The sequence below is a fragment of the Bradyrhizobium oropedii genome, from assembly GCF_020889685.1.
GTDB lineage: Bacteria > Pseudomonadota > Alphaproteobacteria > Rhizobiales > Xanthobacteraceae > Bradyrhizobium > Bradyrhizobium oropedii.
The window spans coordinates 1-44,244 of record NZ_JACMYO010000060.1; the positions used below are offsets into that span (position 1 = coordinate 1).

General features: G+C 64.4%; 41 protein-coding genes. 12 read left to right on the plus strand and 29 right to left on the minus strand.

Annotation, left to right across the window (positions count from 1 at the left end; all coding sequences use genetic code 11):
• On the plus strand, nt 1-2,388 hold a 2,388-nt coding region (locus H8A95_RS18495; RefSeq protein ID WP_229184413.1), incomplete at its 5' end, for a DUF2339 domain-containing protein.
• A 29-nt stretch (nt 2,389-2,417) separates the two neighbouring features.
• Here the strand turns inward: H8A95_RS18495 and H8A95_RS18500 are convergent.
• The 7 genes from H8A95_RS18500 to H8A95_RS18530 form a co-directional block, all read right to left on the minus strand.
• Nucleotides 2,418-2,651 carry a DUF6894 family protein gene (locus H8A95_RS18500; RefSeq protein WP_163161152.1) on the minus strand — a complete coding sequence of 78 codons (234 nt, stop codon included), beginning with the start codon at nt 2,649-2,651 and terminating at the stop codon, nt 2,418-2,420.
• A 238-nt stretch (nt 2,652-2,889) separates the two neighbouring features.
• Nucleotides 2,890-3,468, minus strand: a complete 579-nt coding sequence (locus tag H8A95_RS18505) for a hypothetical protein (RefSeq protein WP_229184414.1) — start codon at nt 3,466-3,468, stop codon at nt 2,890-2,892.
• A 186-nt stretch (nt 3,469-3,654) separates the two neighbouring features.
• On the minus strand, nt 3,655-4,641 hold the full coding sequence (gene acuI / locus H8A95_RS18510; RefSeq protein ID WP_229184415.1) for an acrylyl-CoA reductase (NADPH): 987 nt from the start codon (nt 4,639-4,641) through the stop codon (nt 3,655-3,657).
• A gap of 44 nt (nt 4,642-4,685) precedes the next feature.
• Nucleotides 4,686-5,930 carry an MFS transporter gene (locus H8A95_RS18515; RefSeq protein WP_229184416.1) on the minus strand — a complete coding sequence of 415 codons (1,245 nt, stop codon included), beginning with the start codon at nt 5,928-5,930 and terminating at the stop codon, nt 4,686-4,688.
• A 293-nt stretch (nt 5,931-6,223) separates the two neighbouring features.
• The gene (locus H8A95_RS18520; RefSeq protein WP_229184417.1) at nt 6,224-7,705 is read right to left on the minus strand and encodes a cell wall hydrolase; all 1,482 of its coding nucleotides are present in this window, start codon (nt 7,703-7,705) and stop codon (nt 6,224-6,226) included.
• Nucleotides 7,706-8,145: 440 nt separating this feature from the next.
• Complete coding sequence (gene ppdK, locus H8A95_RS18525) at nt 8,146-11,055, minus strand: pyruvate, phosphate dikinase (protein ID WP_229184418.1); 2,910 nt, start codon at nt 11,053-11,055, stop codon at nt 8,146-8,148.
• A gap of 91 nt (nt 11,056-11,146) precedes the next feature.
• A complete protein-coding gene (locus H8A95_RS18530; RefSeq protein ID WP_021080009.1) occupies nt 11,147-11,302 on the minus strand; it encodes a DUF3096 domain-containing protein in 156 nt (51 codons plus the stop codon).
• Nucleotides 11,303-11,535: 233 nt separating this feature from the next.
• On the opposite strand from H8A95_RS18530, the gene H8A95_RS18535 reads away from it, so the two are divergent.
• Nucleotides 11,536-11,895: a DUF1236 domain-containing protein gene (locus tag H8A95_RS18535; protein WP_212021927.1), complete on the plus strand. Its 360-nt coding sequence runs from the start codon at nt 11,536-11,538 to the stop codon at nt 11,893-11,895.
• Between the two features lie 139 nt (nt 11,896-12,034).
• On the opposite strand, the gene H8A95_RS18540 is transcribed toward H8A95_RS18535, so the two are convergent.
• The 8 genes from H8A95_RS18540 to H8A95_RS18575 form a co-directional block, all read right to left on the minus strand.
• A complete protein-coding gene (locus H8A95_RS18540) occupies nt 12,035-13,135 on the minus strand; it encodes a hypothetical protein (protein WP_229184419.1) in 1,101 nt (366 codons plus the stop codon).
• A 120-nt stretch (nt 13,136-13,255) separates the two neighbouring features.
• A complete protein-coding gene (locus H8A95_RS18545; RefSeq protein ID WP_229184420.1) occupies nt 13,256-13,849 on the minus strand; it encodes a class I SAM-dependent methyltransferase in 594 nt (197 codons plus the stop codon).
• A 3-nt stretch (nt 13,850-13,852) separates the two neighbouring features.
• Nucleotides 13,853-15,991, minus strand: a complete 2,139-nt coding sequence (gene glyS, locus H8A95_RS18550; RefSeq protein WP_229184421.1) for a glycine--tRNA ligase subunit beta — start codon at nt 15,989-15,991, stop codon at nt 13,853-13,855.
• Entirely contained in the window at nt 15,991-16,926 is a 936-nt protein-coding gene (locus H8A95_RS18555) for a glycine--tRNA ligase subunit alpha (protein WP_229184422.1), read from the minus strand. The genes glyS and H8A95_RS18555 overlap by 1 nt, the downstream gene beginning before the upstream one ends.
• A gap of 273 nt (nt 16,927-17,199) precedes the next feature.
• Nucleotides 17,200-17,391 carry a hypothetical protein gene (locus tag H8A95_RS18560; RefSeq protein WP_021080015.1) on the minus strand — a complete coding sequence of 64 codons (192 nt, stop codon included), beginning with the start codon at nt 17,389-17,391 and terminating at the stop codon, nt 17,200-17,202.
• A 116-nt stretch (nt 17,392-17,507) separates the two neighbouring features.
• Complete coding sequence (locus tag H8A95_RS18565; protein ID WP_229184423.1) at nt 17,508-18,431, minus strand: S49 family peptidase; 924 nt, start codon at nt 18,429-18,431, stop codon at nt 17,508-17,510.
• A 245-nt stretch (nt 18,432-18,676) separates the two neighbouring features.
• A complete protein-coding gene (locus H8A95_RS18570) occupies nt 18,677-19,444 on the minus strand; it encodes a tRNA1(Val) (adenine(37)-N6)-methyltransferase (protein WP_229184424.1) in 768 nt (255 codons plus the stop codon).
• Nucleotides 19,437-19,664 (minus strand): putative signal transducing protein, encoded by a 228-nt coding sequence (locus tag H8A95_RS18575; protein WP_095735930.1) that lies wholly within the window; start codon nt 19,662-19,664, stop codon nt 19,437-19,439. Before H8A95_RS18575 ends, H8A95_RS18570 begins: the two co-directional genes overlap by 8 nt.
• A 135-nt stretch (nt 19,665-19,799) precedes the next feature.
• Between H8A95_RS18575 and H8A95_RS18580 the strand changes: the two genes are divergently transcribed.
• Together H8A95_RS18580 and H8A95_RS18585 are read left to right on the plus strand one after the other, a co-directional pair.
• Nucleotides 19,800-20,810 carry a polyprenyl synthetase family protein gene (locus H8A95_RS18580; protein ID WP_163160480.1) on the plus strand — a complete coding sequence of 337 codons (1,011 nt, stop codon included), beginning with the start codon at nt 19,800-19,802 and terminating at the stop codon, nt 20,808-20,810.
• Between the two features lie 418 nt (nt 20,811-21,228).
• Complete coding sequence (locus H8A95_RS18585) at nt 21,229-22,095, plus strand: aldo/keto reductase (RefSeq protein ID WP_229184441.1); 867 nt, start codon at nt 21,229-21,231, stop codon at nt 22,093-22,095.
• A gap of 44 nt (nt 22,096-22,139) precedes the next feature.
• Here the strand turns inward: H8A95_RS18585 and H8A95_RS18590 are convergent, their stop codons facing one another.
• Nucleotides 22,140-22,994, minus strand: a complete 855-nt coding sequence (locus tag H8A95_RS18590) for a transglutaminase-like domain-containing protein (RefSeq protein WP_229184425.1) — start codon at nt 22,992-22,994, stop codon at nt 22,140-22,142.
• A 41-nt stretch (nt 22,995-23,035) separates the two neighbouring features.
• A complete protein-coding gene (locus H8A95_RS18595; protein ID WP_229184426.1) occupies nt 23,036-23,875 on the minus strand; it encodes an AraC family transcriptional regulator in 840 nt (279 codons plus the stop codon).
• A 237-nt stretch (nt 23,876-24,112) separates the two neighbouring features.
• On the opposite strand from H8A95_RS18595, the gene H8A95_RS18600 reads away from it, so the two are divergent.
• The 3 genes from H8A95_RS18600 to H8A95_RS18605 are packed head-to-tail and all read left to right on the plus strand — an operon-like array spanning nt 24,113 to nt 26,746.
• Nucleotides 24,113-25,354, plus strand: coding sequence for an ABC transporter substrate-binding protein (locus H8A95_RS18600; protein ID WP_229184427.1), 1,242 nt, complete (start codon nt 24,113-24,115; stop codon nt 25,352-25,354).
• Nucleotides 25,355-25,377: 23 nt separating this feature from the next.
• Nucleotides 25,378-25,587: a pentapeptide repeat-containing protein gene (locus tag H8A95_RS44460; RefSeq protein ID WP_420839425.1), complete on the plus strand. Its 210-nt coding sequence runs from the start codon at nt 25,378-25,380 to the stop codon at nt 25,585-25,587.
• A gap of 55 nt (nt 25,588-25,642) precedes the next feature.
• On the plus strand, nt 25,643-26,746 hold the full coding sequence (locus H8A95_RS18605; RefSeq protein WP_229184428.1) for a mandelate racemase/muconate lactonizing enzyme family protein: 1,104 nt from the start codon (nt 25,643-25,645) through the stop codon (nt 26,744-26,746).
• Nucleotides 26,747-26,891: 145 nt separating this feature from the next.
• Here the strand turns inward: H8A95_RS18605 and H8A95_RS18610 are convergent, their stop codons facing one another.
• A complete protein-coding gene (locus H8A95_RS18610) occupies nt 26,892-27,263 on the minus strand; it encodes a hypothetical protein (protein ID WP_229184429.1) in 372 nt (123 codons plus the stop codon).
• A 195-nt stretch (nt 27,264-27,458) separates the two neighbouring features.
• On the opposite strand from H8A95_RS18610, the gene H8A95_RS18615 reads away from it, so the two are divergent.
• Nucleotides 27,459-27,683 carry a hypothetical protein gene (locus tag H8A95_RS18615; RefSeq protein ID WP_029079022.1) on the plus strand — a complete coding sequence of 75 codons (225 nt, stop codon included), beginning with the start codon at nt 27,459-27,461 and terminating at the stop codon, nt 27,681-27,683.
• A 90-nt stretch (nt 27,684-27,773) separates the two neighbouring features.
• Here the strand turns inward: H8A95_RS18615 and H8A95_RS18620 are convergent, their stop codons facing one another.
• From H8A95_RS18620 to H8A95_RS18630, 3 genes are all read right to left on the minus strand, one after another.
• Nucleotides 27,774-27,911: a hypothetical protein gene (locus H8A95_RS18620; RefSeq protein ID WP_229184430.1), complete on the minus strand. Its 138-nt coding sequence runs from the start codon at nt 27,909-27,911 to the stop codon at nt 27,774-27,776.
• A 34-nt stretch (nt 27,912-27,945) separates the two neighbouring features.
• Entirely contained in the window at nt 27,946-28,380 is a 435-nt protein-coding gene (locus tag H8A95_RS18625; protein WP_229184431.1) for a cupin domain-containing protein, read from the minus strand.
• A 320-nt stretch (nt 28,381-28,700) separates the two neighbouring features.
• Nucleotides 28,701-29,357 (minus strand): glutathione S-transferase, encoded by a 657-nt coding sequence (locus H8A95_RS18630; RefSeq protein WP_229184432.1) that lies wholly within the window; start codon nt 29,355-29,357, stop codon nt 28,701-28,703.
• Nucleotides 29,358-29,528: 171 nt separating this feature from the next.
• Between H8A95_RS18630 and H8A95_RS18635 the strand changes: the two genes are divergently transcribed.
• Both H8A95_RS18635 and H8A95_RS18640 read left to right on the plus strand, forming a co-directional pair.
• Nucleotides 29,529-30,752, plus strand: a complete 1,224-nt coding sequence (locus H8A95_RS18635; protein ID WP_229184442.1) for a polyhydroxyalkanoate depolymerase — start codon at nt 29,529-29,531, stop codon at nt 30,750-30,752.
• Nucleotides 30,753-30,941: 189 nt separating this feature from the next.
• Complete coding sequence (locus H8A95_RS18640; protein WP_229184433.1) at nt 30,942-31,736, plus strand: substrate-binding domain-containing protein; 795 nt, start codon at nt 30,942-30,944, stop codon at nt 31,734-31,736.
• Nucleotides 31,737-31,922: 186 nt separating this feature from the next.
• Here H8A95_RS18640 and H8A95_RS18645 read toward each other — a convergent pair whose 3' ends face one another.
• The 6 genes from H8A95_RS18645 to H8A95_RS18670 all read right to left on the minus strand — a co-directional run bounded on the left by H8A95_RS18645 (nt 31,923) and on the right by H8A95_RS18670 (nt 39,267).
• Nucleotides 31,923-33,659, minus strand: a complete 1,737-nt coding sequence (locus H8A95_RS18645) for a bifunctional protein-serine/threonine kinase/phosphatase (protein ID WP_229184434.1) — start codon at nt 33,657-33,659, stop codon at nt 31,923-31,925.
• A gap of 60 nt (nt 33,660-33,719) precedes the next feature.
• Entirely contained in the window at nt 33,720-34,538 is an 819-nt protein-coding gene (locus H8A95_RS18650) for a formate/nitrite transporter family protein (RefSeq protein ID WP_212310650.1), read from the minus strand.
• A gap of 431 nt (nt 34,539-34,969) precedes the next feature.
• Nucleotides 34,970-35,716: a transporter substrate-binding domain-containing protein gene (locus H8A95_RS18655; RefSeq protein WP_229184435.1), complete on the minus strand. Its 747-nt coding sequence runs from the start codon at nt 35,714-35,716 to the stop codon at nt 34,970-34,972.
• A gap of 155 nt (nt 35,717-35,871) precedes the next feature.
• Nucleotides 35,872-36,276: a DUF4399 domain-containing protein gene (locus H8A95_RS18660; RefSeq protein WP_420839424.1), complete on the minus strand. Its 405-nt coding sequence runs from the start codon at nt 36,274-36,276 to the stop codon at nt 35,872-35,874.
• Between the two features lie 55 nt (nt 36,277-36,331).
• Entirely contained in the window at nt 36,332-37,879 is a 1,548-nt protein-coding gene (locus H8A95_RS18665) for an SUMF1/EgtB/PvdO family nonheme iron enzyme (protein ID WP_229184436.1), read from the minus strand.
• Between the two features lie 209 nt (nt 37,880-38,088).
• Nucleotides 38,089-39,267, minus strand: a complete 1,179-nt coding sequence (locus H8A95_RS18670; RefSeq protein WP_229184437.1) for an MFS transporter — start codon at nt 39,265-39,267, stop codon at nt 38,089-38,091.
• Between the two features lie 73 nt (nt 39,268-39,340).
• On the opposite strand from H8A95_RS18670, the gene H8A95_RS18675 reads away from it, so the two are divergent.
• Nucleotides 39,341-40,153 carry an AraC family transcriptional regulator gene (locus H8A95_RS18675; RefSeq protein WP_229184438.1) on the plus strand — a complete coding sequence of 271 codons (813 nt, stop codon included), beginning with the start codon at nt 39,341-39,343 and terminating at the stop codon, nt 40,151-40,153.
• A gap of 158 nt (nt 40,154-40,311) precedes the next feature.
• Nucleotides 40,312-41,664 (plus strand): malonyl-CoA decarboxylase, encoded by a 1,353-nt coding sequence (locus tag H8A95_RS18680; protein ID WP_229184439.1) that lies wholly within the window; start codon nt 40,312-40,314, stop codon nt 41,662-41,664.
• A 132-nt stretch (nt 41,665-41,796) separates the two neighbouring features.
• On the opposite strand, the gene H8A95_RS18685 is transcribed toward H8A95_RS18680, so the two are convergent.
• Nucleotides 41,797-42,858, minus strand: a complete 1,062-nt coding sequence (locus H8A95_RS18685) for a hypothetical protein (protein ID WP_229184440.1) — start codon at nt 42,856-42,858, stop codon at nt 41,797-41,799.
• A gap of 175 nt (nt 42,859-43,033) precedes the next feature.
• Complete coding sequence (locus H8A95_RS18690) at nt 43,034-44,203, minus strand: mandelate racemase/muconate lactonizing enzyme family protein (protein WP_229184443.1); 1,170 nt, start codon at nt 44,201-44,203, stop codon at nt 43,034-43,036.
• Nucleotides 44,204-44,244 lie beyond the last annotated feature (41 nt).

Below are 44,244 nucleotides of genomic sequence, written 5' to 3' on the forward strand. Positions count from 1 at the left end.
CCGCCGCAGCCGGCCCCCGGTTTCGAGGAAACGCTCGGCACCCGCTGGGTGGTGTGGATCGGCGGCCTGACGCTCGCGCTCGGCGGCTTCTTCATGGTGCGCTATTCGATCGAGGCCGGCCTGCTCGGTCCCGGCGTGCGCACATTGCTCGGCGGATTGTTCGCGTTGGCGCTGCTCGGCGCCGGTGAATGGACGCGGCGCAAGGAGAGCATCTCCAGCATCGAAGCGCTGCCGATCGCCAACATTCCGGCGATCCTCACCGCGGCCGGCACCGCGGTCGCGTTCGCTACGGTCTATGCCGCCTACGCGCTGTACGACTTCCTCGCGCCGGCTACCGCCTTCATCCTGCTCGGCATGGTCGCGCTCGGCACGCTTGCGGCGGCGCTGCTGCACGGGCCTGCGCTGGCCGGGCTCGGCATCGTCGGCGCCTTCGTCACGCCGATCCTGGTCTCCTCGGACAAGCCCGACTTCTGGTCGCTGTATATCTATCTTGCGATCGTCACGGCGGCATCGTTCGGCCTCGCGCGCATCCGGCTGTGGCGCTGGCTTGCGGTCACGACCATCGCCTTCGCGCTGCTATGGACCTTCCCCTGCCTGCAATGCGGCCCGGAGATAATCGCGCCGCATGTCTTCCACGTCATCGCAGGCTTCGTGCTGGCGGCGCTGCTCGTGGTCTGCGGCTTCATGTTCGGCCCCGACGGTGATGGCGAAGAGATCGAGCCGATCTCCTCCGGCTCTCTCGCGGCCTATCTGTTCGGCGCGATGCTGATCGTGCTCAACAGCGCGCACGCCGACACCGCGATGATCGGCTTTGCGCTGCTGACGGCCGGCAGCCTTGTCGTCGCCTGGCGCGCGCCGGCCGCTGTCGGTGCGATCGGCGCGGCGTCGATCTTCGTCTTCATCGTGTTCGGCGAATGGGCCGTCCGCCGCAACGTCGACATGCTGGTGCTGCCGGGCGGCGCCATCCCGGGCATTGGCCCGTCCGCGACCGATGGCTCGGTCTCGTTGCATCTCGTCACCGCGGCGCTGTTCGCGGCCGCCTTCGGCATCGCCGGTTTCCTCGCACAATTCCGTTTTGCCACGACGAAGATCACGGTGACCTGGGCTGCGGCCGCCGTGTTCACACCGATCGCGCTGCTCGTCGCGCTCTATGCACGCATCGCACATCTCGATCGTTCGATCCCGTTCGCGGTCCTCGCCGTGCTGCTGGCCGCAGCCTACGCCGCCGCGACCGAAGCGCTGACCCGGCGCGGCGAGCGGCCGGAACAGTCGCCCTCGATTGCGCTGTCGGCAACCGGCGCCCTCGCCTCGCTGGCGCTGGCGCTCACCTTCGCGCTCGACAAGGGCTGGCTCACCATCGCGCTGGCGCTGGTGTCGATGGGCACGGCGTGGCTATCGGTACAGCGGCCGATCCCGTTCCTGCGCTGGCTTGCCGCGATCCTCGCCGGCATCGTCGTGCTGCGCATCGGCTATGAGCCGCGGATCGCGGGTGACGCCGTCGGCACCACACCGATCTTCAACTGGCTGCTGTGGGGCTATGGCGTTCCGGCGCTGTCATTCTGGGTGGGAGGGCATTTCCTGCGCCGCAACGGCGACGACGTGCCGCTGCGCATGGTCGAATCCGCCGCGATCCTGTTCACGGTGCTGCTCGCCTTCATGGAGATCCGCCATGCGGTCAACGGCGGCAACGTCTATTCCGATAGTGCAGGATTGACCGAGGTCGCGCTGCAAGTGGGCGTGACGCTCGCGATGGCGATCGGACTGGAGCGGCTGCGGCTGCGCAGCGGCAGCATCGTGCACAATGTCGGCGCGGTCCTGCTGACCGCGTTCGCCGGGCTTGCCAGCCTGTTCGGGCTGCTCGGACTGGAGAATCCGATGCTGTGGTGGCAGGACGTCGGCGGCAGCTTCATCAATCTGCTGCTGCTCGGCTACGCACTGCCGGCTGTGCTGGCGCTGCTATTGTCCTACGCGGTCGCGGGCCATCGTCCCGCTGCCTACGCCAACACGATCGCGGCCGGCGCGCTGGTGCTTGCGCTCGCTTATGTCACGTTCGAAATCCGCAGGCTCTATCACGGACCGGTGCTGACGCGCGGCGAGACCACGGGCGCGGAGCAATACACCTATTCGATCGCCTGGCTGATGTTCGGCGTCGCGCTGCTCGGTGTCGGCATCGTCGTCAATTCGCAGCGGGCGCGGCTTGCATCCGCTGCGGTGATCGGCCTGACGATCCTGAAGGCGTTCCTGGTCGACATGTCGACACTGACAGGTGTTTACCGGGCGCTGTCGTTCATGTGCCTCGGCATCGTGCTGGTCGCGATCGGTTGGCTGTATCAGCGGATCCTGTTCCGCAGGCGCGCCGCTCCGCCCGCGCCACAGGCTGAGGCTTAGCGCGTGTTGTTGTCCTGCAAGCGAGAGCCTCAGTCGACCGATTCAGCGACCAGGCGAATCCTGAACACGGGCTTCCTGCCCTCGTCGAGCAGCTCCATGTGCCATTCGCTGTCCTGCTTCATGTTGCGCGAAATGCTGCCAAGGAAATTGCCGCAGACCTTGGTCATCTCGGCCCAGGCCACGTCACGGCTCTCGAACTCCGTCGCGTGGTCGGACGCACCAGCGTAATCGCCATCACTGATACGGAAAAAATACTGCGCCATATGACTACTCAAATCGGTGCCCTCGTCATCCCGCCTGTCGGCGAACGCTAGGCTATTGAGTAGCTATCAACGCGTGGCGACCGCCATCCGTATGACTACGGCTCGGCAGCTATTCCCGCTAGCGCGCAGATGAGACGTCAGAGCGTTTTCGAGCGAAGTGGATACCGGTTCGCGTGAAGAAAACGCGTCAGAACAAAAATCTAGAGCCCCGTTCCGATTCAATCGGAACGGATAGGCTCTATTCGGTGGAACGGCGCAATTCCGGCGCGCTCTCGACCTTGGCGGGCTCGGCCTTGACCGGCTCGAGCTTCGCGCTTCCGACCTGCGGTGTCTCGACGCGCGACACTTCGGTCGGCGAGGCATCCGCGGATCGGGTGCGCGGGTGCAGCGAGCGCGGACGTGCCACCGCACGCGCCATCAGCATCTGCTGGCCGCCCTGGTGGCGAAATTCGCAGTAGGCGAAGCCCATGCCGGAGACCGAGCCGCGGAACGAGCGCTCGTCCTGCTTGTCGAGGTTGAAGCACGGCTCGAACGGAATGCCTTTCAGCGACGCGCACACGCTCTGACCGCGGATTTGCAGCGTATTGCCGGGCAGCCGCACGTGGCGGATCGGTCCGGAGCCGGAGAACTGGATCGAGCCTGCGGCGCCCAGATCATCGAGGATACGGCCGGCGCCGCGGGTGCCGTCGAAACAGGTGAAGGCGAACACCTTGCCGGCGACGAATTTGCGGGCCTCATCGGCGTTCATCATGCCTGCGAATGCCGGCACGACCATTGCTCCGGCCGTGACGGCCCCCAACACCAAACGCGCAAGCATGAGCTACTCCACTTACGAGCGCGGGCACCCGCTCCTTGTTGAGCATGATCCCCGCACCGACGCTTCTCGACGTCTGCGCGAGGAAACCCGGCCCCCCGGGATCACGCTGCAAGCCTCTTTACCCGCTGCTTACCATACCAACCGTGGCAACATTGGAGCAGCTTGGTTGGTAAAGTCTGAACGTCCTCAGACAATTTTTACCACGATGCGGCCGCGGACCTCGCCGCCGAGGATTTTCGTGCCATAGGGCACGACCTCGTCCAAGGCGATTTCGTGAGTGATATCAGCCAGTTTTGTCTTATCCAGATCGCGGGCAAGGCGGGCCCAGGCGGTCCGCCTGAGCTCGATCGGGCACATCACTGAATCGATACCGAGAAGGCACACACCCCGCAAAATGAAGGGTGCGACCGACGAGGGCAGGTCCATACCGGCCGCCAGACCGCAGGCCGCGATCGCGCCGCCGTACTTGGTCATCGAAAGCAGATTGGCGAGCGTGGTCGATCCGACGCTGTCGACGCCGCCGGCCCAGCGCTCCTTCGCAAGCGCCTTCGGGGCACCCGACAGCTCGGCGCGGTCGATCACCTCGCTGGCACCGAGTCCCTTGAGGTAATCGGTCTCCGACGTCCGCCCTGTCGATGCGATGACGTGGTAGCCGAGCTTCGACAGCACGGCGATCGCAACCGAGCCGACGCCGCCGGCGGCGCCCGTGACCACCACCGGGCCGCTCTTCGGCGTCAGACCGTGCTTCTCCAGCGCCAGCACCGAGAGCATCGCGGTGTAGCCGGCGGTGCCGACCGCCATCGCGTCGCGGGCCGAGATGCCGTCAGGCAGCCGCACCAGCCAGTCACCCTTGACGCGGGCCTTCTCCGCATAGGCGCCGAGATGGGTCTCGCCCATGCCCCAGCCGTTGCAGACGACCCTGTCACCCGCCTTCCAGTCGGGATGGCTGGACTGCTCGACCGTGCCGGCGAAATCGATGCCGGCGATCATCGGGAAGCGGCGCACCACCGGCGCCTTGCCGGTCAATGCGAGACCGTCCTTGTAGTTCAGCGTCGACCACTCGATGCGGACGGTGACGTCGCCGTCCATCAGTTCGGCTTCGTCGAACTGGGTCAGCGCGGCGGTGGTACCCTTGTCCGCCTTGTCGATCCTGATTGCCTTGAACGTCGCCACGATGCGCACTCCCCTAATCTTGGTTTCGGGGAGTTTTTATCTCATCAGGCAGGCTGCGCAACCGGGCGCGCGACCGGCGCTTCGACGATCGGCAGGTTGATCAGCGCCGACAGCACGCCGAACAGCACCGACAGCCACCAGATCGGGGTGTAGGAACCGTATTGCTCGAACACGATGCCGCCGAGCCAGACCCCGAGGAAGCCGCCGACCTGATGGCTGACAAAGGCGAAGCCATAGAGGGTGGAGAACCAGCGGGTGCCGAACATCAGCGCGACCAGCGCCGAGGTCGGCGGTACGCTCGACAGCCACAGCAGCCCCGAGACCGCGCCGAACGCAATCGCCGAGAACGGCGTGACCGGGAACGAGATGAAGGCAACCGTCGCCAGCGCGCGCGAGAAGTAGATCACCGAAAGCAGATAGCGCTTCGGAAAATAGTTCTGCAGCCAGCCGACGCTGAGCGAGCCCACGATGTTGAACAGGCCGATCGCCGCAACCACCCAACCGCCGGTGGTCGCCGGAATGCCGCGGTCGGCCAGATAGGCCGGCAGATGGATGGTGATGAAGGCGAGCTGGAAGCCGCAGGTGAAGAAGCCGAGCACCAGCAGGACGTAGGAGCGGTGACCGAAGGCCTCCGCCAGCGCGGTCTTGAACGATTGCTGATCGGCGGGCGCGGCATCCTTGGTCTCCGTCGGCGGCGTTGCCAGCGCGAGCGAGAGCGGCAGGATCAACAGCATCAGCGCGCTGAACACGACGAGCGCGGTCTGCCAGCCGAAATTGTCGATCAGGGCGACGCCAAACGGCGCAAACAGGAACTGGCCGAACGAGCCGGCGGCGGTGCCGGCGCCAAGCGCGATGCCGCGCTTCTCGGGCGGCAGTAGCTTGCTGAAGGCCGCCAGCACGAGATTGAACGACGAGCCCGACAGGCCGAAGCCGATCAGCACGCCGGCGCTGATGTCGAGCGACAATGAGGTAGTGGAGTAACGCATCAGCAGCAGGCCGGCAGCGTACAGCAACGCGCCGACGATCGTCACGCGCAGCAAGCCGAAGCGGTCGGCAATGGCGCCTGCGATCGGCTGGCCGAGACCCCACAACAGGTTCTGCAGCGCGATGGCAAGACCAAACACGTCGCGGCCCCAGGCAAATTCGCGACCCATCGGCTGCACGAAGAAGCCGAGGCTGGAACGCGGACCGAAACTCAGCAGCGCGATCGCGCAGCCGCAGACGATGATCACGAGCGGCGTACGCCAGTTGCCCGACGTCGGTCGAAGATTCCCGGTGGTTGCCGCCATTTTGTCATCCCCCCGCAATCGCTGCGGGGGAACCGCCCCGCTGAACGTTACGGGGAGTTAATGCACATGCATGAAAACCCCAAGGGGGGCAGGACAAAAACAGGAGAAAAATATTCGCCTGCAGGGCTGCCCTGCAGAAGTTGGGGACCGTCATTCCGGGGCGCGCGCAGCGCGAACCGCAGATGCGCGATTGCGCATCGGGGAATCTCGAGGTTCGGCGGTTTGCCCATTCCACCGAGATTCCGGGTCTGGCCCTGCGGGCCATCCCGGAATGACGGTTTGGATTGACGAGCCTATCGCTTGGCGCTGGCCTGCTCGGCCGAGCTCTGGGCGGCCTCGGCGAGCTGCGCCGAGATCTTGGCGGTCTCGGCCGGGTTGCCCCAGCTCGGCGCGTCGCTGCCGTCGCCCCAGGCGCGCGGGCGATAGAAGGTGTGGACGCCGAACTTGTAGGTCTTCTTCATCTCGCTGACCCAGGACGGCCGCACCCAATAGGCGTGGTAGTGCGTTGAGCGGTCGACTTCCGGCAGCCACAATTTGCCGTCGAGGATTGCCTTCGAGATCTTCCTGGCGCGGTCCCACATGTCGGGCTCGCGCACGACGTCAGGGATGTTGTCGCAGGCGAAGGTGAACTGACATGCGTAGTGGCGGTTCTTGTTCTGGTAGACCACGCCGCACACCGTCTCGGGATATTTGCCGGAGAAGGCGCGGTTCAGAACCACCTGGGCGACCGCGATCTGGCCGCGCACCGCTTCGCCGCGCGCTTCGAAATACACCGCCTCCGCGAGGCACTTCTCCGACTTGGCGCGCGACTTGTCGTCGAACAGGCCGAGCCGTTCCGCCGGCGTCTTGGTGTGCTGGTCGTCGGCGTTGACCTCGCCCTTCGGCGCGATGCTCTCGCCCATCTCGCCGGCCTTGACCGGGCCGTCGGCATCGACCGGCAATGACGCCATCACCTTCATGTCGGGATCGGGCTGAGCGGCCGGCGTCACGACGACCGGCGCCTCGCCGGGCTGCCAGCGCTCGAGATTCTCGGGCGCGCCGAGCGACGAGCCGAAGAACAGGCTCGCCGTCTTGAACGCAAACGGGTCACGCTCGCGTGCGGCTTCCGCCGGCGCGGAAGCAGCAGGCTTCACGGGCGCGGGCTTCAGATCGTCGAGCGGGTTGGTCTCGAGCGACATCGACACGTCGTATTGCTGCGGCGTCGGCTTCGCATATTGCGGCAAGGGCGGCGCGCGCAGCGCTTCCTGCAATTCGGGATCGAGCGGCGCGTTGTCCGCGGGCGCAGTCGCGGTCTTCATACCCTTGACCGACGAATTCGATGTCGCGGGATCCTTGATCGCCGGAGCCGTGTTTGCGGGCTCTGCGGGATCAACCTGGTCCGGCCACCTGACGACGAGACGATCGCCCTTCAGGGTGCGATCGACCTTGGGGAAATCCGATGCCGCATAGCGCGGCGGTGGCGCGGCAATCGGATTGCGCGTCACGGCGCCGGTGATGTCGGTGTTCGAACTGTCGAGCCGTGCGAGCAGGATTTGCGGATCTTGCGGCGCGGAGGTTCCGATCGGACGGCCGAAGCTGTAGGTCGCAACCTGGATCGAGCCGACCGCCGAGGCGAAGACACGCTTCTGCCAGCGCTCGGCGACGCCGGGCTGCCGGGCCAGGAGCGAGGCAATATCCTGATATCCGAGCTCGGTCGGCATCAAGGCGAAGATGCAAAGACCGAGACCGAAGAGCGCGAGACGTGCGCCCCTCGGCTGGTTACGCGACACAAACATCGTACGCTCACGCAACGCTTACTGAGTGCAATCGAACGCGGTACATCCGCGCAATTCGACCTTTCCCGTTGCTAACTTGTTTAGGTTGCCGCGGAGTTAATCAGCGTTGCACGCGCGCTACACTCAAGCGATCGCGTGCGTACCGCGTGTCGTATCACTCGCGCTGGTAAATGCGCGGCGCATGAAAGTCGTAAACGACACGTCAACAAGGATGGTGAATAAAGTGTTGCGCGCGGCCCTCGGCCGTCATTGCGAGGAGCGGTATTGACGACTTGTCCGCCGAAGCCTTGGCAAAGGCGGAAGCAATCCATCGCTCCACACACGCGGTGAGATGGATCGCTTCGCTTCGCTCGCAATGACTCTGTTTGCTGACTGCCTCAACAAAACAAAATGGCCGGGACTTGGTCCCGGCCATTGCACTCTCTGAACTGCGTGATCGCTTACGCCTGGCTGGCGATCTCCTTGCCGAGCGCGGCCTGCGCGGCGGCGAGCCGCGCGATCGGCACGCGGTAGGGCGAGCACGAGACGTAGTCGAGCCCGACCTCGTGGCAGAATGCGACCGATGCGGGATCACCGCCGTGCTCGCCGCAGATGCCGACCTTGAGGCTCGGCCGCGTCTTGCGGCCGCGGGTGACGCCGATCCTCACGAGCTCACCGACGCCGTCGCGATCGACCGAGATGAACGGATCGATCTCGAGGATGCCCTTGGCGACATAGGTGCCGAGGAAGCTCGCAGCGTCGTCGCGGCTGATGCCGTAGGTGGTCTGCGTCAGGTCGTTTGTGCCGAACGAGAAGAACTCCGCGGTCTCCGCCACCTCGCCGGCCATCAGGCAGGCGCGCGGCAGCTCGATCATGGTGCCGACCTGGTAGGTCAGCTTGGCGCCGGTTTCCTTCATCACCGCATTGGCGGTCGCATCGATCCGCGCCTTGACCAGATCGAACTCGGCCTTGGTCGCGATCAGCGGCACCATCACCTCGAGCCCGACCGGCTTGCCGGTGCGCTTGCCGGCTTCGACGGCGGCCTCGAAGATCGCGCGCGCCTGCATCTCGGCGATCTCGGGATAGGCGATCGCGAGACGACAGCCGCGGAAGCCGAGCATCGGATTGAACTCGGACAGTTCGCGGGCGCGGTCGGCGAGCTTGCGCGGATCGGTGTTCATGGCGCGCGCCACTTCCTCGATCTCGGCCTGGGTGTGCGGCAGGAACTCGTGCAGCGGCGGATCGAGCAGGCGGATCGTGACGGGCAGGCCCTTCATGATCTCGAACAGCTCGACGAAGTCGGCGCGCTGCATCGGCAACAGCTTCGACAGCGCGGCACGGCGCGACTGCTCGTCCTCGGAGAGGATCATCTCGCGCACGGTGCGGATGCGGGTCTCCTCGAAGAACATGTGCTCGGTGCGGCAGAGGCCGATGCCTTCGGCACCGAACTTCACCGCAGTGCGCGCGTCATCGGGCGTATCGCCGTTGACGCGGACACCGAGCTTGCGGACCTCGTCGGCCCAGCCCATCAGCGTGCCGAACTCGCCGGACAGCTCCGGCTCGATCATCGGCATGCGGCCACCCAGCACCTGGCCGACCGAACCGTCGATGGTGATGACGTCGCCGGTCTTGAAGGTGCGCGAGCCGATGCTCATGGTGCCGCGGCCGTAGTCGACACGAATGGTGCCGCAGCCGGAGACGCAGGGCTTGCCCATGCCGCGCGCGACCACCGCCGCGTGCGAGGTCATGCCGCCGCGGGTGGTCAGGATGCCCTGGGCGGCGTGCATGCCGTGGATGTCTTCCGGGCTGGTCTCGATGCGGACCAGGATCACCTTGCGGCCGTCGGCCTGCAGCTTGGCTGCTTCGTCCGACGAGAACACGATCTCGCCGGAGGCGGCACCGGGCGACGCCGGCAGGCCGGTCGCGATCACGTCGCGCTTGGCGGCGGGATCGATGGTCGGGTGCAGCAGCTGATCCAGCGAAGCCGGATCGATCCGCGTCACCGCGTCCTTGCGCGAGATAAGGCCTTCATTGGCGAGCTCGACCGCGATGCGCAGCGCCGCCTTCGCGGTACGCTTGCCGCCGCGGGTCTGCAGCATCCACAGCTTGCCCTGCTCGACCGTGAACTCCATGTCCTGCATGTCGCGGTAGTGCTTCTCGAGCAGCGTGTAGATCCGCGTCAGCTCCTTGAACGCGGCCGGCATCGCGGCTTCCATCGACAGCTTGTCGGAGCCGGATTCCTGGCGGGCGTCTTCGGTGATGTCCTGCGGCGTGCGGATGCCGGCGACGACGTCCTCGCCCTGCGCGTTGATCAGGAACTCGCCGTACAGCTTGCTCTCGCCGGTCGAGGGGTTGCGGGTGAAGGCAACGCCGGTCGCCGAGGTCTCGCCCATATTGCCGAACACCATCGCCTGCACGTTGACGGCGGTGCCCCAGGATTCCGGAATGTCGTGCAGCTTGCGATAGGTCACCGCGCGCGTATTCATCCAGGATGAGAACACCGCGCCGATCGCGCCCCACAGCTGGTCATGCGGATCCTGCGGGAAGTCGTGACCGGTCTCCTTGGCGACCGCTTCCTTGTACTTGCCGACCAGCTCGACCCAGTCGTCGCCGGTGAGATCGGTGTCGAGCGAGTAGCCCTGGCCGTCCTTGAAGGTGTCGAGGATGTCCTCGAAGTGATGATGCTCGAAGCCGAGCACCACGTCGGAATACATCGTGATGAAGCGGCGATAGCTGTCATAGGCGAAGCGGCGGTCGCCGGAGAGTTCGGCGAGCGCTTCGACCGTGCGGTCGTTGAGGCCGAGATTGAGCACGGTGTCCATCATGCCAGGCATCGAGGCGCGCGCGCCGGAGCGAACCGAGACCAGCAGCGGGTTCTTGGCGTCGCCGAAGGTCTTGCCGGTCAGCTTGCCGACATAGTCGAGCGCCTTCTCAACCTGGGCTTTCAGTTCCTTCGGATACGTCTTGTCGTGCTCGTAGAAGTAGGTGCAGACCGAGGTCGGGATCGTGAAACCGGGAGGCACCGGCAGGCCGAGATTGGCCATTTCCGCGAGGTTGGCGCCCTTGCCGCCGAGCAGATCGCGCAGGGTCGCCTGGCCCTCGGCCTTGCCGTCGCCGAACGTATAGACCCACTTGCCGGCCTTGATCACGACCGGGGCCGCCTTCTTCGCAACGGCCTTCACCGGCGCCTTGCTGGCGGGCTTTGTAGCCGGTTTGGCGACGGCTTTCGGCGCCGCCTTCGGGGCGCTCTTCTTCAGCGCCTTGCGCGCCGGAGCAGCCTTGCGGGCGGCGGCGGAGGGCTTTGATTTCGCTGCTGTTTTGCCAGCAGTTTTCGCAGCAGATTTCTTGGACTTCGCGACGGCTTTGGCCATGTCAGACAACAATCCGGAAGGAGGGGTCGAAGATGCGCGCCTTACACCATTTTGGGGGGTTCCGCGCAAGCCGCGAAACCCCGCTTTCCCGCTACAGGTGCAGCCAGCGCAGCAGGCCCATTCCCACGAGCCCTACGAAGATCAGGTAGATCGCGACGATGTAGTTGAGGAGCCGCGGCATGATCAGGATCAGGACGCCTGCAGCCAGCGCCACGATGGCAGGCAGATGCCCAGCGGTGATGGTCATTGAAGTTTTCTCCGGCAGTTTTTGGAGGAGCGAATCGAGCGGCAGTTTATCCGCTGAGGGGGTTCCCACATCAAGACGTCTGCACGGCCTGAGAGTTCCCGCAACTCACGAAAATTGCTCCAAATTGCCGCGTATGTGGCGGTGGTTTTTCGGAACATCGCCGCAGCCGATGCATTGGCTCGCCGTGCGCATCGGCGAAGGCCGGCGCGCGCCATAAAAGAATGGAGCGAGCCATGCGAAACAGAATACTTGCCGTTGCGGCGGTTGCTGCTGCGATCACGGTGCCGGCTGTTGCCGCACAGGCCCAGACCGTTGGCGTTGTCCGCGGTGGCCCGCCGGTTGCAGTCGAGGATGACGAGGGCATTGCGGTCGAGCAGCGTCCGGCATTCCGCGAATACATCGTGCGCGAGCGCGTGCCGAACTACACCGTTCCCGATCGCGTCATCGTCGGCACCGTGCTGCCGGACGCCGGCGTGACCACATACGACGTGCCGCAACGGTTCGGCGCGACGCCCTATCGCTACACCGTCGTGAATGGCGAAACCGTTCTGGTCGAGCCGCGTTCGCGACGGATCGTTCAGGTGGTCGACTAAATTCGGCGCGATAGCTTGAACGAGCAGTCCGGGCGCCGTGCAAGCGGATGTGCGCGCAGATCGACCGGACCAGAAAGCCCCGCCCGGCTTCCCCACCGGGCGGGGCTTTTCTGTCGATCAATCCGAATGTCTCTCGGACTTAGGATTTCAGGATCGAGAGCAGCGTCGAGGTCGACTTGTAGCTCTTGATCGCGGCGTCCTGGAAATCCTGCGTCCAGTTGGCCGCCTGGCGCTCCTCCGCACTCATCGAGGAATATTGCTTGAGGATGCCGAGACTGAACTGGCGCGGATCGCCGGCGGACTGGCTCTGCTTCAGCGCATCGAGCACGGCAAGGCGCGTCCGCGTGTTGAGCGCCTGCTTGGCCGCGAAGATCTCCTCGCCTGAAAACTTCTTGTCCTGGTTGAGCGAGATCGCCGACAGCGAGCGGTTGTCGAGCGTGGACAGGTCGGCGAGCTGTCCGGTCTTGCGGCGGGAGTCGTAGACCAGTTCCTTGCCGCTCTTCGCCGCGTCGCTCTTCTGCCGATCGAGGAAAGCGCGCACGTCGCTCGCCACGCTAGAGAAGTCGCGCGTGTTCCCAGTCGTGGGAGTCGTGGTTCCCGCCAGCGCCGCTGCAATCGGGTCGCCCGCAATTCCCGTCGGTGCCTTGTTCGGATCCTGCTGCGTCGCCTGAACTCCCTTCAGCACAGCGGCGCGCTGGCTCGCCCAGGTCGCGGTGGCCTTCTCCTCGTCGCTGGCGCCATCGAGAAAGTCGAGCGCCGCCTTGTAGCTGACGCTGTAGTCGCCGGTCAGGCGCGTGGTCGCAAGCGACGGCGCCAAGGCCTTGTCGAAGCGCTGCTTCAATTCGGTGGCTGCAACCGCCTGCTCGTCCAGCGTGAACTTGCCGCCATTATTGGTCGAGATCGCAAACAGCGAGCGGCGGTCCAGGGTCGAGAGATCGATCGTGGTCTTGCCGTCGACGATCGGCTTCTTCACCCCCGCGGCTGTGTAGAGCCGGTCGAGCGTTGTGCGCGCGTCACTGGTGACGGTCGCGAAATCCGGCAGCGGCGCCTTGGCGAGTTGTGCGCGGGCGGCGTCCGACAGCGTCAGGTTGGTGGCCGTGTTTGGCGTCGAGGACGCCGAAAGATCGCCTGCCGTGCCGTCGCCCGACAAGGTCGCCGCCAGTGAGGGCGTCGCCGCGGCCCGCGCATAGGCCGAACCATATTGGGCATAGGGATTGGGCGTGGTGCCGATCGAGGTCATCGGGGAGGTCCCTGCATTGGCGCGAGGGGCGATTTCTTAAGAAATCGTTGATCCGGCGCGACCTTCGCAGGGCATGGTTAACAAATTGCAAATTGTGTCTAAATATTTCCGAACGTGTAATCAGCCGCGCTGCCGGACCACGATGCGGTGGATGACCTTGCCGGACGAGGCGCTGACGACCTCCGCGTCGAGCAGCAATTCGGCGCCCGCCAGTTCGGCCCGCACCACTGCCGTATCGAACGCGGCATAGAGCCGGCCGTGCGAATCGCGCGCATCGTCGCCTGCGGTGACGCGCCAGCTCAGATAGAGCACGCCGCCCGGCTTCGCGAGTTCGAACATGCGGCGGACCGACAACGCGATCAGCGCGGGATCGAGATGCATGATCACGGTCTCGCACAGCACGTTGTCGAAGCTGCCGGAGGCGATGCCGCGGAGATCAGGCAGCTCGGCGCGCGCAAAGCGCAGCTTCGGGTAGCGAGAGCGAGCCTCCGCGAGCAGACCCTCGGAGGCGTCAAAGCCTTCGGCCGGAAAACCGTTGGCGTTCAGCCAGGCGACCTCGCGGCCGCTGCCGCAGCCGATATCGGCGGTCACACCACCCTTGATGAAGAATTGCCCGACGATCTCTTGCAGATCGCGAGGCGCCGGCTGCTCGTGCCAGTCCTGCGCAAACGCCGCCGCCTCCTTGTCGTAAGCGGCGAGCGTTGCGCGGTCCATCGATCAGCCTTCGATGCGGGAGAAATCCGCCACCGCACGCGTCGCGGCCCGGATCTCGTTGAGCAGTTTCAGGCGGTTTTCGCGCACCTTCGGGTCATCGTCGTTGACCTTGACCTTGTCGAAGAACGCATCGACCGCCGGACGCAGCTTCGCCATGGCACTCATCGCGGCGGCGAAATCTTCCTTGGCGACGGCGGCGGAGGCCTCCGCCTTCACCTGATCGATCGCCGCAGCCAGCGCCTTCTCTTCGTCGAGCTTGTAGAGCGCGGCATCAGGCGCGCCATCGAAGGTCCGCTTGTCCTTCTTCTCCTCGATGCTGAGGATGTTGCTGGCGCGCTTGGTGCCCGCAAGCAGGTTCTTGCCGTCGTCGCTGTCGAGGAACTTTCCAAGCGCCTCGACGCGGCGGACGACAAGCAGCAGATCGTCCTGGCCGCCGAGCGAGAACACCGCGTCGACGAGATCGTGCCGCGCACCCTGCTCGCGCAGCTGGACCTTCAGGCGGTCGGCGAAGAACGCGAGCAGATCGTTGACGATGGCAACGACCCTTCCCTCTACCTCTTTCAGAATGTCCGCGACTGGCCGCCCATCGCCCCGCATGAAGTGCAGCGCAAGCGACGCTTCCAGATCCGACGTCAACGGAGCACGGATATTGTGCTCCAGCAGAATCCTGATCACGCCCAATGCGGCACGGCGCAGCGCATAAGGGTCCTTCGACCCGGTCGGCTTCTCGTCGATGACCCAAAAGCCCACTAGCGTGTCGAGCTTATCCGCCAGCGCCACTGCGATGCTGACCGGATCGGTCGGCACACGGTCGGTCGGCCCTTGCGGCTTCCAGTGCTCCTCGCTCGCGGCGGCGACGGAGGCATCCTCGCCCTGCGCCAGCGCGTAATACTTGCCCATCAGGCCCTGCAGCTCGGGGAATTCGCCGACGACTTCGGTCAGCAGATCCGCCTTTGCGAGGCGCGCAGCGCGCTTGGTCTTCTCGACATCGGCGCCGACCAGCGGCGCGATCTCGGCGGCGAGCCGCTCGATGCGCTTGATGCGCTCCGCCTGGGTGCCGAGCTTCTCGTGGAACACGATCTGCTCGAACTTCGGCAGCCGGTCTTCCAGCCTGGTCTTGAGATCGGTCTCGTAGAAGAACTTCGCATCACTCAGCCGCGGGCGGATCACGCGCTCATTGCCGGCGACGATGGTCTTGCCGCCGTCGGGGGCCTCGATGTTGGCGGTCAGCACGAACTTGTTGGTCAGCTTGCCCGTCTTGGGATCCCTGACCACGAAGCACTTCTGGTTGTTGCGGATGGTGGCGCGGATCACCTCATCCGGGATGACCAGGAATTCCTTCTCGAACGATCCCATCATCACGACCGGCCATTCGACGAGGCCGGAGACCTCATCGACCAGCACCTGGTCCTCGACCAGCTCGAGGCCCTGCGCGAACGCCATCTCCTTGGCGTCCTCGAGGATGATGTCCTTGCGCGCCTGCGGATCGAGGATCACTTTCGCGGCCTTCAGCTTGGCCTCGTAATCCTCGAAGCGGCGCACCGAAATCGCACCCGGCGCCATGAAGCGATGGCCGTAGGTGGTCTGCCCGGCTTCGATGCCATCGACGGCAAATTTGACGACATCGGGCTCCTCGGTATCGAGACCGAAGGTAGCAATGATCGAATGCAGCGGCCGCACCCAGGTGAGCGCACCTGATTTGGCCGAACGCGCGCCCCAACGCATGGACTTCGGCCACGGGAAGGTGCGGACGATGACCGGCAGGATTTCGGCGATGACGTCGATCGCGGCGCGGCCGGGCTTCTCGATCAGCGCGATGTAGAAATCGCCCTTCGGATCTTTCTGGATCTTCGCTTCATCCAGCGAGTTGAGACCGGTCGCTTTCAGAAAGCCCTGCACCGCCGCATCGGGGGCACCGATCTTCGGGCCGCGACGTTCGGTCTTCAGGTCGGGCTGGCGCGCGGGAATGCCGTGCACGGTGAGCGCAAGGCGGCGCGGGGTCGCGAACGCCTTGGCGCCTTCATAGACGAGGCCCTCGGCAACCAGTCTGTCGGTCACCATGCGGCGCAGATCGTCCGCCGCCTTGGCCTGCATGCGCGCGGGGATTTCTTCGGAGAACAGTTCGAGGAGGAGTTCGGGCATCAGACGGCCCTGCCCGTTTCAGTGTGGATCCATGCCTCGCCGCAGGCCTTGGCCAGATCGCGCACCCGCCCGATATAGCTCTGCCGCTCCGTCACCGAGATGACGCCGCGGGCGTCGAGCAGGTTGAACACGTGGCTCGCCTTGATGCACTGGTCGTAGGCCGGCAAGGCCATCAGATGTTCCTTTTGATTGCTCCCCTCACGCCAGCCGGCGGCGAGATATTTGCGGCAGGCGTCCTCGGCCATCCTGAACTGCTCGAACAGCATCGCGGTGTCGGCGACTTCGAAATTGTGCCGCGAGTATTCCTGCTCGGCCTGCAGGAAGACGTCGCCATAGGTGACCTTCTCGGCACCCTCGCGGCCGTTGAAGTTGAGGTCGTAGACCCGGTCGACGCCCTGCACATACATCGCCAGCCGCTCGAGCCCGTAGGTGAGCTCGCCCGCGACCGGCGCGCATTCGACGCCGGCGACCTGCTGGAAGTAGGTGAACTGGCTGACTTCCATGCCGTCGCACCAGCATTCCCACCCCAGGCCCCAGGCGCCGAGTGTCGGGCTCTCCCAGTCGTCCTCGACGAAGCGGATGTCGTGGACGGCGGCGTCGATGCCGATCGCGGCCAGCGACTTCAGGTACAGCTCCTGAAGGTTCGGCGGCGACGGCTTCATGATCACCTGGAACTGGTAGTAGTGCTGCATCCGGTTGGGATTTTCGCCATAGCGGCCGTCCTTGGGCCGCCGCGAGGGCTGCACATAGGCCGCGTTCCAGGGCTTCGGGCCCAGCGCGCGCAGCGTGGTCGCGGGATGGAAGGTGCCGGCGCCCATTTCCATGTCGTAGGGCTGCAGGATGACGCAACCCTGCTCGGCCCAGAACCGTTGGAGAGCCAGGATGAAGCCCTGGAACGAACGTTCCGGGCGCATGTGGTCAGGCAGGGCGTCCATCGTTGGAATCGATCTCGCGAGGGGGTGTGAAAACGCGCGGGACCGTATCGGCGGCGGCCAATGGAATCAAGGCGATGGGGGATGTTTCTCTGTCACCTCGCCCCGCTTGCGGGGAGAGGTCGAAATCCGCGCTCCGCGCGGATTTCGGGTGAGGGGGACTCTCCGCGAACTCTCATCTTTCGAGTTTGCGGAAGCAGCCCCTCACCCCAGCCCTCTAAGAGCGAGCTTCGCTCGTCTCGACCCCGCAAGAGCGGGGCGAGGGAGATCATAGCGCTAGCCCGGGCGATAGGCGCCGGTCACGGGGTCGCGGCGCAGGGTCTTGATTTCGCTCGCACGCGAGGCCTCAGCCACGCGGGACAATCGCGCCTCTTCCAGTTCCTGGTTGATCCGGACGGCCGTCTTGTAAGCCCAGCGGACCACGGCCAGGCCACCCAGGACGCCTGCGAATGCAATCAGCGGCGGCATCGGTCGATCCTTGTCGTTCACGTCGGTCAGGCCCCCAATGACAGCCATTCTCGCGCAAGGCGGCCTGCGCCGCAATCGCCCTTTTGGGGCAAAATGGCGCGCTCAAATCCGCGTGTTCAGAGCCCGAATCTGGCCCAAATCGCCCGCGTTTCCACCGCCGAGATCAGATGGTCCGGGAGCCCGCCGATTCCATCCAGCGCCGCCATGGATCCCGCCCCCGGCGCCCGCCGGCCGAGCAGGCCGGACAGCATGCCGCTGGCAGGCGCGATCACCGGGGTCAGCACCTTCTCGCCATAGCGGGCCCGCAAGGTCGAGCGGAGGTCGCCGATGGCATCGGCGAGCCCGAGACCGATCGCGGTCTCGCCCGCCCAGTATTCGCCGGTGAACAATTCGTCGTCAGGCCCCTTCAGGCGGCTGCCGCGGCTCTGCTTCACCAGCGCAATGAAGATCGCATGGATCTCGCGCTGGATCGACTTCAGCCGGGCGACGTCGTCGGGGTTTTCGGGGAGGAACGGATCGAGCATCGCCTTGTGGCTGCCCGCCGTATAAAGCCGTCGCTCGACCCCGATCTTCTTGATCAGCCCCTCGAGACCGAAGCTGCCGCCGACCACGCCGATCGACCCCAGGATCGAGGACGGGTCGCAGTAGATCTCGTCGCCCGCGCAGGCGATCATGTAGCCGCCGGAAGCCGCGACGTCCTCGACGAACACCAGCACCGGCAGCTTCTTCTCGGCCGACAGTTGCCGGATACGCAAATAGATCTGGCGCGACTGCACCGGCGAGCCGCCCGGCGAATTGATCACCAGCGCCACCGCCTTGGCATTCCGCGTGCCAAAGGCGCGCTCCAGCATCTTGGCGACGCCCGAGAGCGTCATGCCGGGCCGCAGCGGCGTCACCGCACCGATCACGCCTGACAGCCGCACCACCGGCACGACGGCCGCGCCGCGCCTGTACCGCGCCGGAAGCACTCCCTGAACGCGCTCGAGCCATCCCGAACGTCCTCCAGAATGTCCCTGGCGATCACTTGTTTGTTCACTCATGCCGTTACCTCGAATTAACCACTTTTTATCACGCCAGTGTCATTGGATTTCGTGGAACGCGTTTTGCATTTTGTCATTGGGGTTGCAACGCGCGGGCGGAGAGGGAGCCATGAAGATCTACCTGCTGATTTTGCTGATCGGTACACTTCTGACCGCGATCCACTTCACATCCAGGCCTGAACGCCAGTCGGAAACGGCCCCGCAGTGATTTAGTGCCAGTACGACGCGGGCAGAATCCCTGCCCGTCAGCGCCGCGCCAGCGGCAATTCCCCTTTCCCAGCCAAGATCTCCTGCACCCATTTATTGGGCACACCTGACTCTTCATTGAGCAGCAGCGCGGCATGCAGCCGCGTCGGCGCCCTGCCGCCCTTGGTGGCCCGCACCAGGATTCGGATCGCCGGCGACGCCGCCTCGCCGTGAACCGGCAGGATTTCGAGACTGCCAAAGCCGCGCTCCAGCGCGGCCAGCACGTCGGCAATCCCGTCGGCCCGCCAGATCATCGCAAGCTGCCCGTTCGACTTGAGAATCCGCCGCGCCGCATGAACCCAGGCGGCAAGCGTGGTCGCCGTCGCGACATGGGCACGCTCCCGCACGCCGTCCGGCGAGGCGCGGTGCCGGGTGGAATCGTTGAACGGCGGGTTCATCAGCACGACGTCGGCACTATCAGGCGTGAGGCCGACCGCGGCAAAGGCCGTCGCGTCCGCTTCGACATCGAGGATGACCACCTCGGCCTTGATCGCATTGGCAGCGGCATTATTCCGGGCGAGCTCGGCCAATCCAGGGTCGATCTCGACCAAGACGAGGTCGATCCCCCACACCCGCCGCGCCACAGAAAGCCCGGCCGCGCCGACGCCGGAGCCGAGATCGACGACGCGCTCACCTGATCGAGCCGGCGTCGCCGCGGCCAGCAGGATCGCGTCGTGCCCGGCGCGGTGGCCGCTGCGGGGCTGCCGCAGCTGCAATTGCCCACCGAGGAATCCGTCCTCGGTGATCTCTGCAGCGAGATTAGTCATCTGCCCGCAATTCGTGGCCGAGGCCGGCATCGGTCAGGAGCTGGCGGGCCTCATGGTTGTCGTCCTCATGCACCAGGATCCGCCGCGGCAGCACGCCGAGCGAGCCCTCGATGATGCTCATGTTCTGGTCCAGCACCAAATGATGGATGTTAGCGCTGTCGAGCAGCGCGCCGACGGCCGAGACCAGCACCATGTCGTTGGTCCGTACCAATTCCCGCAAAATCCACTCTCCTGTCGCCCCGGCTGTGCGGCCAATGCATCACATGTCAACAACTTCGAGGCCTTGCCGCTGCACCGCGCAGTTTCTATTGTTATAGCTGAGCATAGTGCGAATTCGGCAAAATTGGAGACCAGCGTGGCGGTTATTGTACCCTTCGAAAGCCCGTCCAATGCTTCGATCGACGGGCTGGTGGGACTTGTCGCCGCCGACATGGAGCGCGTCAACGCGACCATCCTTTCGCGGACCGGCTCCGAGGTCACCATGATCCCCGAGGTCGCCAACCATTTGATCTCCTCCGGCGGCAAGCGGCTGCGCCCGATGCTGACGCTCGCGATGGCCCAGCTCGCCGACTACACAGGCGACGGCCATATCAAGCTCGCCGCCGCGGTCGAATTCATGCACACCGCGACCCTGCTGCATGACGACGTGGTCGACGAGAGCGAATTGCGCCGCGGCAAATTGTCCGCGCGGATGCTGTGGGGCAACGAGGCCAGCGTGCTGGTCGGCGACTTCCTGCTCGGCCAGGCCTTCCGCATGATGGTCGAGGTCGGCTCGCTGCGCGCGCTCGATATTCTCTCGGCCGCCGCGGCCACCATCGCCGAGGGCGAGGTGATGCAGCTTGCCGCCGCCAAGAACACCGCGACCACCGAGGACGAATATCTCGCCGTGATCCGCGGCAAGACCGCCGAGCTGTTCGCCGCCGCCTGCGAGGTCGGCCCCGTGATCGCCAACCGGCCCAAGGCCGAGCAGACCGCCTGCCGCTCGGTCGGCATGAATCTCGGCATCGCCTTCCAGCTCGTCGACGACGTGCTCGACTATGGCGGCAAGTCCGCCAAGCTCGGCAAGAATGTCGGCGACGATTTCCGCGAGGGCAAGATCACGCTTCCCGTGGTGCTCGCCTTCCGCCGCGGCAACGACACCGAGCGCCAGTTCTGGATCCGCGCACTGGAGCGCGGCGAGATCGGATCGGCCGATCTCGATCACGCGATCGGGCTGATGACCAAGCACCGCGCGCTGGAAGACACCATCAGCCGCGCCCAGCACTACGGCGCAATGGCCGTCGACGCGCTGGCGCTGTTCCCGTCGTCACCAATGAAGACGGCGCTGGAACAGGTCGTCGCGTTCTGCCTCGCGCGCTCGCACTAAGCTCGCCACATCAACGGTGTCGTCCCTGCGAAAGCAGGGACCCATACTCCGCAGCGAGTGTGGTGAACGTCACTCGTCGCTCCGGATTCGCGCAGCAATAGTCATTGGTGGTTATGGGTCCCCTGCTTTCGCAGGGACGACACTGAGTTCGTTGCGTTGCGCCGGGCAACTCGGATGTAACGCCAGCGCGCGCGTCCGTTCCATAGGAGCGCGCGCAGGCAATTTTGCAATTTCAGCCAGTGTAGATGCAGCTTTCGCGGCCGTAAATGCCGTCCGAAGCTCACCGGTTATGCTTGTCTCTCGCTTGACGATCAAAGTCGCTCGCAAGAGTTTACGCACCGAGACTGGCACTTCCGAAGGGGACCGGAAGTGGACCTGTCCTGAGAATGCAGAGCGTGTCCGTTGCAGTTTCGATACGATGGGGTTGTCGGTGGAACAGTCTCACTACAAAGGCGCAGCGCTTGCCGGAACAATTCGCCTTGGCGACTTGACGGTTAACCGATTGGGCTTCGGCGCAATGCGGCTATGCGGCGATTTAGCTTGGGGAAGACCGAGGAATCGAGAGCATGCCTATCGGGTTCTGCATCGAGCGGTCGAGCTTGGCGTGAATTTTATCGACACCGCGGATAGTTACGGCCCTGAAGCAAACGAGCTGTTGATTTCGCAGGCGCTGTATCCCTACCCGCCGGGTTTGGTCATAGCCACGAAGGGTGGCTTGGTGCGACCAGGCCGCCGATCGTGGGTCGAAGACGGTCGTCCCGACCATTTGCGGCGCGCGATTGAAGGCAGCTTACAACGCCTGCGGCTGGAGCGCATCGATCTGTATCAATTCCATGCGCCTGACCCCAATGTGCCATTCAGTGAGTCGGTTGAAGCACTGGCTGACTTGAGGCGCCTGGGCAAAATACGCCATATAGGCATTTCGAACGTCACTGTTGCGCAGCTCGAAGTGGCGCGCTCCATCACGCCAATCGTGTCGGTCCAGAACCCGTACAATCTGCGAAACCGAACCAGCGAAGACGTACTCGCCGCGTGCGAGCGTCTAGGAATTGCTTTTCTGCCCTGGTATCCCCTGGGTGGCAAACGCGGTCTCAAGGCACTCAAGATAAAGGAAGTTGCCTCGCGTCGCGGTCTCACACATGCAGCCCTATCCCTTGCGTGGCTCCTCGCCAAGTCACCCGTCATGCTGCCAATCCCCGGCACTCGATCCATCGACCACCTGGAGGATAATGTGCACGCGGCCGCCCTCAAGCTTGCGCCGGAAGACTTCGACGATTTGGGATGAAGGTGCGGTTCACCGCACAACATCGATCACGATGAGCATGCACCCTAAAGCTCCTGCACGCAGTCGAGCAGGGCGTTGAACACCGCTCCTGGAACACCCACCCGCTCATCACGATAGAGCGAACCGAGTTCATCGACGTGAGCATCGGGCTCGCGGCTGACGATTGCCAGCCGATCGAAAAAGGCGAGATCCAGTTCGCTGTCTTGCAGGCGCATGGCGCCCCAAACGTCCCACGGCAGCATCTCACGATTATTCAGGGCGGCGATATCGCGGACGAGATTGCCTGCAATGAACCAAAGCCCGTGCATATCGAGGATGCCGAAGGCGCTCGGATCACGGCTGCCATTGCGGCAGAGCGACCAGGCATCGCCTGCGACCATGAACTGATCTCGCGGGACGTCCGCCGCGTCGAACCCGATCCCGAAGAGTTCACGCTGGCGACTGTCGATCTGGGAATCGAACAATACCCAATGTTTGTCTGCTTCGTTCCAGTATTCCGTCACCCAATGATCGAGATATTTTCCAGCTTCGAAATAGGCGCCGAACCCGCAGCGGGCACGTGCCGGAATGCCCTGCGAGCGCAACATCGCCACGTGGAGAAGCGTGAAGTGCCTGCAGACACCGACCTGCCGCGCGTTGACCGCCCGCGCCACGGAAAGCGGCCGCTCGTCGCGCAATACGATTTCATCCAACATCCCCTCGACGGCGCGAACCTGCGATTGAGCCTGCCGGTCGCCGCTGAGCATGACCCCATAGGCCGGGGCGATGTGCTGATGGATCAGCAGGCCCTGCACAGTCGCCGCAAGTGCACCGGGACCGCGCGGCAGGTCCGCAAATAAAGCGGCGTGACGCCCCGGATCGCTCATGGCAATCGGCTTCGCATAACCATCGATGTTCATCTGAAGAGCCTCCAGCAAGCCTTCCCGCGATCGCGGCCGCCCTACTCCTTCACGGGCACCCAGATCTCCAGCCCGCCGACGCCGGTCGACGCGTCGAACTTCTCGTCGTAGCGTTCGAAGTTCGGCGCGTCCGCGACCTTCATGCCGGATTGCGGCAGCCACCTGTTCCAGATCGTGTTGACGGTGCGGCGGATGGTCGAGATGTGGTCGGCATGGGTGAACACCACGTATTTCTGCGCCGGAATCCGGACCCGCGCGAACTCGCGCGGCAGGTCGGAGAAATCGGCGACCTCGACGCCTGCGATGTAGTCGAAATTGCCGGCGTCGTCGCCGTTGCAGCAGACGCCATAGGCGCCATTGCCGACCTGACGCGGAATATGGACGCATTGCTGGTGGAAGCCGTGCCACTGGTTCGGAATGCCGGCCGTGCTGTCATTGGCGTGGTTGTAGCGCTCGCCGACGCCGGCGACGAGAAACGCCTTGCCGGACGCAATGCGCGGCGGATCGAGATGATCGAGAGCGGTCGAGATCATGGTGATCGGCTCCTGGAGCTTGAGCGTCGTCAGGCACGTCGTCGCGCGCACCGTCTCCGGCGTGACGCCGAAATGGTCGCGAAACGCGCGGGTGAATGCTTCGTGGGAGCCGTAATCGGCATCCAGCGCAAGGCTGAGAATATCGGGCGCACCGGCCGCGAGCTCACGCGCGGCCTCGCTGAGGCGGCGCGCCCGCACGTAGCGCATCACCGAAAAGCCGGTCGCCTCCGCGAACGCCCGCACCAGATGGAAGCGCGAGACCCCGGCAACGACGGCGATATCGTCGAGCGTCAGCGACGCGCGGAGGTGGCTTTCGATGTACCAGAGCGCCTTCTGGGCTGGATTCATGGACGACGGCTTTCCTGCAAGGCTCCGGCATCATGCATGGGTGCCGCGCACGGTATTTGACAGTCCTTGCTGCGCAGCGGCGAAACCGTGGTTCCGCTCAGCGAAATTTTAGCCCCAAGCCGTTGCTGGCAACAATGTTGCAATCGTGCATACTCGCAGCTGCATCGATCCGACGGCTCACCAAGCTGCCCGAAAATCAAGACTGCACGAGCCGCGGCCAGCATGTCAGGGAGGACAATGATGCACCACCAACGCCTGAGCTATGCCAACTGCGTCATATCAGCGGCGCTTGCGGGGCTTTTGACGATCGCCCTCGCCGGCGCCGCCAACGCCCAGAAGAAATACGATCCGGGCGCGACCGACACCGAGATCAAGGTCGGCAACATCATGCCCTATTCCGGCCCGGCATCCGCCTACGCCACGATCGGCAAGACCGAAGCGGCTTATTTCAACAAGCTCAACAGCGAGGGCGGCATCAACGGCCGCAAGGTCAACTTCGTCTCCTACGACGACGGCTACTCACCGCCGAAGATGGTCGAGCAGGCCCGCAAGCTGGTCGAGAGCGACGAGGTGCTGTTGATTTTCAATCCGCTGGGCACGCCGGGCAACACCGCGATCCAGAAATACATGAACTCCAAGAAGGTGCCGCAGCTGTTCGTCTCCACCGGCGCCGCAAAGTGGAACGATCCGAAGAATTTTCCTTGGACCATGGGCTGGCAGCCGAGCTACCAGGTCGAGGCGCGCATCTATGCCAAATACATCCTGCAGAAATATCCCGGCAAGACCATCGGCGTGCTCTACCAGAACGACGATTTCGGCAAGGACTACCTGATCGGACTGCATGACGGGCTCGGCGATGCGGCCAAGAAACTGATCGTCGTCGAATCCTCCTACGAGACCACGTCGCCGACGGTGGATTCGCAGATCGTGCAGATCAAGGGCGCCAACCCCGACATCTTCGTCAACATCGCGACGCCGAAATTCGCGGCGCAGGCGATCAAGAAGGCCGCTGAGCTCGATTGGCATCCGGTCCAGTTCCTGACCAACGTCTCGGTCTCGATCGGCGGCGTGATGAAGCCGGCCGGCTATGAGGCGAGCCAGGACATCCTGTCGACCCAGTATCTGAAGGATCCCGCGGATCACGAGTGGAAGAACGATCCAGCCATGAACGAGTGGCGCGCGTTCATGACCAAGTGGTATCCCGAAGGCGACCAGAACGACGCCTCGACCGTGTTCGGTTACGGCGTCGCCAAGGGGCTGGAGCAGGTGTTGCGGCAATGCGGCGACAACCTCACCCGCGAGAACCTGATGAAGCAGGCGGCCAGCCTCAGCTTCGAGATCGGCATCTATCTGCCGGGGACGAAGATCAAGACCGGGCCGGACGACTATGCGCCGATCGAGCAATTGCAGATGATGCGTTTCAAGGGCGAGAGCTGGGAACGGTTCGGCCCCATCATGAGCGGCGAGAAGAGCAGCTAGGGCTTTCCTCTTTGGGCTTCATGATGCCCGGCCCTGCGCCGGGCATTCACGTCTTCGACACGATTCACGCGCAAGATTCTTACAAGCAAGACTTGTCACAAGCAGACTTGTCACAAGCAGACTTGTCACAAGCAGACTTGTCACAAGCAGACTTGTCACAAGCAGACTTGGAGCAGCCGGAACCCAGGCGAGCCGAAGCGAAGCTGCACGCAAGCTCGCCGCACTTGGGCTAGAGTATCCGGCAATCAAGCGCTCGCGGCCCATCCTGCGATCGGAAGGACAACAACAATGAAAATCACCGACGTCCGCGCCCACCACATCCGCATTCCTTATGACGCAGGCCCGGCGAGCTTCCGCCAGGGCGCATCCGCGATCTCGGCGCTCGACATGGTGCTGGTCGAGGTGTCGACCGATGCCGGCCTGACCGGCTGGGGCGATACCTTCGCCTATGTCTGTCCGAAGACGAGTTGCACGGCGGTGGCCGAGATGATCGCGCCGCAGGCCCGCGGCCTCGAGGTGCCCGACGCCGCCCAGATCCCCGCCGTAATGGAGCAGATCCAGCGCAATTTGCATCTGTTCGGCCGCTACGGCATCACGATGTTTGCGATCTCCGCACTCGACATCGCGCTGTGGGATCTCGCCGGCAAGGTGAAGGGCGTGCCGCTGCATCAATTGATCGGCGGCGCCAAGCGCAGCGCGATCCCGGCCTATGCGAGCCTGATGCGGATCGGCAATCCCGGCCATATCGCCACCGAATGCAAGAAGGCGATCAAGCTCGGCTACGCTGCGATCAAGCTGCACGAGACCACCGTACCAGCAGTTGCCGCCGCGCGCGAGGCGATCGGCCCCGGCGTGCCGCTGATGGTCGACATGAACTGCCCGCTGGATGGACCGGCCGCAATTCAGTTCGCCCGCGACTGCAAGCAGGTCGCACCGATGTTCCTGGAGGAGCCGGTCTGGCCGCCGGAGGATTTTGCAACGCTCGCGGAGGTGCGGAGAGAGGGCCGGCTCGATATCGCGGCCGGCGAGAACGCCTGCACCGTGCATCAATTCCGCCAGATGATGACCGCAGGCGCGGTCAGTCACGCGCAGCCGTCGGTGATCAAGGTCGGCGGCGTCACCGAATTCCTGCGCGTGGCGGTGCTCGCCGACGAGTTCGGCGTCCAGGTGATTCCGCACTCGCCGTATTTCGGGCCGGGCTTCCTCGCCACCCTGCATCTGATGGCGATCCGCGACGAAGGCCTGATCGAAATGTTCTTCATGAAGCGCCCCGCCTGCCTGTGGGGCGACCGCATCGCGGTCGACGCCCGTGGCCATGTCGCCGTGCCCCAGGGCCCGGGGCTCGGCTACGAGCCGGATCGCGACGTGATCGAGAAATATCGGGTGGCGTAGAGAGCCCTGCTTTCTCCGTCGTCATTGCGAGCCACCCGGTCGGCGCGAAGCGCCGCCGGATGACAGGCTCCGCGAAGCAATCCATCGATCCGCACATGGGGATAGATGGATTGCTTCGTCGCTTCGCTCCTCGCAATGACGATCTCTACTTCGTCCCGTCCTTCGCAGCCGGCGTCGCATCCTTCGCCGCGGGCGCATCGGCCTTCTTCTTCAGATCCTCGGTCAGCTTGAGCTGCGCCGCCTGCAAATCGGTGACGAGCTTCTGCAAGCCCGCAATTGCGCTCTGCAAGCTCGCGATCTGCCGGTTGGCGGCGTCGAGCCTCTGCTGATGATCCGTCGTGAGCTTGCTGATCGTCTTCTGCAGGAAGTCGACGTTGCTCTGCAGACAGCTCGTGCGTCGCTCCATCGTCTTCTCGACGGTGCAGATCTCGATGCCGGGAACGTCCTGCGCATGCGCGGTTCCGACGAAGCCGAGTGCAAGCGGCACGAGCAAGGCAACAACGAAACGCGCGATCATCGACATCCCCAATCACATGCGTCATTCACAGTTTTGTGCTCGCGACGCTGAAAGCCAGGCAGACATACCACACTGAAACCGCATTCGAGCGGTGTGCTTGACCCATTACCGGGACTACTCGTGGGGACGGGGGCCTTCGGAACTAGTTTGGTTCGACCCCTTTTGGCTCGACCTTGGGCAGTGGAGACAGATCGTATGGCTACGCGCGAAAAACGGCTGGCGCAATTCGACGGCAATGGCGAACCTTCGCCGGAACAACGCGTGGAAGTGCTTTGTGAGGATCACAGCGGAACGTATCAACTGCCGTTCGCCTGCCGATTCATCGACGGCCAGTGGCGCAACGACACGACCGGCGGCGCGCTGGAGGTCAACGTCATCGCCTGGCGCATGCCGCGCGTGAAGCAGGCGGGCATGGCCTGACGCGCGCATTGGCGCGCGCTGTTTCAAAACGCGACGCGCACGCGAGGCGTTTTAAGATTTGGAACGCGGGTGGAACGAACCGCGTCCGAATCACTGATCGAGCAATGTACTCCGTTGTTCACGGCTAGATGTGGCCATCAAACCGAAGCGGCGCACCACATACAGAAGCATGACAATCGGCCGCAGCCAGCGGCCGACAACATAGGTTAATTCCTCCGCAGACGACATTTGCGATCCCTCCTTCTCCGATCCTCCTTGGCGATCACTTCCACGGTGTGATCGGCGGCACGGTCTCGGTCGCAGGCGGCACATCCACGGTCTTGAAATCGGCGGGGCTGACGATCTCGAGGTATTCCATGTCCTTCGAGTAATCGAACAGATAGTGGGTGATGCCGGGCCGCTGATGGATCACGTCGCCGGCCTCGACCAGCGTCTCTTTGTCCTCGTACATGAAGCGCGCCCAGCCCTTGGTCATGATGACGATCTGAAAATCGCACAGATGCTTGTGCCAGCCGGTGCCCTCTTCCGGCGGCAGGTCGGGATTGGCCTTGACCAGATGGCAGATCACCTGCCCGCCGGTGGCATCGGCGATGCCGAGATCGCGATACAGGAAGAAGTCGCGCAGACCTCCGCCCTTGAACTCGGTGTCACCGGGTTTGACGTGGGAGAATTTGCTGACGGCGGCGTGCTGGTTCATTTCAAGCCTCCACGGTTCTCGTGTTCGCGAGATCGCGGCGCCGGCTCAGCGTCCAAATTTTCGGCAGCGTCGCATCGTCGCGGTCACAGCTCGATTGTTGCTATGCGAAATCCTTGCCAGCCCGGTTGTGCTGCGGCGATCGGTCCCGCCACGCACCGCCGTCGCAGCGGAAGCACTTGGAGCAAAGCCTGAATTTGCGTTCGGTGCGTGCTGCGCCCGATCGCCGCGCGCAGCCGGTACCCGACGCCGACGGCACGTCCATTGAGCAAGGCCTGCCCGGAGCTTGGGCCGTCGGCGCCGGCAGGCCCGGCGCACGCTGCCTAATATTCGACCTCGAGCTCCTCGACGTCGGCAGGCTCGGCCTTCGCGGCCTCGATCCATTCCTGCATCTCGGGCATCGCCATGATGGTGCTGGCATATGCCGCAAGGACAGGATCGAGCTTGACGTCATAGGTCATGAAACGGGTCACGACCGGCGCATACATCGCGTCCGCCATGGTGCGGCGTTCACCGAACAGGAACGGGCCGCCGGACTTGCCGAGGCAATCGCGCCAGATGGCGCAGACGCGGTCAATGTCGGCCTGCGCCCGCGACCAGATCTTGAAGCCGGGGAAATGCCCCTTGAGGTTGACCGGCAGCGAGGACCGCAGTGTGGTGAAGCCGGAGTGGATTTCGCCCGAGATCGAGCGGCAATGCGCGCGCAGGATCCGGTCCTCCGGCAGCAGCCCGGCATGCGGCATGATCTCATTGAGATACTCGCCGATCGCCAAGGTATCCCAGACCGTCGCGCCCTCGTGGCGTAGACAGGGCACCAGGATTGACGAGGACAGCAGCAGCAGCTCGGCCCGCGCCGAGGGGTCATCGGGCGCCGTGACCACCTCCTCGAACTCCAGCCCGGCGAATTTCGCCAGCAGCCAGCCGCGCAGCGACCAGGACGAATAATTCTTGCTGCTGATGGTGAGTGTCGCTTTCGCCATATCGGTCCCTCACGCCTGAACGCGCCCTCGCCCCGGATGCTGCGACGGTCCAACCGCCGCGGCCCCGGGAGCCGTTCGTTTTTGCAGCAAGCGACGTGCCAATTTGCCGGGCAGCCGGCCCACCTCTGGCCTCGATATTGCTTGGCAGACCGGGCCACCGGGTGGATGCGTATGATGTCAATGCTGTACCAGGCCTATCAGAACCATATGGACCTCACGGCGCCGTGGCGGACCGGCGCCGCGGCGGCGTTGCGCTATCTCAATCTGGTGCCGCGGGGCGCCTCCGACCGGACGTTCGGCCGGCTCGCCGCCGCGCTCGAGCTGATCTCCCGCTCCAGCCTGAGCTACGCCCGCCCCGACTACGCCATCGGCACCGTGACCGTCGGCAACAGGGAATTGGCGGTCGCCGAGGAGGTCGCCTATGCGACGCCGTTCGGTTCGCTGCTGCATTTCAGGAAGGTGGACGGACCGGAGCAACCGCGGCTGCTGCTGGTGGCGCCGATGTCCGGTCATTTTGCCACGCTGCTGCGCGGCACGGTCAAGACACTGCTGCAGGACCACGACGTCTACATCACGGATTGGCACAATCCGCGCGACATCCCGCGCAGCAAGGGCCGCTTCGGGCTCGAGGACTACACCGACCATCTGATCGACTTCCTCGGCCAGCTCGGCCCGCGCGCGCATATGGTGGCGATCTGCCAGCCTTCCGTCTCGGCGCTGGCGGCGGCTGCGATCATGTCGGAAGACGATCATCCGGCGCGGCCGGCGTCGCTGACCCTGATGGCCGGTCCGATCGACACAAGGATCCAGCCGACCAAGGTGAACGAATTCGCCAAGAGCAAGCCGATCAAGTGGTTCGAGGACAATCTGATCAACTACGTGCCGATGCAGTGCAAGGGCGCGTTGCGTCAGGTCTATCCCGGCTTCGTGCAGCTCACGGCGTTCGTGTCGATGAATCTCGAGCGTCACATCAAGCAGCACATCGACCTCGCCGACCATCTCGCCAAGGGCGAGACCGACAAGGCCGAATTGATCAAGACCTTCTATGACGAATATTTCGCGGTCATGGATCTGCCGGCGGAGTTCTATATCGAGACCGTGCGCGACGTGTTCCAGGAGCATCTGCTGCCGCAGGGCATGCTGATGCATCGCGGCCGTGCGGTGAACCCGGCGGCGATCCGGCGCATGGGACTGATGACGGTGGAAGGCGAGAAGGACGACATCTGCTCGATCGGCCAGACCCTCGCCGCCCAGGACCTCTGCACCGGCGTCCGCACCTATCGCAAGGTGCACCATATGCAGGCCGGTGTCGGCCACTACGGCGTGTTCTCCGGCAAGCGCTGGAACAACGAGATCTATCCGCTGCTGCGCGATTTCGTGCATGTGAATTCGTGAGGGCGCGACTCTCTCCCCGTCATTGCGAGGAGCGAAGCGACGAAGCAATCCATCGTTCCGCACACGTGGAGCGATAGATTGCGCTTCGCTCGCAATGACGACGCCGCAGCCCTAGCCACACATCCCCTCGCGCAGTAGTCTCGCGGCCCACGACGACCCCTTCCCAAGAATCGTCCAGGGAGAAACTCCATGCGCGCCTCGACCGCCTTACGTGCCCTTACGCTCGCCTTCGTCGGCGCCCTCGCGTTCACGTCAGCCGCGTCCGCCGCCGAAGTCCATGTCATGATCTCGGGCGGGCTGACTGCGGCCTACAAGGCGCTGGTGCCGGAATTCGAGCGCAAGACCGGGCACAAGGTGGTGACGGCCTTCGGGCCGTCGATGGGCACCACCACCAACGCCATTCCGGTGCGGCTGGCGCGCGGCGAACCGGCCGACGTGCTGATCATGGTCGGCTATGCGCTCGGCGACCTGATCAAGCAGGGCAAGGTGGCGGCCGACAGCCGCGTCGACCTCGTGAAGTCGCCGATCGGGATCGCGGTCAAATCAGGCGCACTGAGGCCGGACATCAGCTCGGCCGACAGCGTCAAGCAGGCGCTGCTGGCGGCAAAGTCGGTCGCCTACTCCGACAGCGCCAGCGGCGTCTATGTCTCGACCGAGATGTTCCAGAAGCTAGGGATCGCCGACCAGATGAAGGACAAGGCGCGGAAGATTCCGGCGACCCCGGTCGGCGAGATCGTCGCCAAGGGCGAGGCCGAGATCGGCCTGCAACAGATCTCCGAGCTGAAGCCGGTCAGCGGCATCGACATCGTCGGTCCGCTGCCGGAGCCGTTGCAGAAAATCACGGTGTTCTCCGCCGGCATCGCGTCTGTTTCAAAAGAGCCCGACGCCGGCAAGGCGCTGATCAGCTTCCTCGCCTCACCGGACGCACGCGACGCGCTGGTCAAGAGCGGCCTCGATCCGATTGCGGCGGGGGCCACGCATTAGCGAGGTATCGCCGGCTCATCGCCGCCCTTTCCCCGCCATCCCCGCGCAAAGGCTTCGCCTTTGTCGCTGGAGGTGCGAGCGCAGCGAGCCTCGAAGGATGAATCGGCCACCAGCGGGGCCGTGCATCCTTCGAGACGCCGCTTCGCGGCTCCTCAGGATGACGGGATTAGTGACGGAGTCGAACCCCTACCGCAAATGATGCGCACCGTAGGCCAGCAGCAGCACCACGACCAGCGCCAGCAGCAGCGTGGTCGACTTCCAGAACAGCACCGGGTTGCGCTCGATCAGCGGGGTCGATGACGTCGTCAGATATTTTGCGTTGGGATTGCGCAGGTCGAACAAAAACTCCGAAAAGCTCTCGTAACGCTTGAGCGGATTGATGTGCACGGCGCGCTCCAGCGCGCCATCGACCCAAACCGGGACGTCGCGGCCGCCATGTGCAGCCGGACGGTAGACCAGCCGGTTGAAATCGGATCGTGTTCGCGCACGCGCGATCCGTGCGCCGTAGGGCAAGCGGCCGGTCAGCATCTGATAGGTGACGACGCCGAGCGAGAACAGGTCGGAGCGCGCGGTGCCGCCCTCGCCGAGGAAATACTCCGGCGCGGTGTATTGCTGGGTGCCCAGAATGTCCTCGACGCCCACAGGTACCGCCTCGGCGACACCCGAGATTCGCGTCGAGCCGAAATCGATGATCTTCACCGTGCCGGTGCTGTCGATCATGATATTGTCGGGCCTGACGTCCTGGTGCAGCATCTCCTTGCGGTGGAACGCACGCAGGCCCTTCGCGATCTGCTCGGTGATGTCGCGCACCGTCTCCAGCGCCGGCGCCGGATTGTCCGTCATCCACTGCGTCAGGGTCTGACCGTCGACATATTCCATCGTGACGTAGAGGAAGTTGCGCTTGCGCTGCGGGAGAAACGGCTTCAGCACATGCGGGCTGTCGATTCTTCTAGCGACCCACTCCTCCATCACGAAGCGCTTCAGGTAGGCCGGATCGTCGCGCAGGTCGATCGAGGGGATTTTGATCGTGACCGTGGTGCCGCTCTCTTCGTCGACCGCCAGATAGATGTGGCTGCGGTGCGAGGCGTGCAGCTCGCGCACGATGCGATAGCCGTCGAACAGCATCCGTGCATCGAGCAGCGGCGGCAACGGCAGCTCGGTGGGCTGGCCGAACACCTCGCTGGCGTCGCCGTCGGGCAATTCGTCGATCCGGATGATCTGCGCGGTGAGATTGTCCGGGCTGCCGTTTTCATAGGCCTGTTCGACGATCGATTTCGCAGCAGCATCGAGGTCGGCAGCGCCGTCCCTGATCGTCTTCGCCAGCTGCCGCGCCGGAACGTGCTCGTAGACGCCGTCGGTCACCAGCAGGAAGGTGTCGCCGCGCTCGAGTGGAAGGTTCTGATAGTCGATCTCGAGCTGCGGGTTCACGCCGAGCGCGCGGCCGAGATAACTCTGCTGCGACGAGATCACGACGCGGTGGTCGTTGGTCAGTTGCTCGAGGCTGCTGCCGGCGACACGGTAGATCCTGCTGTCTCCGACATGGAACAGATGCGCCGTGGTCGAACGGATCACCAGCGCGCTGAGCGTACAGACGTAGCCCTTGTCCTTGTCGTAGGGATTCTGGCTGCGCCGCGTTTGCGCGTGCAGCCAGGAATTGGTCGCCTCCAGCACCCGCTGCGCCGAGGTCTTCACCGACCAGGATTCCGAGGTGCAGTAATAGTCGGTCAGGAAGCTCTTGACCGCGGACTCCGCGGCGACGCGGCTGACGCTGCTCGAGGAGATGCCGTCGGCGAGCACCACGGCGATGCCTTTCAAGCCGAGCAGCGGCTCGTCGGGGATCAAGACGCCGTGGAAATCCTGATTGGTGTCCTTGCGGCCCTGATCAGTGAATTGCCCGACCGATATTGTCAGCGCGCGCGGCATCGCCTCATGCAGGCCCAGTGGATCTCTCCCTGACAGGAGAGACCCATAAGCCGGCCAGGATCAAGCCGCGAGGCGCTGGCGCTTCGGCGCCGTCTTCACGTGCGTGGTGTAGAGCGTCAGCCCGGTGAAGGCGAGGCCGCCGGCGAGGTTGCCCAGTACGGTCGGGATCTCGTTCCAGATCAAATAGTCCATGATCGAGAACTTCGCATGCAGCATCAGTCCGGACGGGAACAGGAACATGTTCACCACCGAATGTTCGAACACCATGTAGAAGAACACCAGGATCGGCATCCACATCGCGATGACCTTGCCGGGCACGGTCGTCGAGATCATGGCGCCGACCACGCCGGTCGAGACCATCCAGTTGCAGAGCATGCCGCGGATGAACAGGGTCGCCATGCCGGCCGCGCCATGCGCCGCGTAGCCCAGCGTTCGCGCCTCGCCGACATTTCCGATGGTCATGCCGACCTTGTCGGGCTCCTGCGTGAAGCCGAAGGTCGTCACGAACGCCATCATGAACGCCACCGTGAGCGCGCCGGCGAAATTGCCGACGAACACGAGGCCCCAGTTGCGCAGCACGCCGCCGAGCGTGACGCCGGGGCGCTTGTCGAGCAGCGCCAGCGGCGACAGCACGAACACGCCCGTCAGCAGGTCGAAGCCCAGCAGATAGAGCATCACGAAGCCGACCGGAAACAGCAATGCGCCGACCAGCGGCTGGCCGGTGTTGACGTTGATCGTCACGGCGAACCAGGCCGCCAGCGCCAGGATCGCACCGGCCATGTAGGCGCGGATCACGGTGTCCCGCGTCGACATGAAGATCTTGGATTCACCGGCGTCCACCATCTTGGTGACGAATTCGGACGGTGCGAGATAGGCCATTGGTAAAGTCCCCTTGCGCAATTCGGCCGCGCCGGTTGCCTGCCGGAAGCGACGCGGGTTGGTTGAAATGCTCGTCCGTCCGGGGAGATGGGGTGCAACGATTGCTCGAGACGCCCGGGCGGGGCGCCTTGATCCCCTCACCTCGGCCTTCGCTGGCTTCGGCAATCCGGAGGACGGCAGTCGTCATTGACTGAGACAAGCAAAAGCAATGGATATGCCAACCGGGGACGGCGGCGACAGGACAATAACACCAGTTAATCTAATGACTTAGGTAACCAGCATCGGAGCCGACCGGCGCAATGGCGCAGAATTATGCAGCATGCCCAGATGCCGGGCGGGCAACCATCGGTTCGCGGCGCTGTCCATCCCCGTCATCCCCGCGCAAAGGCTTCGCCTTTGCGCGGGGGTGACGGGGCAAGATCAGTGCGCGCCTACTTCACCTCGGTACGGACCGGCGAGCCCTTCAGCCCGTTACTGTCATAGGCCTTGCGCAGCGTGCCGTTGGCGATCGCATCCGTCATGAATTTCGTGGCGAACGCCGCAGCCAGCGGATGGTCGAGCGGCACCGCAACCGCGGTGACGGTCTGCTTGAAGGTCTCATCCAGCACGCGCGTGCCAGGGATCTTCCTGGCCATCGCGTTGAGCTGATCGCGCGACAACGCGAACGCATCGACCTCGCCGCTCTTCAACAGATTGAAGATCTCGTCATAGGTCTGATAGCCGGTGACCTTGGCGTGCTTGAGATGCGCGATCGCACCGCGCATCGTGGTGGTGGCATTGACGGCCGCGACCTTGACGCCGTCCTGATCCAGCGCGGCGAAATTCGCAATCGTCGAGCCCGGCTTGACGATATAGGTGGCGTCGGCGACCTCGTAGATCGGCCCGAACGTCATCCTGGTCTCGCGCTCGGGATCCCTTGGCAGGAAGGTGATATCCCAGGTGTTCTTGGCCGCCGCGTCGGTGATCTGGCCGGAATTCTGGTGCACGACGTATTCAACGGGAACACCGAGCTGCGCCGCCATCTCGCGGCCGAGATCGACAGGCACGCCGGCATAGCCGTTCTCGGTCCGGGTCGACCAGAACGCGCCGCCCGCCGGGCTGATCGCGATCGCGACCCGGAGCTTTCCGGTCGGTGCGATCTGATCCTTCAAGGCATCGGCGTTGGCGGATGTGGCCATGACAATCACTCCCAGAACGAGGCCAGCCAGACGCAGCAATCGAGACAACATCGGACGTCCTCCACGCCGGGTCTTGCGCCGGGCGGCGCGCAACAAACCGCACGAGGCCGCTTTGCGCAAGCGGCGGTTCGCGCAAGGGAGCTATCCGTATCGGCCTATTTGACGCGGATGGTGATTTTTTCGGAGACCACCGGCGGGTTGAATGGATAATGCTTGGCGTCGCCCAGCACCAACTGCAAGGTATGCTTGCCGGGCGCCAGATCGAGCTGCGTCTCGGTCTGGCCCGCACCGAAGTGCTGGTGAGATTTGTCCGACGGGATCGGCTCATTCGGATTCAACGGCTCATCCACATCGATCAGAAGATGGTGATGGCCACTGTTCGGGTATTCGTCGCCGGCATGGGTGACGCCCATGTTGCGCAGCCCGAAGCGGCACCAGAACGGGCTTTTGACCTTAGCTCCGTCGTGCGGCCAGATGAAATACAGCTTGGTGTCTTTCCCCGCCGGCTTGTTCTGCGCGGTGGCCGGACTGGCGAGCAATGTCAGTGCCGCAGCGAGCATGATCAGGCCTGCACTTTTCATAACCCCTCCAAATCTGGCTATTGCAGACGATCTCTCAGGGAGACAGCGCGACCCGGAAACCGTGGGTCGGGTAGCGAACATTGGTGTCGTAATTGTCGCGATTGGCCGGACGGACATAGCGCGCGTCATTCTTCCAGGAGCCGGAACGAATGACATGGGAGCCGCAGTCGCCGCCGGACCACACCGCGCCGTCGGCCGGAGCGCCCTGGTAGTTCCTGTGCCAGCAATCCTCGACCCACTGATCGACACTGCCGCCCATGTCGTAAAGACTGAACGGGTTCGGCTTGAAGCTGCCGACCTTGACCGGCTGTTCGGCGGCACTGGCGCCACCGCCGCAATCCTTGCAACCGGCGTTGCCCGATTGCATCTGGTCGCCCCACCAGTATCTCGATTGCGTTCCGCCACGCGCCGCATATTCCCATTCGGCTTCGCTCGGAAGCCGGTAGGCCTTCCCGGTGCGCTCGGCGAGCCACGCCACATACTGCTTCGCGTCGCTCCAGCTGACATTGGTGACCGGCACGTCGTCCTTGCCGCTGGCCGTGAAGATACAGGCCTTGGCCGCCGCGCAGGCATTCCATTCCCGGACGGTGACCGGATATTTGCCCATCGCGAACGGCTTGACCGTCACCTTGCGGATCGGCCGCTCCGAAGGGTCGTCATTGCTTCCCATCGAGAAGCTGCCGCCCTGGAGCGAGACCATTTCAGGCTCCGGCACCGACGCGGCGGGAGTTGCAGAGGGCGCGGCTTGAGGCGAGGCTTGCTGCGCCGGTGCGGCCCTCGGGACCGGACTCGCAGCCTGGCCTGGAGCCGGAGGCGGGCTCGGTGCCGGCTGCTGAACGGCCGGCGATGCGGCCGGTGACGGAGGCGCCTGCGCCACGTCGATCGGCTTGCTGCGCGGTTGCGCCAGCATGTACCACAGCACGCCGCCCGCGATGACTGCGACCGCCAGTCCGAGCAGCGTAAGCAGGATGGACTCACGGCGCCGGCGCGTCCTCTGGTACGCGGCAGCGTCCGGCAACACGCGATAGACCCGGACCGGATCGGTGATGTTCTTGACCTTCTTGTCACCGAGCGATTCGTACCCGCAGACCATCTTGTGCTTGATCTGCTCGTAGATGCCGCCGGAGATGAAGACGTCACCCGGCGCTGCGATCCCCTCCAGTCGCGAGGCCACGTTGACGCCGTCGCCATAGATATCGTCGGACTCGATGATGATGTCGCCGAGGTTGACGCCGATCCGGTACTCGATCCAGTGATCCCTCGCGATCGCGGCGTTGCGGCCGATCATGTTCTGCTGGATCACGATGCTGCAGCGGACTGCCTCGACAGGACTGTCGAACATCGCGATAAAGCCGTCGCCGGTGGTCTTGATCAGCTTGCCGTGGTGCTCGGCAATGGTGGGCTCGACCAGATCGCGCTCGATCCGCTTGACGCGGTTGTGGGTGCCCTCTTCATCGAGCTCCATCAGGCGGCTATAGCCGGCGATGTCGCCGGCAACGATCGCGGCGAGGCGCCGCGGCATCGCGTCGCCGGGCGGTGGCTTACCCGGCTTGCCTGATCTGAAGTCGCGAATTTCGCCCATGGCGTCGGCTGCTCCACAAACCACAAAATGGCAGTGATCCGGCGCAACCGGCGCCTTGGGCCCAAAGGCCCATGTGGAGCGTATCACACCGCTGGGTCCGGACAAGTTGCGGACGCTATTGCGGTGCGCGGAAAAGCGCCATCCGCTGGTGGCGGATGGGCGCTTGGGGCTTGTTTCAGCTTGAAATGGTGCGGCAAACCGCCAGCACGTCACCCCGCCTGCGTGGCGGGCGTCCGGATCTCGCGCGGCAGGATGATCGCGGCCGCAATCGCCAGCAGGCACAGCGCCGCGAACGCCCGCAGCATCATCGAGAAGCCGCCATGGTCGTACAGCCACGCCACCAGGCCGACGGAGGCGCCCGCCGCGGTGAAGCCGACGAAATAGCGCACCGCATAGGCGCGCGAGCGCCATTCCTCGTTGGTGTATTTTCCGACCATGGCATCGTTCACCGTGACTTGGCCGAACGCGCCCATCACGATGCCGATCGAGACCACGATCAGCGGCAGATTGGACAGGCTCGCCGCGAGATAGAGGAACGGCGCCAGCATGAACGACAGCGGCAGCGCCACCGTCTTCAGCGAATGTTTGTCGAGCAGCCTGCCGACCGTGTACTGCGTCATCGCGCCGAACACATAGACCCCGGCCGCGATCACGCCGAGCAGCGCCGGGCTCCTGGTCAGATCGGCGAGCCGTTCGGCGAACAGCTTCGGCAGCGCCACCGTCACCGCGTTGAAGGTGGTCGAGATCGCGATCACCACGATCAGCAGCGACAGCACCACCCGCCACATGTCTTCCTTGGCGACGCGCACCTGGGCTGCAGCCTGCCGGGAGCCCTTGCGGTCCTCATGCACCACCGTCATCGCAAAGGCGATGCCGACCAGCACGGTGACCGTGCCGGGCACGATGAAGGCCCAGCGCCAGCCGAGATATTGGCCGATCACGCCGGTGACCAGCGCCGAGGAGGCAACCCCGAGATTGCCCCAGACGCCGTTGATCCCCATCTGGGCGCCGAGCTTCTCGGCGTAGGACACGATCATCGCGGTGCCGACCGGATGGTAGATCGAGGCGAAGATGCCGATCGCGAGCAGCGCGGCGCCGAGCTGCAGCGGCGTCTGCACGAAGCCGACTGAGATCATTGAAAGGCCGATGCCGACGAAGAAGATCACCATCATGTGGCGGCGGCTCCAGCGGTCGCCGAGCCAGCCCGTGATCAGCGAGCCGGCGCCGAAGGCGATGAAGCCCGGCGTCGCATAGGGCAAGAGCTCCGAATAGGCCATGCCGAGCGCCGGGCCCATGATGATGACGGCAGCGGCGAAAATCAGCATCGCGTAGTGATCGATGAAATGGCCGGCATTGACGAAGCTGATCACCCGGCTGGGACTATTCATGGCACGTCTCTCACGCGATTCTTCAATTGCTCGAAAATAGGTTATAGGTGCTTGTCCTGACGGGATGTCGCCAATGACTATCGCTGAGCCGCCAATAAGAGCCCTCCACCAGGACCGGCGCGTCACCGGCGACGGTGTCCACATGGTCGCGCGCAACTACCCGAAGGGCATCCGCCTCGACCCGCACATGCATCGCGAGGCGCAGCTGGTTTATGCCGCCAGCGGCACCATGCAGGTGACGACACCGAAGGGCCGCTGGCTTGTGCCGCCGGATCGCGCGGTATGGGTCCCTGCCCTGCTTCCTCACGCGATCGATGTGCTCGCCGACATCGAGATGCGCACGCTGTATTTCGACCAGGCCTGGCTCGCGCGCGAACAACGCAGCGGCAGCCTCGACCATGAATTCGTGGTGCGGGTGTCGCCGCTGGTGCACCAGGCGATCCTTGCGCTGTTCGACGCCTCATGCGGACGCGAGCGCACCGAGTTGCTGATCAGGCTGGTGATGCTGGAGCTGCACCAGGCCGAGGATTCCGCGACCTTCATCCCGCTGCCGCAGGAGCCGCGCTGCCGACGCGCCGCCGACATCGTGCTGGCCGATCCGACCAGGGACCATGAGATCGATGCACTGGCGCGCATGGTCGGCACCTCGGCGCGGACGCTGTCACGCCTGTTCTCGGCGGAGACGCAACTCTCCTTCAAGAGCTGGTGCCAGCGCGCCCGGATCGCAGCGGCGATCGAGCGGCTGTCGACCGGCGCGAACGTCTCGGTCAAGCAGGTCGCCTCCGACCTCGGTTATGCCAGCGTGCCGGCATTTTCCCACGCGTTCCGCCAGGTTACCGGCAGGACACCGACCGCCTTCGCGGAGAAAACATGCGAAAAAACGTGAAAGGGATTTGTCACCGGGCGCAGCGAGGACAAATTATACCGCTGTCGTGCTGCGACATATTTCCGTACGATCCATGCGCTTGATTGCAGTCCTCCCGACCTTAAATCCCGTGTAAGGTCCGGCTTCACTGGATACGACCTGCTGGATACGACCCACACATGGCCAACGCCTTCTTCTCCGACTTGCTCTCGACGATTTCCGAACGCGGCCGCGTCCTGCTCGGCCGCGCCAGCCCGGCCGACGACAAGCAGGATGCTTCCGAACTTCTGGAATTGTGCGAGGCGCTGCTGTCCGGCCGCGGCGAGGCCTCCGGCACCGCGATGGCGCGCGAAGTGCTCGACCGCTACCACCACCTCGATGCCGCCGGACGGCTGTCGTTCTTCCAGACGCTGGCGCGCGATTTCGGACCCGATCACGCCCGGCTGGCGCAGGCGATCGACGCCTGGCGCGCCAAAGCCAATGGCGAGGACGCCAGCGACCTGCATTTCGCCTCCGAGCCGCGCCGCCAGGAATTGATCCGCCGACTCAACCGCGCGCCGGGCGGCACCGGCGAGCTGGTGTCGATCCGCTCGGATCTGCTTTCATTGATGAAGGGCAACAAGGACCTCGCCGCGCTCGATCGCGACGTGGTGCATCTGCTCTCGTCCTGGTTCAACAGGGGATTCCTCGTGCTGCGCAGGATCGACTGGTCGTCTCCGGCCAACATTCTGGAGAAGATCATCCGCTATGAGGCCGTGCACGAGATCCGCGATTGGGATGACCTGCGCCGCCGCATCGATCCGATCGATCGCCGTTGCTACGCGTTCTTCCATCCGGCGCTGGCCGACGAGCCGCTGATCTTCGTCGAGGTCGCGCTGACCGAAGCCATTCCGGGCGCGATCGCACCGCTGCTTGCCGAAGAGCGCGAGCCGGTTCCGGTCGAGAAGGCCCGCACCGCGGTGTTCTATTCGATCTCCAACACCCAGCGCGGCCTCGGCGGCATCTCGTTTGGCAGCTTCCTGATCAAGCAGGTGGTCGAGGAGCTGCGCCGCGAATTGCCCAAGCTCGACAATTTCGTGACGCTGTCGCCGGTGCCGGGCTTCATGCAGTGGGTCAAGCAGGCCGACGACGTGCCGCTCACCGATGAGGACCGCCAGCTGCTGGAAAGCCTGGGCAAGCCCGACTGGTTCGAGAACACCGAGCTCGCCACGCAGCTGCGCGCCGTGCTGGAGCCGCTCGCTGCCTATTATTTCCTGAAGGCGCGCACGCCGAAGGGCCGGCTGATCGATTCGGTCGCGCGCTTCCATCTCGGCAATGGCGCTCGGCTGGAGCGGATCAACTGGCTCGGCGACCTCTCGCCCAAGGGCCTGCGCGAATCCGCAGGCGTCATGGTCAACTACCTCTACCGCCTCGACGACATCGAGAAGAACCACGAGGCCTACGCCAACAACGGCGACGTGATCGCCTCGAGCGCGGTGAAGAAGCTCTTGAAGGGCGAAGGCCGGCGGCTGCTGGACATGCGGCTGTCGTAGTTATCCGTCATTGCGAGCGAAGCGAAGCAATCCATCCATCGACGTACGCGATGGATGGATTGCTTCGTCGCTTCGCTCCTCGCAATGACGGCGTCTTGGAACTTCGTCATCGGCGAAGCGGTGAGGACGCCGTCACGCGATTGCAGACCGCGGACGCAGCCCCGCCGGCAGATGCGCCTCGAGCCAGGCGGCGATCGCACGCTCGTTGCGATGGTAGAGCAGGCCTGCGGCGATCACGGCAATTCCGATCAGCGACAGCGAGAACGGAAACCACAGCGAGTCCTTGAAGACGACGTCGGCGAGATGGCCGAGATAGAGGCAGATGCCGAACGCGCCGAACACCGCATAGGCGCGCCGCATCAGGATCACGGCGATGGCGATCAGGCCGACATTGAGCAGGCAGTAGATCGCCTTGCTCAATTCAGTCGAGCCTTCGGAGGCGCTGATGCCGCCCCAGAATGCCATCAGGCCGAACAAGTGCAGCCAGAACGCAAAGTCGCCGTTGCGGCTGCGATAATCCACGATCCACGCCACCGCGAGGACGGCCAATCCGAACCACACCGACACCCGGCGCCGCATCTCGAAATCGGCATAGGCCGTGCCACTGAACCACGGCGCCAGATCCATCGACATGAACCACAACGCGACCGAGATGATCGCGACGATGAAGGCGAAACGGTAATAGCGCAGCGCAACGACGCCGGCGGCAATTGTTGCGATCTCCATGAAGATCCAGCTGCCCTTCACCCAGACATAGAAGTCCTGCACGGTTCCGGGCTTGCCGAACCTGCCCCACCAGCCGAGTTCGTCCTGGATGCCATAGACCGCGAGCGGCGCCATCGAGACCGCGATCGCGATCAGCAGGCCGCCGGGAACCCGCAAATTCTTGCCGTACCAGAGGTGATGACCTGCCACGGCGAATGCAGTGGCGTAGGCGATCGCGCAGGCCGTGAGCGCCCGACCGCCCATTTGGGTGAAGGCGAGGGTCGAGAACAGGCCCATGGCGCCGATCACGATCAGCGCGCCGGCATACCAGAGCACGTGTGCGGCATCGAACCTGGCTGGCGGGCTTGCGTCATCGGCCGTGCCTTGCCCGGCAGTGCTGGCGAGGAAGGCGAGCAGCCGTTCCAGATCAGCCGCGCTGATCACCCCGGCATCTGCGGCTTCCCGGAGATTCTTTGCTGAATATGGCATGCGGCGATCCTCATGACCGGTTCGAGGCGCCTTCCGGGGATCCGGACAGCACGCCCTCCCGAATGAGTATAGCGCAACGTGAGCAACGTTCAATTATTTCTTGAGCGTCGCTCACATAATTTTGTGAGCGAACTCAACCTACCCGCGGCGGCCGATCGGCATCGGCCGGGCTGGATCAGTCGGCCAGCGCCTTCATTTCCGCATAGAGGTCGGACTTGCCCTCGAAGCCGATGCCCGGCAGCTCCGGCATCAAGATGTGGCCACCCTCGACCCGCACGCCGTCCGGGAACCCGCCATAGGGCTGGAACAGGTCGGGGTAGCTCTCATTGCCGCCGAGGCCGAGGCCGGCCGCGATGTTGAGCGACATCTGATGGCCGCCATGCGGGATGCAGCGGCTCGGCGACCAACCGTGGGTCTTCAGCACCTCGAGCGTGCGCTGATACTCGCAGAGCCCATAGGACAGCGCGCAGTCGAATTGCAGCCAGTCGCGGTCCGGCCGCATGCCGCCGTAGCGGATCAGGTTGCGCGCATCCTGGTGGCTGAACAGGTTCTCGCCGGTCGCCATCGGGCCGGGATAGAACTCGGCCAGCGCGGCCTGCAATGCATAATCGAGCGGATCGCCGGCTTCCTCGTACCAGAACAGCGGATACTCCCGCAGCATCTTGGCATAGGCGATCGCGGTCTCGAGATCGAAGCGGCCGTTGGCGTCGACCGCAAGCTGCGCGGCGCGGCCGATCTCCTTCAGCACCGCCTCGATGCGCTCGCGGTCCTCGGCGAGCGGCGCGCCGCCGATCTTCATCTTCACGACGTTGTAGCCGCGGTCGAGATAGCCGCGCATCTCCTTGCGCAGCGCGCCGAGGTCCTTGCCCGGATAGTAATAGCCGCCGGCGGCATAGACGAAGACGCGCGGATTGGCGGTCAGGCCATGGCGCTCGGCGAGCAATCGGAACAGCGGCTTGCCCGCGATCTTTGCGACTGCGTCCCACACCGCCATGTCGATGGTGCCGACCGCGACCGAGCGCTCGCCGTGGCCGCCCGGCTTCTCGTTCGACATCAACGTCGACCAGACCTTGTCCGGATCGAGGTTGGCGCCATCAGCATCGAGCAGCGATGTCGGATCAGCTTCCAGGAGACGCGGCGCAAACCGCTCGCGGATCAGACCGCCCTGCCCGTAACGGCCGTTGGAATTGAAGCCATAGCCGACCACCCGCTTGCCGTCGCGCACCACATCGGTGACCACGGCGACCAGGCTCGTGGTCATCTTGGTGAAGTCGATATAGGCGTTGCGGATCGGCGAGGAGATCGGTTTCGTCACCTCGCGGACGTCGACGATGCGGACGGACATGGTGCTGCTTTCTATGTAGGGGTGCCCGCTTCTCTCCTCAG

Bases quoted from the DNA above. Each gene is read 5' to 3' on its own strand.
- H8A95_RS18500 (WP_163161152.1), bottom strand. From the start codon at position 2,651: ATGGCGCAGTATTTTTTCCGTATCAGTGATGGCGATTACGCTGGTGCG.
- H8A95_RS18505 (WP_229184414.1), bottom strand. From the start codon at position 3,468: ATGCTTGCGCGTTTGGTGTTGGGGGCCGTCACGGCCGGAGCAATGGTC.
- H8A95_RS18515 (WP_229184416.1), bottom strand. From the start codon at position 5,930: ATGGCGGCAACCACCGGGAATCTTCGACCGACGTCGGGCAACTGGCGT.
- H8A95_RS18520 (WP_229184417.1), bottom strand. From the start codon at position 7,705: ATGTTTGTGTCGCGTAACCAGCCGAGGGGCGCACGTCTCGCGCTCTTC.
- ppdK (WP_229184418.1), bottom strand. From the start codon at position 11,055: ATGGCCAAAGCCGTCGCGAAGTCCAAGAAATCTGCTGCGAAAACTGCT.
- H8A95_RS18530 (WP_021080009.1), bottom strand. From the start codon at position 11,302: ATGACCATCACCGCTGGGCATCTGCCTGCCATCGTGGCGCTGGCTGCA.
- H8A95_RS18535 (WP_212021927.1), top strand. From the start codon at position 11,536: ATGCGAAACAGAATACTTGCCGTTGCGGCGGTTGCTGCTGCGATCACG.
- H8A95_RS18540 (WP_229184419.1), bottom strand. From the start codon at position 13,135: ATGACCTCGATCGGCACCACGCCCAATCCCTATGCCCAATATGGTTCG.
- H8A95_RS18545 (WP_229184420.1), bottom strand. From the start codon at position 13,849: ATGGACCGCGCAACGCTCGCCGCTTACGACAAGGAGGCGGCGGCGTTT.
- glyS (WP_229184421.1), bottom strand. From the start codon at position 15,991: ATGCCCGAACTCCTCCTCGAACTGTTCTCCGAAGAAATCCCCGCGCGC.
- H8A95_RS18555 (WP_229184422.1), bottom strand. From the start codon at position 16,926: ATGGACGCCCTGCCTGACCACATGCGCCCGGAACGTTCGTTCCAGGGC.
- H8A95_RS18560 (WP_021080015.1), bottom strand. From the start codon at position 17,391: ATGCCGCCGCTGATTGCATTCGCAGGCGTCCTGGGTGGCCTGGCCGTG.
- H8A95_RS18565 (WP_229184423.1), bottom strand. From the start codon at position 18,431: ATGAGTGAACAAACAAGTGATCGCCAGGGACATTCTGGAGGACGTTCG.
- H8A95_RS18570 (WP_229184424.1), bottom strand. From the start codon at position 19,444: ATGACTAATCTCGCTGCAGAGATCACCGAGGACGGATTCCTCGGTGGG.
- H8A95_RS18585 (WP_229184441.1), top strand. From the start codon at position 21,229: ATGGGGTTGTCGGTGGAACAGTCTCACTACAAAGGCGCAGCGCTTGCC.
- H8A95_RS18590 (WP_229184425.1), bottom strand. From the start codon at position 22,994: ATGAACATCGATGGTTATGCGAAGCCGATTGCCATGAGCGATCCGGGG.
- H8A95_RS18595 (WP_229184426.1), bottom strand. From the start codon at position 23,875: ATGAATCCAGCCCAGAAGGCGCTCTGGTACATCGAAAGCCACCTCCGC.
- H8A95_RS18600 (WP_229184427.1), top strand. From the start codon at position 24,113: ATGATGCACCACCAACGCCTGAGCTATGCCAACTGCGTCATATCAGCG.
- H8A95_RS44460 (WP_420839425.1), top strand. From the start codon at position 25,378: ATGCCCGGCCCTGCGCCGGGCATTCACGTCTTCGACACGATTCACGCG.
- H8A95_RS18605 (WP_229184428.1), top strand. From the start codon at position 25,643: ATGAAAATCACCGACGTCCGCGCCCACCACATCCGCATTCCTTATGAC.
- H8A95_RS18610 (WP_229184429.1), bottom strand. From the start codon at position 27,263: ATGATCGCGCGTTTCGTTGTTGCCTTGCTCGTGCCGCTTGCACTCGGC.
- H8A95_RS18615 (WP_029079022.1), top strand. From the start codon at position 27,459: ATGGCTACGCGCGAAAAACGGCTGGCGCAATTCGACGGCAATGGCGAA.
- H8A95_RS18620 (WP_229184430.1), bottom strand. From the start codon at position 27,911: ATGTCGTCTGCGGAGGAATTAACCTATGTTGTCGGCCGCTGGCTGCGG.
- H8A95_RS18625 (WP_229184431.1), bottom strand. From the start codon at position 28,380: ATGAACCAGCACGCCGCCGTCAGCAAATTCTCCCACGTCAAACCCGGT.
- H8A95_RS18630 (WP_229184432.1), bottom strand. From the start codon at position 29,357: ATGGCGAAAGCGACACTCACCATCAGCAGCAAGAATTATTCGTCCTGG.
- H8A95_RS18635 (WP_229184442.1), top strand. From the start codon at position 29,529: ATGATGTCAATGCTGTACCAGGCCTATCAGAACCATATGGACCTCACG.
- H8A95_RS18640 (WP_229184433.1), top strand. From the start codon at position 30,942: ATGCGCGCCTCGACCGCCTTACGTGCCCTTACGCTCGCCTTCGTCGGC.
- H8A95_RS18645 (WP_229184434.1), bottom strand. From the start codon at position 33,659: ATGCCGCGCGCGCTGACAATATCGGTCGGGCAATTCACTGATCAGGGC.
- H8A95_RS18650 (WP_212310650.1), bottom strand. From the start codon at position 34,538: ATGGCCTATCTCGCACCGTCCGAATTCGTCACCAAGATGGTGGACGCC.
- H8A95_RS18655 (WP_229184435.1), bottom strand. From the start codon at position 35,716: ATGGCCACATCCGCCAACGCCGATGCCTTGAAGGATCAGATCGCACCG.
- H8A95_RS18660 (WP_420839424.1), bottom strand. From the start codon at position 36,276: ATGCTCGCTGCGGCACTGACATTGCTCGCCAGTCCGGCCACCGCGCAG.
- H8A95_RS18665 (WP_229184436.1), bottom strand. From the start codon at position 37,879: ATGGGCGAAATTCGCGACTTCAGATCAGGCAAGCCGGGTAAGCCACCG.
- H8A95_RS18670 (WP_229184437.1), bottom strand. From the start codon at position 39,267: ATGAATAGTCCCAGCCGGGTGATCAGCTTCGTCAATGCCGGCCATTTC.
- H8A95_RS18675 (WP_229184438.1), top strand. From the start codon at position 39,341: ATGACTATCGCTGAGCCGCCAATAAGAGCCCTCCACCAGGACCGGCGC.
- H8A95_RS18680 (WP_229184439.1), top strand. From the start codon at position 40,312: ATGGCCAACGCCTTCTTCTCCGACTTGCTCTCGACGATTTCCGAACGC.
- H8A95_RS18685 (WP_229184440.1), bottom strand. From the start codon at position 42,858: ATGCCATATTCAGCAAAGAATCTCCGGGAAGCCGCAGATGCCGGGGTG.
- H8A95_RS18690 (WP_229184443.1), bottom strand. From the start codon at position 44,203: ATGTCCGTCCGCATCGTCGACGTCCGCGAGGTGACGAAACCGATCTCC.